Source organism: Burkholderia sp. Bp8963 (genome assembly GCF_003854275.1).
Classification (GTDB): Bacteria; Pseudomonadota; Gammaproteobacteria; order Burkholderiales; family Burkholderiaceae; genus Burkholderia.
In genome coordinates, this window is the sequence record NZ_QTQP01000053.1 from 1 (window position 1) to 51,572 (window position 51,572).

Consider the following 51,572-nt stretch of genomic DNA (forward strand, 5'->3'; position numbering starts at 1 on the left):
ACACGCCGATCGCTTCCTTCGTCACGACGATGCGTTTGTCGTTCGCCGGCGTCGGGATCGTGTCGCCGTACACGCGCTTGCCTTCTTCCGCGAACCACTCGAGGAACGACGCCGCGTAGCCGATCTCGCCCTTCGCTTCGGCCAGCGACTTGCCTTGCTCGGTCGTCAGGATCAGCGCGAGGTCGTCGGCGTTTTCCATCATCAGGTCGTGCCACTTGCGCAGGATCGCCGCGCGCTCCTTCGCGGTCTTCTTGCGCCATGCCGGCCACGCGGCGTTCGCGGCGTCGATCGCCTGGCGCGTCTCGGCCGCGCCCATCGCCGGCACCGTGCCGACCAGGCCGCCCGTCGCCGGGTTGCGGACTTCGAACGTCTCGCCGTTCGCTGCGCCTTGCCATGCGCCATTGACGTAAGCCTGCTGACGGAACAGCGAAGGATCCTTCAGTGCAAGGGTTTCTTGAACAGTGCTCATGATGGTGCCTGTTTTGCAGATGCGAAGGCCGCCGCGGCCCGGATGGACGGCGGCGGCGCGGATCAGTTGACTGGAGCTCAGGCCGGCACGCCGACCGTTTCCTTCAGCACTTCCTCGAGGATCACGAGCGCTTCGTCGAACACGGCTTGCGTAATCGTCAGCGGGAACAGGAAGCGCACGACGTTCGAGTACACGCCGCACACGAGCAGCAGCAGGCCGCGCTCGAGCGCACGCGCCTGCACGCGCTTCGTGAACTCGGCGTCCGGTTCGCCCGTGCCCGGCTTCAGGAACTCGACCGCGATCATTGCACCCGGGCCGCGCACGTCGGCGATCTGCGGCACGTCGGCCTGCAGCGCGTTCAGCTTCGCCTTCAGCACGTCGCCGAGCTGCGTTGCGCGGTCGCACAGCTTCTCTTCGTCGATGATCTCGAGCACCGCGTGCGCCGACGCGACCGCGAGCGGGTTGCCCGCGTACGTGCCGCCGAGGCCGCCCGGGGCTGCCGCGTCCATCACGTCCGCACGGCCGACGACGCCCGACAGCGGCATGCCGCCCGCGAGGCTCTTCGCCATCGTGATCAGGTCGGCCAGCACGTCGTAGTGCTGCATCGCGAACAGCTTGCCGGTACGCGCGAAGCCGGTCTGGACTTCGTCGGCGATCAGCAGGATGCCGTGCTCGTTACAGATCTTGCGCAGCGCGCGCACGAACTCGGCCGGCGCCGGGTTGAAGCCGCCTTCGCCCTGCACCGGTTCGAAGATGATCGCGGCGACGCGCTTCGGATCGATGTCGGCCTTGAACAGCATCTCGATCGCCTTGATCGAGTCGGCGGTCGACACGCCGTGCAGCGCATTCGGGTACGGCGCGTGGAACACGTCGCCCGGGAACGGGCCAAAGTTCAGCTTGTACGGTGCGACCTTGCCGGTCAGCGCCATGCCCATCATCGTGCGGCCGTGGAAGCCGCCCGAGAACGCGATGACGCCCGGACGGCCGGTCGCGGCACGCGCGATCTTGATCGCGTTTTCGACGGCTTCGGCGCCGGTCGTGAAGAACGCGGTCTTCTTCGGGAAATCGCCCGGCGCGCGTGCGTTGATCTTCTCGGCCAGCTCGACGTACGACGCGTACGGAACGATCTGGTAGGCCGTGTGCGTGAAGTTGTTCAGCTGGTCGGCGATCGCCTTGACGATCTTCGGGTGGCGGTGGCCCGTGTTCAGCACCGCGATGCCGGCGGCGAAATCGATGAAACGGCGGCCTTCGACGTCCCACAGCTCGGCGTTCTCGGCACGGGCTGCGTAGAAATCGCACATCACGCCGACGCCGCGCGGGGTTGCGGCGTTCTTGCGGGCATGCAGGTCGGCATTCTTCACGGTCATCTCCTTGATGTTCTTTCCAGTGGGTAGAAAATCGGGCGCCTGGGCAGCCCATGGAGGCGACTATAATCACATTTGGCTCTGACAATCAGAGCCATTTCAATAAATAGTTAGGAGCCAATCATGCGGGCAAGCGTGTTGTCGGACTGGCTGGCGCAGCGCCTCGTGCGCGGCGGCGCGCAGCCGATCTACCGGCAGCTGCATCGACTGCTGCAGCAGGCGATCCTGTCGCGCGAGCTGCCCGCTGGCACGCGCGTGCCGTCGTCGCGGCTGCTCGCGGCCGAGCTCGGGATCGCACGCAACACGGTCACGCAGGTTTACGAACAGCTTGCGCTCGAGGGCTATGTGAATTCGGCGACCGGGCGCGGCACCTTCGTCGCCGACAGTGCGCCGGACGAGATCGTCGGTGCGCCGCCCGATCCGGCGGTCGTCAGCCCGGTGCTCGTGCAGCCGTCCGCACGGCGATTGTCCGCGCGCGGCGCGCGGCTCGTCGACGGCGCCGGCGTATCGAAGCGTCAGGGCGGTGCGTTCATGCCGGGCGTGCCCGATGTGTCACGATTTCCGGCGCGCGTGTGGACGCGGCTGCACAACAAGTATTGGCGGCGCCTGCGTCCGGACCTGCTGACCTATGCGCCGGGCGGCGGGCTCGCGCTGCTGCGCGAGGCGCTGGCCGACTACCTGCGCACGTCGCGCTCGGTGCGCTGCACGCCCGAGCAGATCGTGATCACGACCGGCATTCATCAGTCGATCGACCTCGCGGTGCGGCTGCTGACCGATCCGGGCGACGCGATCTGGACCGAGGATCCGTGCTACTGGGGCGTGCGCAGCGTGCTGAACGTGTCGGGGCTGACCACGCGGCCGATTCCGGTCGACGACGAAGGGATCGTGCCGTCGGCCGCCGATCTCGCCGCGCCGCCGAAGCTGATGCTCGTCACGCCGTCGCACCAGTATCCGCTCGGGATGGTGATGAGCCTCGCGCGTCGGCGGATGCTGCTCGAATACGCGCGCCAGCACGGCTGCTGGATCATCGAGGACGACTACGACAGCGAATTCCGCTACGGCAGCCGCCCGCTCGCGTCGCTGCAGGGGCTCGACACAGCCGGGCAGGTGATCTATGTCGGCAGTTTCGGCAAGACGCTGTTCCCGGGGCTGCGGGTCGGCTATCTCGTCGCGCCCGAGGCGCTCGCGGAAAGCTTCGCGACCGCAAGCGCGGAGCTGTATCGCGAAGGTCAGCTGCTGCAGCAGGCCGTGCTCGCGGAATTCATCGCGGAAGGGCACTTCGTGTCGCACATCCGCAAGATGCGCACGCTGTACGGGCAGCGCCGCGAGGTGCTGCTCGACGCGGTCGCGCAACGCTACGGCGACACGCTGCAGGCGCTCGGCAGCGATGCCGGGCTGCATCTCGTCACGCGGCTGCCGGACGGCGTCGACGATCGCGCCGTCGCGCAGGCCGCACTCGCGCGCAATATCGTCGTGCGGCCGCTGTCGGGCTATTACGCGGATCGCGAACGCGCGTCGTCGGGGTTGCTGCTCGGCTATGCGTGCGTGCCGGAGGACGAGATCGCGCCGGCGTTCGCGAAGCTCGCGGAGGCGATCGACGAGCGGGCGTTCGGCAGCGCGGGTGTCATCGCTGCTTGACGGTGGCGGCGGCACCGGCGCGGCTCGCGGCGGCCGGTCTCCGATCCATGCCGCTACGTCGGCATGGCTGTGCGCGACAGCGAGCGCAACGGCGACCCGGCCGAGGTAGCGCGATCACAGCCTGATCATCGCCGCACCTGCGACGACCAGCGCGCACGCGACGAGCCGCTGCGCGCCGGGCCGCTCGCGCATCGCGAACCAGCCGATCGCGACCGCGAAGATCGAGCTCGTCTCGCGCAGCGCCGACACGGTCGCGACCGGCAGGTGCCGGTACGCGACGACGACGATTCCGTACGCGACGAGCGAGATCGTGCCGGCCACGATGCCCTGGCGGACCGCGCCGCGTGCGCCGAACACGGCGCGCGGGCCGCCGCGCACCGCGCAGACGAGCACGATCTGCGGCACGCTCCACAGCAGGTACACCCACGCGACATAGCCGAGCGCGTTGCCGGCGACGCGCGCGCCGATGCCGTCGCAGACCGAATACGCGGCGATGAACACGCCGGTGAGCAGCGCGTACGGCACGCTTTCGCCGGAGAACCTGAAGCCGCGCCGCAGCGCGAGCGACATGATCCCGAACGACACGAGCACGATGCCCGCGAAGCCGAACGGCGTCGGCTGCTCGTGCAGGATCGCGAACGCGAGCACCGCCACGAGCAGTGGCGACAGGCCGCGCGCGATCGGGTAGATCTGGCCGAATTCGCCGCTGCGATATGCGCGCGCGAGCGTGAAGCAGTACGCGACTTCGAGCGCGGCGGACGCGGCGATGTATGGCCACGCGGCGGGCTCGGGCGCCGGCAGCAGCGCCGCGCCGGCGACGCCGAACGCGAAATACGGCAACGACATCGTGCCGAGCTGCGCGAGCCGGTCCTCGCTGACGTGCAGGAAAGCGTTCCAGACGGCGTGCAGCAGCGCCGAGCACAGCACGAGGCCGATGAACAGGTGATCCATGAGAGATGGCCGGCGAGGGGGCGGATGGAGGCAGCGCCGTCATTATGTGGGCGGCCGGCACGCGGACGCGGAATTGTCGATAATAGAACGTTGTTATTCACCGGATGCCGACGATGAACGAAGCCCCCCAGACCCCACCCGCCGCTCCACGCCTCACGAGCCTGTCGCACGGAGGCGGCTGCGGCTGCAAGATCGCGCCCGGCGTGCTGTCCGAGCTGCTGAAGCGCGCGACGCCGCCCGCGCTGTTCCCGGATCTGCTCGTCGGCACCGAAACCGCCGACGATGCCGCGGTCTACCGCTTGAACGACGAGCAGGCGATCGTCGCGACCACCGATTTCTTCATGCCGATCGTCGACGATCCGTTCGACTTCGGCCGCATCGCGGCGACCAACGCGCTGTCCGACGTCTACGCGATGGGCGGCAGGCCGCTGTTCGCGCTCGCGCTGGTCGGCATGCCGATCAACGTGCTGCCGCACGAGACGATCGCCGCCGTGCTGCGCGGCGGCGAATCCGTGTGCGCGGACGCCGGGATTCCGGTCGCGGGCGGCCATTCGATCGACTCGGTCGAGCCGATCTACGGGCTTGCCGCGATCGGCGTCGTGCATCCGTCGCGCGTGAAGCGCAACGCGGCCGCGCGCGCGGGCGACGTGCTCGTGCTCGGCAAGCCGCTCGGCGTCGGCGTGCTGTCCGCGGCGCTGAAGAAGAACCAGCTCGACGACGCCGGCTATGCGCAGATGATCGCGACGACGACCAAGCTGAACCGGCCGGGCACCGAGCTCGCCGCGCTGCCGGGCGTGCACGCGCTGACCGACGTGACGGGCTTCGGCCTGCTCGGCCATGCGCTGGAGCTCGCGCGCGGCGCGGGGCTGACCGCGCGCGTGAGCTATGCGGCGCTGCCGTGGCTCGCGGGCGTCGAGGCGTTCGCGGAGGCCGGCGTGTTCACGGGCGCGTCGGGGCGCAACTGGGCCGCGTACGGCGCGGACGTGCGGCTCGGCGACGCGCTGCCGCCGGTCGCGCAGGCGCTGCTGACCGATCCACAGACGTCCGGCGGCCTGCTCGTCGCATGTTCGCCCGATACGGTCGACGACGTGCTCGCGTGCTTCCGCGCGGATGGCTTCGATCGTGCGGCGGTGATCGGCGAGATGACGGACGGGCCGGCTCGCGTCGATGTCGTCTGACACGCATTTTTGCGTTCGCTAGAATCGGCGTTTTCTATCGAAGACGTCGATTCCCGATGAACGATTTCCTGTTCGGGCTGATGATCGCGCTGTCGGTCGGGCCCGTCGCGTTGATGATCGCGAACTACGGCATGCGGGCGGGCACCACGAGCGGTGTGCGCGCGGCGGTCGGCGTCGCGACGGCCGACGGCTGCTATGCGGTCGTCGCGTTCACGATCGGCGCGATGCTCGCGAGCACGCTCGCGTCGCACCTGTCGCTGTTCCGTGTCGTCGGCGCGCTCGTGCTGCTCGCAATGGGCGCGCGGATGATGTGGCAGGCGCTGCGCGACCGCCGCCGCACGCTCGACGGCGACACACCGCCGCCCGGCAGCCGCCCGTTCACGTCGATGTTCTTCGTCACGCTCGCGAATCCCCTCACGATCCTGCTGTTCTACGGCTACGCGACGGCCGCCGCCGCCGGGCATCGGCACTGGCTGCTCGGCGCCGCGAGCGTGTTCGCGGGCAGCCTCACGGGCCAGCTCGTGTTCGCGTTCGGCGGCAGCGCGATCGGCCGCCTCGTCAAGTCGCCAGGGTTGCTCGCCGCGAGCCACGTCGTCGCGGCGCTCGTCGTGCTGGGGTACGGCGTCGCGGGGCTCGCGCGGCTGTAGCCGGTTGCGCGAGCGCGGCGGACGTGCGGTGCATGGCGCCCGGCGAGCCGAGCGCCCGGAGCGACCAGCCGCGAGCCGTGCGCCATACATCGCACGCAACAGCATAGTATTCCTGACGTTCTCGCCAACGCATCCAAACCGCAACCGGAACTGTCCTGCCCGCGTTACCTGTGCCCGCCGTCGTCGACGCCGTGCGCATGCCGCGCATCGTACGCATCGCAAATGAGTTCCGTATCGGGCAAAGACCGTTTTATACTCCGACGCGCAGTCTCCGAGAGTCGTTCTCACCCAACATCATTTACACAAGGAACGCCGATGCTGACTCGCTCCATTCTTTCCGCCGCCGCATTCTCGCTCGCGGCCTGCGCGACCGCACCGTCGATCGCGCAGGACAACGCAGGCGATGCGTCCGGCGACACCGGTGCACAGGGCCGCCCGGTCAAGGTCATGATTGTCACGATGTTCGGGCCGGAAGGCCAGGCCTGGCTCGACCGTCTCGGCCCGTGGCGCGACGTGACGGTGCCGGGCCTGTCGCCCGATTACCCGGCCGTCCACTGCAACAAGCAGGACGTGTGCGTGATCACGACCGGCATGGGCTATGCGAATGCCGCGGCGTCGATCATGGCGCTGACGTTCTCGCCGCGCTTCGATCTGCGCCACACGTATTTCCTGATCTCCGGCATCGCGGGCGTCGACCCCGCGCAAGGGACGGTGGGCTCCGCCGCGTGGGCGAACTATCTCGTCGATTTCGGCCTGCAATGGGAGCTCGATGCGCGCGAGATTCCCGCCGGCTGGAACACCGGCTATCTCGGCATCAACACGAAGAGCCCGACCGACAAGCCGCCGCTCGACTACCGTACCGAAGTGTTCCAGCTGAACCCGCAACTGGCGGACGCCGCGTATGCGCTGTCGCGCAACGTCGCGCTCGCCGACAGCACGCAGGCGCAGGCCGCACGCGCGAAATTCGGCTACGCGCCGGCGAACCAGCTGCCGTCGGTGATTCGCTGCGACACGTCGTCGGGCAACACGTGGTTCTCCGGCACGCTGCTCGGCGAGCGCGCGCGGCAGTGGACGAAGATCCTGACGGACGGCAAGGGCACCTATTGCATGACCGCACAGGAAGACAACGCGTCGTTCGAGGCGCTGAAGCGCGCGGCGAGCGTGAAGCGGGTCGACCTGTCGCGCGTCGCGGTGCTGCGCACGGGCTCCGACTTCGACCGGCCGTATCAAGGCCAGACGAGCGCCGACAACCTGCTGAACTACGCGGACCAGGGCGGCTTCGCCCCGGCGACCGAGAACCTGTACCGCGCGGGCAATCCGCTCGTGCAGGACATCGTCACGCACTGGGGCGAATGGCGCGGCGGGGTGCCGCGCCGCTGACGGATCGTCAGTGCGACTGCGGAGACGAGCGGAAAGGCGTCCACACCGGCGTATCGCTGTTCCAGTGATCGAGCGGGGAGGGCAGTTGATCGTTCATGATGCGAAGCTCCTGCAACTAGCTGACTGACTGATGAGATTCACGACGCCGCGCGCGGGGCGACCCGACGCGCGGCGTTGTCCATTTACCGGCCCGCGCCCGCGAGCTGGTTGCCTTCCGGCGTCGGGCGATAGGGGCGCGGCACGAGGTCGAGCCCTTGCGCGTACGACGTGGCCTTGCGCAGATACGCGACGGTGCCTTCGTGTTGCGCCTGTTCCAGCTCCGCGCGCACTTCGGCGCGGGTGCGGGGCGCGTTGCTTTGCGTGTACCACGACGTATTGCCGTAATCGCCGGCGTGGCCCGTGTTGGTGTCGGCGAAGGCCGGCGCGGACACGGCGAGTGCGAGGGCGAGAGCGGAGAGCAGACTGCGGCGTTTCATGATGGAACTCCTGTCGACCAGCGTTGGCGCTTCAGCGGTTCGTCGATCGGAGCGAGTGCGTTGGCACTTGCTCCGGTCCCGCGTTGCGCGCGTTGGTCTCATGCAAAGTGATCGATTCGGTGCGCGATGCGTTGCGCGACGGGATCAACTGTATGAGCGGAGGTCCCGGCGATAAATGCGCCGCGGGTGAATTGAATTGTCGCGATGCAGGAACAATCACCATCCGCCATGCCGGCAGGGGCATCGTTCGTGACCGCGGCGAGCGTTATGTGGCGCGGGTTTGCGCGTGCTGCGACGCTGCATCGTCACGCATCGCATGCGTGCGTGCGCGATTATGTCGATGCGCGGAAAGGTGTACTGCGAAATCCGGAAGGCCGGTGAGCGGGGGACGAACGCGCGAAGAAAGTGCGACGAACGCGCGAAGAATGCGCGGCGGGATGTCGATGCGCCAGCCGTGCGGCCGGCGCGTGTTGGTTCAGAAGATCAGGCAACCCACTCGTTGACCACCGGCGTGTCGAGCACCGGCGCGCGCTCCGCTTCCTCGAACGTGCGCTTGCTGCAGGTCGCGTCGAGGCTGCCCTTGCCGCTCAGCAGCGGGCAGCGGTCGAACACCTCGGCGATCCAGTCGACGAACACGCGCACCTTCGGCGACAGATGGCGGCTGTGCGGATAGACGACCGAGATCGGCATCGGCAGCGGCTTGTAGCCGGGCAGCACTTCCTTCAGCCGGCCGTCGCGCAGATACGGCAGCACCATGAACAGCGGCGGCTGGACCAGCCCGAACCCTTCGAGCCCGCACGTCACGTACGCATCCGCATCGTTCACCGACACGACCGCGTCCATCTTGATCTCGACTTCCTTGTCGTCGATCAGGAACGTCCAGTCGAGCGTGCGCCCGGTGCGGCTCGAGAAGTAGTTGACGGCCTTGTGCTGGCTCAGGTCCTCGATCGACTGCGGCTCGCCGTGCTTCTCGAGATACGCGGGCGACGCGACCGTCACGCATTCGAACAGGCCGATGCGGCGCGCGACGAGCGACGAATCCTGCAACGCGCCGACCCGGATCACACAGTCGACGCCTTCCTGCAGCAGGTCGACCGGACGATCCGACAGCCCGAGCTGCAGGTCGATGTCCGGATAGCGCGAATGGAATTCGCACAGCGAAGGGATCACGAGCAGCCGTCCGATCGAGCCCGGCATGTCGATACGCAACTTTCCGTGCGGCTTGCGATTGTTGTTCTGGAAGCTCGCCTCGGTTTCCTCGACGTCCGCGAGAATCCGCACGCAACGTTCGTAGTACGCGGCGCCGTCGGGCGTCAGCGACAGCCGGCGCGTGGTCCGGTGCATCAGCCGCACGCCGAGGAATGCCTCGAGATTCTGGATGATCGTCGTGACGGATGCGCGCGGCAGGCTGAGCGTTTCCGCCGCCTTGGTGAAGCTGTTCGTGTCGACGACGCGAGTAAACACCTGCATGGCCTGAAGCCGGTCCATCACAACCTCCGTACTTATCTGGGCAGACGGAACAAAGAGGCCGCGTCGCCTTGTAAGCGCCGCAGCCTCTGATTGTTCGGGGTCGTTGAATTGTGTTGCCGGATTATAGGCATTTATCCCGATGTCTGCCGGACCCAGAATTCGTTCCATCTCGAAATGGATGACGCATCGTCATGGACGCTTCTGAATTCAGCAAATTCCTGAAAGCCGCGCTGCCGGTCGAAGCCAGTGCCGGCGGGGCTCTGACGGTCACCGAGGTGGAAATTCCCGGCTACGCGCAGGACATCGTGCTGCGGCTCTATCGCCGCCCGGACAAGACCGGATTGCCGGTAGTGCTTTATTTCCACGGCGGCGGCTTCGTGCGCGGCACGCTCGACGATGCCGATTTCGCCGCGCGTTTTTTAGCAGAACGCTTACCGGCTCTCGTAGTCTCGGTCGATTATTCGCTCGCGCCGGCCTATCCGTTTCCGGCTGCGCCGGAGGACGCGTATCGCGCAGCCGTGTGGGCGACCACGCGGGCGCGCGCGTTCGGCGGCAACCCGAAGAAGATCGGCGTTGCGGGCCACGATGCGGGCGGCCAGCTCGCGAACTGCCTCGCGTTCATCGCGCGCGACCGCGGCGAGGTGCCGATCGCCGCGCAGGCGCTGTTCGGCCCGATGCTCGACCCGAGCATGACGCGCATCGGCGACGCGGAGCGCCTTGCGTCCGACATTACCGCAAGGGAATGCGCGGCGTGCTACCGCGCGTACCTGCCGCAGGCCTCGCAGCGCATGCACCCGTATGCGGCGCCGCTCGAGTCGATGCGCCTCGCGGGCCTGCCGCCGACGCTGGTCGTCACCGCGCAGAACGACGTGCTGCACGTCGAGGCGGAGAAGTACGCGGGCTGCCTGATCTCGTCCGGGGTGCTCACGCAGGTGATCCGCTACCCGGACGTCACGCATGCGGCGCTCGCGACGCACGAGGCGGCCTTCGAAGAAGCCGTGCGCTTCTTCCAGTGCCGCTTCCAGGCGCGCCAGCCGAACCGAATCGCGAATTGAACTGAATAACCAATCCAATCCACGCTCACTGGAGATCTACATGGCCATCCTACGCACCCCTCGTTCCCGGATCGCGGTTGCCGCGATCGCGACGCTCGCCGTCGTCGGGCTGGGCACGTTCGGCGCGATGCGCGTCAGCGCGAGCGCACCGGAGAAGCAGGCGGCGCCGCTGCCTGAAGTCGACGTCGCGACCGTCGTGCCGCAGACCGTGACCGACTGGCAGGCCTATTCGGGCCGCCTCGAAGCCGTCGAGAAGGTCGACGTGCGCCCGCAGGTGTCCGGCACGATCGTGTCGGTGAACTTCAAGGACGGCGCGCTCGTGAAGAAAGGCGACGTGCTGTTCGTGATCGATCCGCGCCCGTACCAGGCGGAAACCGACCGTGCGGCCGCGCAGCTCGCAGCCGCGCAGGCGCGCAACGGCTACGCGCAGAGCGACTGGCAGCGCGCGCAGCGGCTGATCGGCGACAACGCGATCGCGAAACGCGATTACGACGAGAAGCAGAACTCGGCGCGCGAGGCGACCGCGAACCTGAAGGCTGCCGAGGCCGCGCTCGAGACCGCGCGCATCAACCTCGGCTATACGCGGATCGTCGCGCCGGTGGCGGGCCGCGTGTCGCGCGCGGAGATCACGGTCGGCAACGTCGTGTCCGCGGGCGCGTCGGCCGCGCCGCTGACGACGCTCGTGTCGGTGTCGCCGATCTATGCGTCGTTCGATGCGGACGAGCAGACCTACCTGCAATACATCAGCGGCGCGCGCGACGGCCGCAAGGTGCCGGTCGAGCTCGGCCTCGCTAACGAATCGGGCTATTCGCGGAGCGGCACGATCGACTCGGTCGACAACCGGCTCGACACGTCGTCCGGCACGATCCGTGTGCGCGCGCGCTTCGACAACGCGGACGGTTCGCTCGTCCCGGGCCTCTACGCACGCGTGAAGGTCGGCGGCAGCGCGCCGCACCCGGCACTGCTCGTCGACGATGCGGCGATCAACACCGACCAGGACAAGAAGTTCGTGTTCGTCGTCGACCAGCAGGGCCGCGTGTCTTACCGCGAAGTGCAGCAGGGGATGCAGCATGGCAACCAGCGCGTGATCGTCAACGGCCTCGCCGCCGGCGACCGCGTGATCGTGAACGGCACGCAGCGTGTGCGGCCGGGCGAGCAGGTGAAGCCGCACATGGTGCCGATGACGGGCGGAGATGCACCGTCGGCGCCGCTTGCGGACAACGCGAAGCCCGCTGCACCGGCGAAGGCGGATTCGTAAGCGGCGCAACCGCTGCGAATTCGCGTTCAACCAGACAGAGCCATCCATGAACATATCCAAATTCTTTATCGACCGGCCGATCTTCGCAGGAGTCCTATCGGTGATCATCCTGCTGGGCGGGGTGATCGCGATGTTCCTGCTGCCGATTTCGGAGTACCCGGAAGTCGTGCCGCCGTCGGTGATCGTCAAGGCGCAGTATCCGGGCGCGAACCCGAAGGTGATCGCCGAAGCGGTCGCGTCGCCGCTCGAGGAACAGATCAACGGCGTCGAGGACATGCTGTACATGCAGTCGCAGGCGAACAGCGACGGCAACATGACGATCACCGTCACGTTCAAGCTCGGCACCGATCCGGACAAGGCCACGCAGCTCGTGCAGAACCGTGTGAACCAGGCGCTGCCGCGTCTGCCGGAAGACGTGCAGCGGCTCGGCATCACGACGGTGAAGAGCTCGCCGACGCTGACGATGGTCGTGCACCTGATCTCGCCGGACAACCGGTACGACATGACGTATCTGCGCAACTACGCGCTGATCAACGTGAAGGACCGGCTGTCGCGCATCCAGGGTGTCGGCCAGGTGCAGCTGTGGGGTTCGGGCGACTACGCGATGCGCGTGTGGCTCGATCCGCAGAAGGTCGCGCAGCGCGGCCTGACCGCGAACGACGTCGTGCAGGCGATCCGCGAGCAGAACGTGCAGGTCGCGGCCGGCGTGATCGGCGCGTCGCCGTCGCTGCCGGGCACGCCGCTGCAGTTGTCGGTGAACGCGCGCGGCCGCCTGCAGAACGAGGACGAATTCGGCGACATCGTCGTGAAGACCGCGCCGGACGGCGCCGTCACGCGCGTGCGCGACATCGCGCGCGTCGAGCTCGACGCGTCCGAGTACGGCCTGCGCTCGCTGCTCGACAACAAGCCGGCGGTCGCGATGGCGATCAACCAGTCGCCGGGCGCGAACTCGCTCGCGATCTCGGACGAAGTGCGCAAGACGATGGCCGAGCTGAAGCAGGACATGCCGGCGGGCGTCGACTACAAGATCGTCTACGACCCGACGCAGTTCGTGCGTTCGTCGATCAAGGCGGTGATCCATACGCTGCTCGAAGCGATCGCGCTGGTCGTGATCGTCGTGATCGTATTCCTGCAGACCTGGCGCGCGTCGCTGATTCCGCTGATCGCGGTGCCGGTGTCGATCATCGGCACGTTCTCGCTGCTGCTCGGCTTCGGCTATTCGATCAACGCGCTGTCGCTGTTCGGGATGGTGCTCGCGATCGGTATCGTGGTCGACGACGCGATCGTCGTGGTCGAGAACGTCGAGCGCAACATCGAGAGCGGGATGACCGCACGGCAGGCGACCTACAAGGCGATGCAGGAAGTGAGCGGGCCGATCATCGCGATCGCGCTCACGCTCGTCGCCGTGTTCGTGCCGCTCGCGTTCATGTCGGGCCTGACGGGCCAGTTCTACAAGCAGTTCGCGATGACGATCGCGATCTCGACGGTGATCTCCGCGTTCAACTCGCTGACGCTGTCGCCGGCGCTGTCCGCGATCCTGCTGAAGGGCCACGGCGACAAGGAGGACTGGCTGACGCGCGTGATGAACCGTGTACTCGGCGGCTTCTTCAGGCGCTTCAACAAGGTGTTCCATCGCGGCGCGGAACACTACGGCCACGGCGTGCGCGGCGTGCTGTCGCGCAAGGCGGTGATGCTCGGCGTGTACATCGTGCTCGTCTGCGCGACCGTGCTCGTGTCGAAGGTCGTGCCGGGCGGCTTCGTGCCCGCGCAGGACAAGGAATACCTGATCGCGTTCGCGCAGTTGCCGAACGGCGCGTCGCTCGACCGCACCGAGAAGGTGATCCGCGACATGGGCTCGATCGCGCTGAAGCAGCCGGGCGTCGAGAGCGCGGTCGCGTTCCCGGGCCTGTCGGTGAACGGCTTCACGAACAGCTCGAGCGCGGGCATCGTGTTCGTCACGCTGAAGCCGTTCTCGGAGCGGCACGGCAAGGCACTGTCGGCCGGCGCGATCGCAGGTGCGCTGAACCAGCAGTACGGCGCGATCAAGGATTCGTTCGTCGCGGTGTTCCCGCCGCCGCCGGTGCTCGGCCTCGGCACGCTCGGCGGCTTCAAGATGCAGATCGAGGATCGCGGCGCGGTTGGCTACGCGCGGCTCGCGGATGCGACCAACGACTTCATCAAGCGCGCGCAGCAGGCGCCGGAACTCGGCCCGCTGTTCACGAGCTACCAGATCAACGTGCCGCAGCTCAACGTCGATCTGGACCGCGTGAAGGCGAAGCAGCTCGGCGTGCCCGTCACCGACGTGTTCAACACGATGCAGGTGTACCTCGGCTCGCTGTATGTGAACGACTTCAACCGCTTCGGCCGCGTGTACCAGGTGCGCGTGCAGGCGGATGCGCCGTTCCGCCAGCGCGCGGACGACATCCTGCAGCTGAAGACGCGCAACGACAAGGGCGAGATGGTGCCGCTGTCGTCGCTCGTCACCGTGACGCCGACGTTCGGCCCCGAGATGGTGGTGCGCTACAACGGCTACACGGCGGCCGACATCAACGGTGGCCCGGCGCCCGGCTTCTCGTCGGGGCAGGCGCAGGCGGCAGTCGAGCGGATCGCGCACGAGACGCTGCCGCGTGGCGTGCGGTTCGAATGGACCGACCTCACGTACCAGCAGATCATCGCGGGCAACGCGGCGTTCTGGGTGTTCCCGATCAGCGTGCTGCTCGTGTTCCTCGTGCTCGCCGCGCTGTATGAAAGCCTGACGCTGCCGCTCGCGGTGATCCTGATCGTGCCGATGAGCATTCTGTCGGCGCTGACGGGCGTATGGCTCACGCAGGGCGACAACAACATCTTCACGCAGATCGGCCTGATGGTGCTGGTCGGGTTGTCGGCGAAGAACGCGATCCTGATCGTCGAATTCGCGCGCGAACTCGAGCATGACGGCAAGACGCCGCTCGAGGCCGCGATCGAGGCGAGCCGGCTGCGGCTGCGGCCGATCCTGATGACGTCGATCGCGTTCATCATGGGGGTCGTGCCGCTCGTCACGTCGACCGGCGCGGGTGCCGAGATGCGGTATGCGATGGGGGTTGCGGTGTTCTTCGGGATGCTCGGCGTGACGCTGTTCGGGTTGATGCTGACGCCGGTGTTCTATGTCGTGCTGCGCACGCTCGCGGGCGGCAAGATCCACGTCGCCGGCAAGGATTCGGCCGGCTATGGCGTACCGGCTCCGGATGCTTGAGGACAACACAATGAAAAACATTCGTATCGAAAACGGCCTGCTGCGCATTGCGAAGCTCGCGGCGGCGAGCGGCCTGCTCGTGTCGCTGCTCGCCGCATGCGCGGTCGGCCCCGACTACAAGCGGCCGGACGTCGCGACGCCCGCCGCGTTCAAGGAAGCGCCCGTGCTCGCGCCGGGCGAGCAGGCCGGCACGTGGAAGACGGCGGAGCCGTCGGACGCCGCGCATCGCGGCGAATGGTGGACGGTGTTCGGCGACCCGGTGCTCGATTCGCTCGAGCAGCAGGCGCTCGCCGCGAACCAGAACCTGAAGGCCGCGGCGGCACGTGTCGAGGAAGCGCGCGCGGCGACCCGCTCGGCGCGTTCGCAGTGGTTCCCGCAGGTCGGCGTCGGCTTCGGGCCGACCCGCGAGGGACTGTCGTCGGCGTCGCAGCTCCAGCCGCAGGGCACGGGGCCGACGACCGCGACGCTGTGGCGCGCGCAGAGCACGGTGTCGTATGAAGCCGACCTGTTCGGCCGCGTGGGCCGCAACGTCGAAGCGTCGCGCGCGGACCAGGCGCAGAGCGAGGCGTTGTTCCGGTCGGTGCAGCTCGCGCTGCAGGCGGACGTTGCGCAGAACTACTTCGAACTGCGCCAGCTCGACTCCGATCAGGACCTGTACCGCCGCACGGTCGACCTGCGCCAGGAAGCGCTGAATCTCGTGCAGCGCCGCTTCAACGAGGGCGACATCAGCGAGCTCGACGTGTCGCGTGCGAAGAACGAGCTGGCGACTGCGCAGGCCGATGCGGTCGGCGTCGCGCGCCGCCGTGCGGCGTCCGAGCATGCGCTCGCGATCCTGCTCGGCAAGGCGCCCGCGGATTTCGCGTTCAAGCAGACGCCGATCGTGCCGGTCGGCGTGAAGCTCCCGCCGGGCCTGCCGTCCGCGCTGCTCGAACGGCGGCCGGACGTCGCGGCCGCCGAGCGCGCAATGGCCGCCGCGAACGCGCGCGTCGGCCTCGCGAAGTCCGCGTACTTCCCGAAGCTCGACATCACCGGTGCATTCGGCTATGAGGCAGCGACGCTCGGCAGCCTGTTCATGTGGTCGAGCCGCACGTTCCTGCTCGGGCCGTTCGCCGGTACCGCGCTGACGCTGCCGATCTTCGACGGCGGGCGGCGCGCGGCGGGCGTGCAGCAGGCGCGCGCGCAGTACGACGAGCAGGTCGCGAACTACCGGCAGCAGGTGCTCGTCGCGTTCCGCGAAGTCGAGGACAATCTGTCGGACCTGCGGCTGCTCGACGAGCAGATCCGCGCGCAGGACGCGGCCGTCAATGCGTCGCGCCGCGCCGCGACGCTGTCGCGCACGCAGTACCAGGAAGGCGAGGTCGCGTATCTCGACGTGATCGACAGCGAGCGCTCGGTGCTGCAGTCGCAGTTGCAGGCGAACCAGCTGACCGGCGCGCAGGCCGTGTCGACCGTCAACCTGATCCGCGCGCTTGGTGGCGGGTGGGGTGAGGCGCCGGCGGCGGTCGGCGATGTGGCGCACGGCAAGGAGAATGTGGCTGCGCGTTGAGTGAAGCGCAGCGTCGTGCGCGGCGATGCGGCGGGATGCATCGCCCGGATGTGCAGCGAACCCCGGCACGCGGCGTAAGCCTGCGTGGCCGGGGTTTTTTGTTTGGCGTGTGTTTCCGGGGGAGCATCGTGGCAAATCGACACCATCACCCTTATCGCCGACAATCGACGGCCCAGACTTGCGAGTGCGATATTCAGGTGTTCGGCGCGTATCCGTCCGCCCGGGTGTGGCTGCTTCGGGGCTTGGGGCATTGCGCGGCGGAAGCGTCGATCCGTGTGGTCCCCGGAATGCTTGCGTGGTTGCGTGCGGTCCTGCATGGACAGAGTCTGCGGAATCGGGTTGTCCTGAGGGCGGCTAAATGGATTTTGCCGCCACGCGTTCCAAGCGGCACGGACGGGAACGGAGCTGGCTCAGCGTGATCAGTTGGCAGCCGAAATCGTGTCGTTCGCACGAAGCACACTGTCGAAGTCGACGCCAACGCAAGGGCGTTGACCGCTTTGAAATGTGAATTCAATCGGGTGACAGGTTTCCGGAATCTTTGGCAATCCACCGCTTTCAGATAGACGAATGGACGTGAAAACGGAACACGATGTCACTGATGCCACAAAGGCATGCCCGATCCTGCTGCGCCACCGTCAGCGCACGGCCGAGATCCTCGCGTTCGAGCATCCCTCCGCGGGCTACAAATTGGTGAAGGGCACGATTGAGCGAGGGGAGTCCGCAAAGGACGCTGCCGTTCGTGAGCTCCGGGAGGAATCAGGAGTTCGGGACGCAGAGGTCATATCGGATCTCGGTAGCTGGAACGCTCCATACCAGGGGCAAATCTGGTCCTTCCAACTATGTGCAACACGGACGAAACTCCCTGATGAATGGAGATTCGAAACGACTGACGATGGCGGGCACGTCTTCAGATTGTTCTGGCATCCGCTGCATTCGAGTCTTCCCGAGCCGTGCCATGTCCTCTTTCGAGAAGCCTTGATAGAAGTACGAGGTCGAATCTCGAAGGAGATTCTGGACACGTTGTCGAGGCTACCAGACGATCGCTAAGGGCCGGCAAACGCCATCCATCCTCGCGAGTCTACGAAGCGCCATTTTCGCGCCAGCAACGTTCGGCGCACACAAGGCGTTCGCCGGCGAATGTAGGGGAGGCGAGCAGGCGAGGCAGACGATCCGCCCGCGCGATTACCCCGCGACGAACTCGTGCACGTACCGATTGAACACGCCCGGGCTCGCCGCATTCATCCCGTGCGATGCACCGGCGACGGTCTGCCGCTGCGCGTTGCCGATCCACTGCGCGAGCGTCTCGACGTTGTTGCGGAACATCTTCGGGCTGCGCTGCCCATCGATCAGCAGCGTGCGGCAGCGGATCTCCGCCGCCGTGTCGACCGAATACGCAGGCAGCGGATCGCGCAGCTGCTTCGGCAGCGTGCTCGCGTTGTCGATTGCCATCGTGCGGAAGCATGTCGTGCTCTTCTTCCACGCACCGGGGATGCTGACGGAATCGACGAACATCTCGAGCCCCGCATCGACGTCGCCGTTCTCGACGAGGCTCACGGCCTTCGTGCGCAGCGCGAGCGCGGCTGGCGGCAGCTTCGCTTCTTCACGCACGCTTTCCCGCTGCAGCGGGCCGCCCGGATCGGCAAGCGTCAGCGTGGCGACGAGCTCGGGATGATGGCGCGCGACGTTGAATGCCACGCTGCCGCCACGCGAATGGCCGACGAGGTGCACGGGGCCGAGGTCGAGCGCGTCGATGAATTCGGCGAGCTCGTCGACGTGGTTCTGCCAGCCGAACTCGTTCTGGATGCCGGCTTCGACGGCCGGCCAGTAATGGCTGAGACTCGGCGCAATGCAGCGGTAGTGCGCGGACAGCGACGCAAGCTGCGCATCCCAGTAGCGGTAGTCGCAGAGCGATCCGTGAACGAACACCATCGGTGCGCCCGTGCCCTTCTCGACATAAGGCAGGCTGATGCCTGACGACAGCGTCGCAAATTGCAGGTCGGGGTTCGCGAGCACCGAAGGCTCGATTCGCATGTTCATGACTGAAAAAACTCACAGGTGCGTCATCACGTCGCAACTATGCCCGACGGCGCAGCGTAAGGAAAACGCATAATTTTCATCGTATCGATCAATTTTATTGATGCCAACGCCGCTACCCCCTGTCGTTGAAAGGGCCTTCAGTTCGGTTTCGTATTTATCTGAGGATTGTGCGCGGCACGAACGACGGCGTTCAGCGTTCAGCGGACCGCGAACGCGGGCGCGGTGCGCGTGTCGACCGGCAGGTCGTTGTCGGTCGCGAACTGCATCGCGAATTCGAATGCATCGGGGCACACGGTCCGCAATTCGTGCGAGACGAACAGGCACTTCGCGCCACTGTCGACGATCGGCGTCGCGAGCCGCGTGAGCGCGCTCGGGCAGCCCGGCCGCTTCTCGCCGACAAAGAGCGTGATGACGCCCGCGAGCCGTTCGGGCCAGTCGCTCGGCCGAAACGTCTTGCGTGCATGCGTGATGCCGATGATCAGGTAGCCGTCGGTCCGGCCTTTCTCGGTTACGTCGATGCGGTCCATCCCTGTACGATCCTCGTTCGCGTTCGATTGGCAGCCGCGCGTGGCGGCGGCCTGCGATGTTCGACATGCGGGTGCGCGCGGCGGCGCATGCGGTCCGGCCGTGCGGCGCCGCGCGCCCGGCGTCTGCCAGGTGCGCGCTACGCCCGGCCGTGCGGGTTACGACTCGGCCCCGTCGGCCGTGCCGTCGCCGCGAGCGGGAATCCGCAGGTGGCGCAGCTTGTGATAGAGCGTTTTCTTCGGCATCCCGAGTTCGACGCTTGCGTCCGCAACGTTGCCGTTGTGCCGGCGCAGCATGTCCTCGATCAGCATGCGTTCGAAGTACGCGAGCTGTTCCGCGAGCGTGCCGCCGCTCGCGGCCGCGCCGCCGGCAGACAGCAGGCTGTCGCCGGTCAGCCCGAGCACGAAGCGGTCGGCGACGTTCTGCAGTTCGCGCACGTTGCCGGGCCACTGGTGCGTCATCAGTTCGGACACCTGCGCAGCGCTCACGATGGGCGCGGGCTGCCCGAAGCGGCGTGCGGCCGCGAGCACGAAGTGCTCGAACAGCAGCGGCACGTCCTCGCGCCGTTCGCGCAGCGGCGGCAGCTCGATCTGCGCGACGTTCAGCCGGTACAGCAGGTCCGCGCGGAAGCGTCCGTCGGACGCGAGTTCGGCGAGGTCGGCCTTCGTCGCGGCGACCACGCGGCAATCGACCGGAATCAGTTCGTTCGCCCCGAGCCGTTCGACCACGCGCTCCTGGAGCACGCGCAGCATCTTGATCTGCAGCGCGATCGGCATCGTCTCGATCTCGTCGAGGAACAGCGTGCCGCCGTGCGCCCACTCGATCTTGCCGATGCGCTTCTTGATCGCGCCCGTGAACGCGCCGGCCTCGTGGCCGAACAGCTCGCTTTCGAACACGTGTTCCGGCAGCCCGCCGCAGTTCAGCGCGACGAAATGCGCATCGCGCCGCCCGCCGAAATCGTGCAGGCTGCGTGCGATCAGCTCCTTGCCGGTGCCCGTCTCGCCGCTGATCAGCACCGACACCGACGTATCGGCGAGCCGCAGGATCTTCTTGCGGACGTCGGCCATCGCGGGTGACTTGCCGAGCACCAGCCCCTCGATGCCCTGCCAGTTGTGGAGCGCCGCACGCAGGCCCTGCACCTCGAGCGTCAGCCGGCGCTTCTCCACCGCGCGCGCGACGCGCCCGGCGATCACGTCGGACGAGAACGGCTTCTCGATGAAGTCGTACGCGCCGACCTGCATCGCGCCAACGGCCGTCGAGATGTCGGCGTGGCCGCTGATCAGCACGACCGGGATCTGCGCATCGACGGCCATCACGCGCTCGAGCAGCTGCAGCCCGTCGATGCCCGGCATCCGCACGTCCGACACGATCACGATCGGTGCACCGGGCGCGACATGCGCGAGCGCGTCGGCCGCCGACGCGAACGCGCTCACCGGAAACCCGGCGAGCGCGACGGCCTGCTCGACGCCGATCCGGACGTTTTCATCGTCCTCGACGACCAGCACCCGAATCTCATCTTCCATGCTCTGTCCTTTGCAGCGTGGCCGCTGCGAAATCGATACTGAACTGCGCGCCGCCGTCGTCGCGGTTGGCGGCGGCGATCTTCGCGCCGAACCCTTCGACGATCCGCGACGTGATCGCGAGCCCGAGCCCGAGGCCTTGCCCGCGCGGCTTGGTCGTCACGAACGGCTCGAACAGGTGCGCGAGCACGTCCGGCGCGATGCCGGCGCCGCTGTCGGCGATCGTGAAGCACACGCGGCCGTGCGGATCGGGTTCGCTCGCCTCGATGACGATCACGCGCGTCGCGGCGTCGCGCACGGCGTCGAGCGCGTTGCCGAGCAGGTTCACGATCACCTGCTGCAACTGGCTCGATTCCGCGTACACGGCCGCGCCGGGCGGAATCCGCACGTCGAGCCGCACGCCTTCGTCGCGGATCCGCGCTTCGTAGATGAGCCGCGCATGCGCGACCGCTTCGGCGAGCGATACCGCGACGCGCTCGACGTCCGGCTTGCGCGCGAACGTCTTCAGTTCGCCGGTCAGCACGGCCATGCTGTCGACGAGCCGGCCGATGCGTTCGAGGTTGGCGATCGCCTGCGCGGGCTGGTTGCGCTCGAAGAACGTGCGCGCGTTGTCGCACAGCGTGCGGATCGCGACGAGCGGCTGGTTCAGCTCGTGCGTGAGGCCCGCGGCCATCTGCCCGAGCACCGCGAGCTTGCCCGCGTGCACGACTTCCTGCTGCGAATCGCGCAGGCGCTGCTCGGTGCGCTCGCGTTCGACGATCTCCTGCTGCATGCGTTCGTTCGCGGCCGTCAGCGCGGCCGTGCGCTGCGCGACGGTCAGCTCGAGCTGGTCGTTCGCACGCCGCAGCGCATCCTGCGCATTGAGCCGCGCGGCGATCGTGCGGCGGCGCTGGATCGCGTAAGCGGCATAGAGCGCGGCGATCAGGAACGCGCCCGTCACGAACGCGAAGGCCATCTGCTGCTGGCGCCGCGCGCCGGCGACGTCGAGCAGCACCATCAGCGAATCGCCGGCCTGCGGCGCGGGCCGCGACATCACGAGATAGCGTGCGGTGCGTCCCGCGTGGCGCAGGTCGGGAAAGGTGCCGAGCCATGCGTGCGCGTTCCAGTCGCCGACGCGCCGATACGGCAGCACGTCGACCGTGCGGCCCGCGTATTGCCGCGATGCCTGGATCTCGCGCTGCTGCTGCGCGGTGATCGGCCGCAGCGCGGTGAACTTCCATTCGGGTTCGGTCGAGATCACGATCACGCCGTTGCCGTCGACGACCATCGCCGCGACGCCGGGCGCACGCCATGCCGATTCGAGCGCGTCGACACTGACCTTGACGGCTGTCGCGCCGAGCGTCACGCCGCCGTCACGGACCGCGCTCGCGAAGTAGAGCCCGGGAATACCGGTGTTGGTGCCGATGCCGAAGAAGCGGCCGCTGCCGTGCGCGAGTGCGTCCTTGAAGTAAGGGCGGTACGACACGTTGGTGCCGACGAAGCTGACCGGCTGGTTCCAGTTGCTCGCGGCGATCACCGAGCCCTGCAGGTCGATCACGTCGGCGGCACCGCTGCCGGCGTCGCGGTTGACGGCCTCGAGGTAGGTGTTGACCGTGTGCAGCAGGTCGGGCGTCGCATCACGCGTGGCTTTCAGCAGCGCGCGCACGCTGTCCTGGCGGGCGATCAGCGCGGGCATCGTCTCATAGCGCCCGAGCTCGCTCTTCAGGCTGGCCGCGTACAGGTCGAGCCGGTGCGCGCCGACTTCCTCGAGCCCGTCGATCGCGCGGTCCCACGCGAACTCGACCGCGGCGGCCGTCACGCCGACATACAGCGCGGCCGCCGCTGCCCACGCCCACCACGTCATTCCTTTGAAACGCTTCCGCACGTTCGCCCTCATCGATGCCCGTCGCCGGCCTGCCGCCAGCCCACCGAATGCGCGCGCCGCGCGCCGGACGAACCGGCGGCGGCGCGGTGCAGCACGCGGCCGTCGCGATGATACGCGCGGCGACGCGTCATCCGAGATGCGCGAGCAGGATCAGCGTCACCGTGACGACGATTGCGCCGCCGATGCGCGTCGCGATCTGCGCGAACGGCATCAGCTGCATCCGGTTCGCAGCGGTCAGGATCGCGACGTCGCCGGTGCCGCCTTGCCCGCTGTGGCACGCGTTCACGATGGCCGTGTCGATAGGGTACATCTTCAGCAAGCGGCCGACCACGAAGCCCGTGCCCATCAGCGTCGCCACCGTCGCGACGATCGTCACGACGTTGACCAGCGTGAACGCGGCGGTCAGCTTGTCCCAGGGCGTCATCGCGACGCCGATCGCGAACAGCAGCGGATAGGTGACGGCGGTCGAGAAGAACTTGTAGACGACGAACGCGCCTTCCTGCAGCGGCGGCGACACCGCGCGCGCGAGCTTCACGAGCACCGCGAGGAACAGCATCGCGACCGGTGCCGGCAGCCCGAACAGCTTGTGCGCCATCAGGCCGACGAGGTACAGCGTGATCGCCGTGATGCCGGCGCCTGCGATGTGCGTGACGTCGACGTGACCGCGGATCTCTTCGTTTTCCGGCGTCATGTCGCCGCTTTCGCCGACCTGCAGGCGGCCGTTGCCGGTCAGGTGCGGCAGGCGCTTGCCGAGCATGTCGAGCGCGCCGGACAGGATGATCGCGGTCAGGCTGCCGAGCATCACCGGCGGCAGCACGGCCGCGAACATCTCGCCCTGCGGCAGGTGCAGGATTTCCGAATAGCCGATCGACAGCGGGATCGCGCCTTCGCCGACGCCGCCCGCCATGATCGGCACGACGATGTACAGCAGCGTGTGGCGCGCGCCCAGGCCGAGCGCGGTGCCGACGGCGGTGCCGACGATCGCCGCGGCGACGGAGCCTGCCGCGAGCGGGATGAAGATCTTCAGGAAGCCCTGGATCAGCACGCGCCGGTCCATGCTCAGGATGCTGCCGACGATGATCGACGCGATGAACAGGTACAGGAAGTTGGTCGACTTCGTGAACTCGGTCGTCAGGTTCAGCACGGGCTTCGGCAGCACGTGATAGTAGGTCAGCGCGGACGGCACGAAGGTCGCGAAGATCGCCGCGGCGCCGATGTTGCGCAGCAGCGGCAGGCGCTTGCCGAGTTCCGCGCAGGTGAAGCCGAAGAACGCGAGCACGGCGATCGCCATCGAGATCTCGCCGGGCACCTTGCCGGTGACCGAGAAGCCGACGATCAGCGCGAGCAGGATGAAGTAGACCGGCAGCGGAATGATGCCGATGCGGATTTCCATCAGCTTCCACCAGCCTTCCGGCCAGAAACGGGTGCGGGAGGCGGAGCGGGGCTCGGCGATCGGCTCCGCGTGGATCGGGGTGGGGGTCGAGGTCTGCAAGACATGTCTCCTTGGATTTGGAATGCCGACGCCGCGTCGCGGTATCGCATGCCGGGTATTACGCAACGTCCGTGCCAGGCGCGATCTTGCGAGGAAACTTGTAATGCGTTGATTTGGCGGGGGTTTTCGTTGTCTGATGTTTGGGCGGCATCGGCGGCGTTCCGAAACTTCGGAATCCGCGTCGCGTGCAGGCCGAGATTTCGGCCATGCGCCGGGCCGCGCCATATCGCTGGCGGCGATTTTCTTCCCACAATCGCTTCGTAGACCGTCCTCCCGCCGCTCTCTATCATCGGCTGAACATTTCCTCAGGCATAAGTCTCTGTCCGGAGATCGCCCGCGCGTTCGCCGCGGCATCGCTCATGCCTCGCTACCGTCTTTAGACTGGAGAATCGCTTCCATGCAGCATCCCGTTTTTTCCGCGCGCGGCGCCGCGCGCTTCGTCCGGCTGCTGGCGGCAGCGCTCCTCGGCGCGACCCTGCTGGCCGGCGCGCGAGCCGAACCCGCACCGCTGAAGGTCGGCGTGGCGACGACCCCGCAGATCGACGCGCTGAGGATCGCCGCGAAAGAAGCGAAGGCGCAGGGCCTCGACGTGAAGATCATCGAGTTCACCGACTGGAATACGCCGAACGCGGCGCTCGCGAACAAGGACATCGACGTCAACTACTTCCAGCACATCCCGTTCCTCGAAAACGCGAAGAAGCAGGGCGGCTACAACTTCGTGTCGATCGCGCCGGGCACGATCATGAAGATCGGCCTCTATTCGAAGAAGGTGAAAAGCTTCGGCGAGCTGAAGGACGGCGCGAAGGTCGCGATCGCGAACGATCCCGTGAACGGCGGGCGCGGCTTGCTGCTGCTGCAGCGCGCGGGGCTCATCACGCTGACGCCGGGCATCGACTACCGCGCGACGACGCACGACATCGTATCGAACCCGAAGCACCTGAAGATCATCGCGCTCGAGGCATCGCAGCTCGCGCGTTCGCTCGACGACGTCGATCTCGCGCAGGGCTACCCGAGCTTCATCAAGCTTGCGGGCACGACCGACCCGAACAGCGCGCTGCTGTTCGACGGCACCGAGAACAAGAACTTCGCGCTGCAATGGGTCGTGCGGCCGGAGAGCGCGAACGACGCGCGCATCCGCAAGTTCATCGCGATCTACCAGCAATCGCCCGCGGTGCGCAAGGCGCTCGACAACGCGTTCGGCTCGCTTTACGCGATCGCGTGGTGACGGAGGCGCGCATGGCGAACAACAAGAAGATCCTGCTCAACGCGTTCAACATGAACTGCGTCGGGCACATCAATCATGGCCTGTGGACTCATCCGCGCGATCGCTCTGCGCACTACACCGATCTCGACTACTGGGCGGATCTCGCGAAGACGCTCGAGCGCGGCAAGTTCGACGGCATCTTCCTCGCGGACATCGTCGGCGTGTACGACGTGTTCGGCGGCGGCCCGGACGCCGCGCTGCGCGAATCGGTGCAGGTGCCCGTCAACGATCCGCTGCTGCTCGTGCCCGCGATGGCGCAGGTCACGCAGCATCTCGGCTTCGGCGTGACCGCGAACCTGACCTACGAGCCGCCGTACCTGTTCGCGCGGCGCATGTCGACGCTCGATCACCTGACCAAGGGCCGCGTCGGCTGGAACATCGTCACCGGCTATCTCGACAGCGCCGCGCGCGGGATGGGCCTCGCGCAGCAGATCGGCCACGACGACCGCTACGACCGCGCGGACGACTACCTGGAAGTCGTCTACAAGCTGTGGGAACAGAGCTGGGACGACGACGCGGTGATCCGCGACGCACAGGCGCGCGTGTTCGCGCAGCCGGGCAAGGTGCGGCGCGTGACACACGACGGGCCGTTCTATTCGCTCGATGCGATCCATCTGTGCGAGCCGTCGCCGCAGCGCACGCCGGTGCTGTACCAGGCCGGGTCGTCGGCGCGCGGCGTCGAGTTCGCGGGCCGGCATGCGGAGTGCGTGTTCGTGAACGGCCAGAGCAAGGCGGCCGCGCGCGCGGCGGTGCTCGACATCCGCACGGCGGCGGCGCGGCAGGGGCGCGATCCGGCGTCGATCAGGATTTTTGCGGGCGTGACCGTCGTCACTGCGGAGACCGAACTTCTCGCGCGCGAGAAATTCGACGAATACCGGCGCTACGCGAGCCCCGAGGCCGGCCTCGCGCATTTCGCGAGCTCGACCGGCATCGATTTCGCGAAGTACGGGCTCGACGAGCCGATCTCGTATGTGAAGACCGATTCGATCCAGTCCGCGGTCGACGCGATCTCGAAGAAGAGCACGAGCGGCGCGTGGACCGTGCGGCGGATGCTCGACCAGATGTCGCTCGGCGGCCGCTATCACCCGATCGTCGGCTCGCCGTCGCAGGTCGCGGACGAGCTGCAGGCGTGGATCGACGAGACCGGCATCGACGGCTTCAACCTGACGCGCACGGTGATGCCCGAGTCGTTCGAGGATTTCGTCGACTGGGTCGTGCCGGAACTGCAGAACCGCGGCGTGTACAAGGAAGACTACGATCGCGCGCCGACGCTGCGCGAGAAGCTGTTCGGCGCCGGCGCGCACCTGCCCGCGTGGCATGCGGGCGCGCGGCACCGGCCGGCGGCGGCTGCGCGCGAGCCCGTGCATGCATAAGCGCGAAGGAGCGATGCGATGACGCAATTTTTCGATACGCTGGGGTTCGTGGACACTTCGGTGGTCACGCCGGTCGACAAGTCGGTCGCCCCTTCTGCCGCGCCGGCCAGCTGTCACGCGCAAGTGCACGTGGCCGGGGCGCCGGCCACGGACGGCATTGCCGTCGCGCTGGAGCAGGTCGGCAAGGTGTTCGCGTCGCCGCGCGGGCAGGCCGCCGCATTGCGCGACGTGACGCTGAACGTGCAGCGCGGCGAGGTGTTCGGCATCATCGGCCGCAGCGGCGCGGGCAAGTCGACGCTGCTGCGGCTCGTCAACGGGCTGGAGAAGCCGACGTCGGGCCGCGTGCGCGTGCTGGGCATCGACGTCGGCGCGCTCGACGAGGACGGGCTCGTCGCGCTGCGCCGCCGCACCGGGATGGTGTTCCAGCATTTCAACCTGCTGTCTGCGAAGACGGTCGCCGAGAACGTCGCGCTGCCGCTGAAGATCGCGGGCGTGCCGAAGGCCGAGCGTGCGCGCAAGGTCGCGGCGCTGCTCGAGCTGGTCGGCCTCGCCGCAAAACATGACGCGTATCCGGTGAGCCTGTCCGGCGGCCAGAAGCAGCGCGTCGGCATCGCGCGCGCGCTCGTACACGACCCCGAGGTGCTGCTGTGCGACGAGGCGACGTCGGCGCTCGATCCGGAGACGACGCAGTCGATCCTCGCGCTGCTCGCCGACATCAATCGCCGCCTCGGCCTGACGGTCGTGCTGATCACGCACGAGATGGAAGTGATCCGCGCGGTGTGTGACACCGTCGCGGTGATCGAGCAGGGCGAGGTCGTCGAGACGGGCCCGGTGTGGCGCGTGTTCGGCGCGCCTCAGCACGGCGCGACGCGCGCGCTGCTCAGCACGCTGGTGCACGACCTGCCGGCCGAACTCGCCGCGCGCGTGCGGCCGCTGCCCGCGCATGCGGCGCTGCCCGACGGCGCGCAGGTCGTGCTCGACCTCCGCTATACGGGCGAGAGCGGTGGCGAGCCGGACGTCGGCGCGCTCGCGGCGGCGCTTGGCGGCTCGGTGCGGTTCCTGCACGGCGGCATCGAGCGCATCCAGGGGCGCGCGCAGGGCCGCCTCGTGATCGCGAGCACGCCCGACGCGGCCGATGCGCGCGCGCCCGGCGCGCTCGCCGCGCTGCTCGAACGCGTGCGCCGCCATGCGAACCACGCGGAGGTGCTCGGCTATGTTTGAGCTCTGGTGGCCCGAACTGCTCGACGCGATGCGCGACACGCTGTCGATGGTCGCGGCGTCGGCGGCGTTCGCCGCGCTGTTCGGCATCCCGCTTGCGGTGATCCTCGTGACGACCGCGCCGGGCGGCATCTACGAGCGGCGCGGCCTGAACGCGGCGCTCGGCGCGCTCGTCAACGTGTTCCGCTCGACGCCGTTCATCATCCTGCTCGTCGCGCTGCTGCCGTTCACGCGTGTGCTGATCGGCACGACGATCGGCGTGTGGGCGGCCGTCGTGCCGCTGTCGATCGCCGCGATTCCGTTCTTCGCGCGCGTTGCCGAGGTGAGCCTGCGCGAAGTGGATCGCGGGCTGATCGAGGCCGCGCTCGCGATGGGCGCGAAGCGCCGCCACATCGTGTGGCACGTGCTGCTGCCGGAGGCGCTGCCCGGCATGCTCGGCGGCTTCACGATCACCGTGGTCGCGCTGATCGGCTCGACCGCAATGGCGGGCGCGGTCGGCGCGGGCGGGCTCGGCGATCTCGCGATCCGCTACGGCTACCAGCGTTTCGATACCACCGTCATGGCGACCGTGATCGTGATCCTGATCGCGCTCGTCTCGGCCGTGCAAGTCACGGGCGATCGCCTGGCCCGACGACTGGCCAGGCGCACCTGAGCGGGCGCCACGAGCGCTCGCTATCCTAATCAACGATCCTGAGAGACCGAATCATCATGACTTTGCCCATCGGCGCACCGCGCGAGTGGAACGCCCAGTTCGAGGAAGCGCTGTTCCTGGACGTCGCGCGTCGCCATCGCCCCGATTTTCCGGCCAAGCTCGCCGTGCCGCCGCGCGAACCGCGCAACGCGGACGAGCTGGCCGCCGTTGCGGACTACTACACGAAGATGGCGTCGCACGACCTGTTCATCGTGCAGGTCGTCGCGAAGGCGATCGACACGCTGTTCCGCGACGATCCGCATTTCCAGCTGATCCTGTCGCGCCAGCTCGGCGACGACGGTGCGCATGCGGTGATCGGCCGCGAGCGCGTGACCGAGCTGACCGGGCGCGATCCGCTGCCGGAGATCGACGCGCTCGTGGCCGCGCACTGGGCGCGCGTCGGCGATTTGCCGGTGCGCGACCTCGCGGGCTTTCTCGCGTTCGAATGGCATTACGAGCTGCACATCCTCGCGAAGCTGTGGATCCAGCGCAAGACTGGCCGGATCGCCGATGGCGCGATGCGCGAGCACGGCGAGAACCGCATCCGTCCCGACGAGGAATGGCATCGCGTGCAGATCGTGCAATGGTGGTTCGAGAAGCTGGCCGCGTTGCCGGCGGCCGAGCGTGAAGCGCTGATCGACCGCGTGATCGCGGCCGACGAGGAAACGCAGCGCCGGCTCGACGGCTATCTGCATGACGAATACGCGCACACCGCGGAGGTGTTCGGCGCGGATATCGCCGACTATCGCGCGATCTACGACGAGTGGCGCCGCGAGATCCTCGCACGGCTGACCGGGCGGCCGGCGCTCGCGCCGCTCGTGCCGTTGACGGGCGAGACGGCCGACCAGGAGGCCGTCGCATGAACGATCCGCGCGGTCCAGCGACGTTCGCTCCGGAAGCAGTCATTCCTGAGGCGGTCATTCGTGATGCGGTCGTCCGGGAAACGGTCGAGCCGGAGGCGGTTGTCCCGGAGGCAGTCGTCCGGGAAACGGTCGACCCGGAGGCGGTTGTCCCGGAAGCGATCGTCCGGGATACCGGCGCGACGGCATTCGACTCGGATGCGCTGGCGCGGCTCATCGACGCGCTGCGCAGCACCGCCGCAGCGCGCGATCGCGCGGGCGGTCACGCCGCGCAGGAGAAGCAGTGGCTCGCCGATGCGGGCCTGCTGACGCTCGCGGTGTCGCGCGCGTTCGGCGGGCAGCAAGCCACATGGCCCGCGATCTACGACGCGATCCGGCAGATCGCGCGCGTCGACAGCGCGCTCGCGCATCTGGTCGGCTTCCAGTGCCTGCAGGTGGTGAGCGTCGATGTGTGGGGCAGCCCCGCGCAGCGCGAGCGCTATCTGCGTGGCACGGTAGAGCAGCGCTGGTGGTGGGGCAATGCGGTCAACCCGCTCGACACGCGGCTCGTCGCGACCGCGACGCCCGACGGCGGCTACCGGCTCGACGGCGTGAAAGGCTTCTGCTCGGGCACGCGCGGCTCGCAGCGGATGACGGTCTCCGCGCATGATCCGGCGATCGGCCGTACGGTGTTCGGCGTCGTGCCGACCGACCGCGCGGGCATTACCGTGAACGAAGACTGGGACCCGATCGGCCAGCGCCAGACCGACAGCGGCAGCGTGACGTTCGACGGCGTGACGCTCGCGCCGGACGAGATACTGCATCGCTCGGAAGCGCCGCCGACGCCGCGCGCAACGCTGCGCACGCTGGTGTCGCAGCTCGTGCTGACGAACCTGTTCGTCGGGCTCGCGGAAGGCGCGCTGGCCGAAGCGCGCGAGTATGTGTTGAAGCACGGGCGGCCGTGGATTCATGCGGGCGTCGAGCGTGCGAGCGACGATCCCTATACGCTGCAGCGCTTCGGCGACATGCGCGTGCAGGCGGTGGCCGCCGCGGCGCTTGCCGATCGCGCGGCCGAAGCGTTGCAGCGCGCATGGACGCTGCACGATGCGCTGACGGCGGACGGGCGTGCCGAAGTCGCGCTGGCCGTGTCCGAAGCGAAGATCGTCGCGCAGCGCGCGGCGCTCGCGAACGGCGAAGCGCTGTTCGACGCGTGCGGCGCGCGCGCGACGGCCGGGTCGCTCGGGCTCGACCGGTTCTGGCGGAATGCACGCACGCATACGCTGCACGATCCGCTCGATTATCGGCTGCGGGATGTCGGGCGGTTTGCGTTGACGGGGGAACTGCCGCAGGCGTCGCTGTATACGTGACTACGTGACGAGGCGGCCGCCGATCCTTCACGTGTCGCGATGCCGCAATTCGACCCGTTTGATGTCCTTCACGATCACGAGATAGCTCAGCACCGTGACGAGCGCATTGAGCCCGACGAACACGAGCGCGCCGTTGAACGAGCCGCTCGCGCTGACGAGGTAGCCGATCGCGATCGGCGCGACGATCCCCGCCGTGTTGCCGAACATGTTGAACAGGCTGCCCGACAGGCCGATCGCCTCTTTCGGCGCCGTATCCGCGACGACCGCCCAGCCGAGCGAGCCGATACCCTTACCGAAGAACGACAGCGCCATCAGCGCGATCACGAGCGCTTCGCTGTCGACGTAGTTGCAGCCGATGATGGCCATCGACAGCAGCATCCCGCCGACGATCGGGATCTTGCGCGCGAGCGTCAGCGACACGCCGCGGCGGATCAGCCCGTCCGACAGCATCCCGCCCAGCACGCCGCCGAGGAACCCGCAGATCGCGGGCAGCGACGTCATGAAGCCGGCCTTCAGCAGCGACATCCCGCGCGCCTGCACGAGGTAGATCGGGAACCACGTAAGGAAGAAATACGTGAGCACGTTCACGCAGTACTGACCGAGATAGACGCCGATCAGCATCCGGTTCGACAGCAGTTGCCGCACGTAATGCCAGCCCGCGACCCGGTTGCCCTCGGACGGCGCGTCCTTGCTGCGCGTGCCCGTGCCTGTGCCCATGCCCGTGCGCACGAGGCCGCCCCCCTGCTCGATGTGTTCGAGTTCCGCGCGGTTCACCGCCGGATGATCGGCCGGATCCTTCATGACGCGCAGCCACAGCAGCGCGAGCGCGATGCCGGCGATGCCGAGCAACAGGTACACGTGATGCCAGCCGTATGCGTGCGTGAGCCACGCCATCAACGGCGAGAACACGACCGCCGCGAAATACTGCGCGGCGTTGAAGATCGCCGACGCGGTGCCGCGCTCGGCGGTCGGGAACCAGCTCGCGACGACCTTCGCGTTCGCGGGGAACGCGGGCGCTTCCGCGATGCCGACCGCGAAGCGCATCGCGAACAGCGCGACGACCGCGAACGCGGCGCTGCCGCCGAGTCCGATCGTGCTCTGCAGCAGCGTGAACGCCGACCACAGGAAAATGCTGCCCGCATAGACGCGCCGCGCGCCGAAGCGGTCGAGCAGCCAGCCGCTCGGCAGCTGCGCGAGCACGTACGCCCAGCTGAACGCTGAGAAGATGTAGCCCATCGTCACCGGGTCGATGCCGAATGCCTTGCGGATCGGCGTGCCGGTGATCGACAGCGTCGCGCGGTCCGCATAGTTGAGTGTCGTGACGACGAACAGCATCGCGAGGATCCCGTAACGCACGGCGCTGCGGCGCGCGGCTCGGGCCAGGTCGATCGGGAGATCGCGGGAGGAGGTCTGATTAGGCACTTTAATGTACGTCGTCATATGACATGATGCGGAGTTTAGTGACGACAATCGTGGTGATGTAACTCGGGTTTTCCCTCTTGTCAGCGTCGAATTGGCTCGAAAATGCTGGGAATGGCAATGCTGGAGCGAATTCGTGCGGATTGGATGGTTCGACGCACGTAGTTCGCGCGTTAAAATCTACTCAGCAGACATCGTATCTGCTGGGCTACAATGAGCGACCTCTTTCCGAATTCCCGAACCACGGAGCACACCCCATGCAACTGACAGGTGAGATGCTGATTGGCGCCGATGCAGTTTACGGCTCGGCCGGTACATTGCGCGCATTCGACCCGACGCAGGGCGCGCAGATCGATGCGCCGGCGTTCGGCGTCGGCGAGCTGGCCGACGTCGAGCGTGCGTGCGAGCTCGCGCGCGACGCGTTCGACGCGTACCGCGCGCAGCCGCTGGCCGCGCGTGCCGCGTTCCTCGAAGCGATCGCCGACGAGATCGTCGCGCTCGGCGACGCGCTGATCGAGCGCGCGCACGCCGAGACGGGGCTGCCCGTCGCGCGCCTGCAAGGCGAGCGCGGCCGCACGGTCGGTCAGTTGCGCCTGTTCGCGCGGGTCGTGCGCGACGGCCGTTTCCTGGCCGCGTCGATCGACCCTGCGCAGCCGGCGCGCATGCCGCTGCCGCGCGCCGACCTGCGGTTGCAGAAGATCGCGCTCGGGCCGGTCGCCGTGTTCGGCGCGAGCAATTTCCCGCTCGCGTTCTCGGTTGCCGGCGGCGACACCGCGTCGGCCCTCGCGGCCGGCTGTCCGGTGATCGTGAAGGCGCACGAGGCGCACCTCGGCACGTCCGAGCTGGTCGGCCGCGCGATCTGCGCCGCTGTCACGACATGCGGGATGCCGGCCGGCGTGTTCTCGCTGCTGATCGGGCCGGGCCGCGTGGTCGGCGCGGCGCTCGTCAGCCATCCGGCGATCCAGGCGGTCGGCTTCACCGGTTCGCGGCAGGGCGGCGTCGCGCTGACGCAGCTCGCGAACGCGCGCCCGCAGCCGATTCCCGTCTATGCGGAAATGAGCAGCATCAACCCGGTGCTGCTGTTCCCGGCCGCGCTCGCGGCGCGCGCCGAGTCGCTCGCGACGGGCTTCGTCGATTCGCTGACGCTCGGCGTTGGCCAGTTCTGCACGAACCCGGGGCTCGTGCTCGCGGTCGACGGTCCGGATCTCGACCGTTTCGAAGCGGCCGCCGCGCAGGCGCTCGCGGCGAAGCCGGCGGGCGTGATGCTGACGCGCGGGATCGCCGATGCGTACCGCAATGGCCGAGGCCGGCTCGCCGAGCTGCCGGGCGTGCGCCAGCTCGGCGCGGGCGGCGCGGCGCAGGGTGCGTGCGATGTGAGCGGCGCGTTGTTCGAGGTCGGTGCGCAGGCGTTTCTGGCCGAGCCGGCGTTCGGCCATGAAGTGTTCGGGCCGTCGTCGCTGATCGTGCGCTGCCGCGATCTCGACGAGGTGGCACGCGTGCTCGACGCGCTCGAGGGCCAGCTGACGGCGACGTTGCAGATGGATGCGGCTGACAAGCCGCTCGCGCGCCGGCTGCTGCCGGTCCTGGAGCGCAAGGCTGGGCGTCTGCTGGTCAACGCGTTCCCGACGGGCGTCGAGGTGTGCGATGCGATGGTGCACGGCGGGCCGTTCCCGGCGACGTCGAATCCGGCGGTGACGTCGGTCGGTGCGACCGCGATCGACCGCTTCCTGCGGCCGGTGTGCTATCAGGACTTCCCGGACGACCTGCTGCCGGAGGGGCTGCAGGAAGCGAATCCGTTGGGGATTCCGCGTTTGCGTGACGGCAGCGGGGAGTGAGTGCGGTGGCCCGGCCGCGCATGCGGCGGGCCAGTTTGTCTTCGAGGGATCTGAAGGCGGAAACGGCCGGGTGGCCGCTCTCGCCAGTTTCATGGATCACGCACGAACGCAAGCAGCCCGATCGGCCAGGCTGCTTGCGCGATTGAGCGTCCCTCATCAGGCAGCCGCCAGCCCGGCCGCCTGACACCGCCGTTTACTGCGGCCCCATCTTCCTGATCAGCGCATCGAGCTGCGCCACTTCCTCGTCGTTCAGGTCGACGAGCGGCGCACGCACGGGGCCCGCGTCGTGGCCGACGAGCTTCGCGCCCGCCTTGACGATGCTGACCGCGTAGCCCGCGCGGCGGTTGCGGATCTGCAGATACGGCAGGAAGAACTCGTCGATCAGCCGGCCGACCGTCGCGTGATCGTCCTTCGCGATCGCTTCGTAGAACGCCATCGCCGTCTTCGGAATGAAATTGAACACGGCCGACGAATACACGGGCACGCCGAGCGCCTTGTAGGCCGCCGCGTAGACTTCGGCGGTCGGCAGGCCGCCGAGGTACGAAAAACGGTCGCCGAGACGGCGGCGGATCGTGACCATGCTTTCGATGTCGCCGACACCATCCTTGAAGCCGATCAGGTTCGGGCAGCGGTCGGCAAGACGCTCGAGCATCTCCGCGTTCAGCTTCGAATTCGCGCGGTTGTACACGACGACGCCGATCTTCAGTGCGCTGCACACCTGCTCGACGTGCTCGGCGATACCTTCCTGGCTCGCTTCGGTCAGGTAATGCGGCATCAGCAGGATGCCGCTCGCGCCGAGGCGCTCGGCTTCCTGCGCGTATTCGATCGCGACACGCGTCGCGCCGCCCGCACCGGCCAGGATCGGCACCTTGCCCTTGCAGGTCTCGGTCGCGACCCGGATCACGTCCGAATATTCACGCTGCGTGAGCGAGAAGAATTCGCCCGTGCCGCCGGCGGCGAACAGCGCGGTCGCGCCGTATGGCGCGAGCCATTCGAGGCGCTCGGCGTAGGTGGACGGGCGGAAGTTGCCTGCTGCGTCGAAGTCCGTCAGTGGAAACGACAGCAGGCCGTGCGAAATGATCTGTTTGAGTTCTTGCGGAGAAGTCATGGTTGGGTCGTCCGTCTAGCGCGAGTGCTGGGTTCGTAGGGAACGGCATGAGAGCCATGAGTGGCGATGTCGTTGTATGTCATCGTACAACGTGAGGTTGAGCGAAGCAAGCGGTTTGCTGTCATCGCCAGAGTAGGGTCTTTACCGATGAGGGTTTACGAATAATACGCCGGTCCGGCTCAATGTTGTATGATGACTAACGATTAGGACGGTAGCCCCAGGAATTGCGATGACTGTTTCCCCTCTTTACATCCGCGTGCATCCGGACGACAACGTCGCGATCGTCGTCAACGACGGCGGCTTGCCCGAAGGCGCGACTTTCGCCGACGGGCTGACGCTGCGCGAAGCCGTGCCGCAGGGTCACAAGGTTGCGCTGACCGATCTCGCGGCCGGCGACCCGGTGATTCGCTACAACGTCGTGATCGGCTACGCGCTGACCGACCTGCGGCGCGGCAGCTGGGTCAACGAGCGCACGATGCGCATGCCCGAGCCGCCGGGGCTCGACGACTTGCCGCTCGCAACCCGCCGCGCACCGCCGCTGCCGCCGCTCGAAGGCTACACGTTCGAGGGCTTTCGCAATCCCGACGGCTCGGTCGGCACGCGCAACATCCTCGCGATCACGACGACCGTGCAGTGCGTGCAGGGCGTCGTCGAGCATGCGGTGAAGCGGATCAAGGCCGAGCTGCTGCTGCGCTATCCGAACGTTGACGATGTGGTCGGGCTCGAGCACACGTATGGTTGCGGCGTCGCGATCGATGCGCCGGACGCCGAGATCCCGATCCGCACGCTGCGCAACATCAGCCTGAACCCGAACTTCGGCGGCGAGGTGATGACGGTGAGCCTCGGCTGCGAAAAGCTGCAGCCGGACCGTCTGCTGCCGCCGGGCACGATTCCGGTCGCGACCGGCCACGGGCCGGGCGGCAACGGTGATAGCGGTAGCAATGGCGGCGTCGTGTGCCTGCAGGATGCCGCGCACGTCGGCTTCAACTCGATGATCGACTCGATCATGAAGATGGCCGAGTCGCATCTGGAGCGGCTGAACTGCCGCCGCCGCGAGACCTGTCCCGCGTCGGACCTCGTGGTTGGCGTGCAGTGCGGCGGCAGCGACGCGTTCTCGGGGCTGACCGCGAACCCGGCGGTCGGCTTTGCCGCGGACCTGCTCGTGCGCGCCGGCGCGACGATCATGTTCTCCGAGGTGACCGAAGTGCGCGACGGCGTCGCGCAGCTCACGTCACGCGCGGCGAACGAGGACGTCGCGCGCGCGATCATCCGCGAGATGGACTGGTACGACCGCTATCTGCAGCGCGGCCGCGTCGACCGCAGCGCGAACACGACACCCGGCAACAAGAAGGGTGGCCTGTCGAACATCGTCGAGAAGGCGATGGGCTCGATCGTGAAATCGGGCAGCGCGCCGATTGCCGGCGTCGTGCCGCCGGGCGAGCGCGCGCGGCAAAAGGGGCTGCTGTATGCGGCGACGCCCGCGAGCGATTTCATCTGCGGCACGCTGCAGCTTGCCGCGGGGATGAACCTGCACGTGTTCACGACCGGCCGCGGCACGCCGTACGGCCTCGCGCAGGTGCCGGTGATCAAGGTCGCGACGCGCAGCGATCTCGCGCGCCGCTGGCACGACCTGATGGATCTCGACGCCGGACAGATCGCGACCGGCGCGGCGACGATCGAGGATGTCGGCTGGGAACTGTTCCGGCTGATGCTCGACGTCGCGAGCGGCAAGCGCCGCACGTGGGCCGAGCAATGGAAGCTCGCGAACGCGCTGACGCTGTTCAATCCGGCGCCGGTGACCTGACACGCGGGCGATCGGACGGTCGATCGGCAAGCGGGCGCCCTCGGGGCGCCCGGATTCGTTTGGGGCGCGCGATTTGCGAAGAATGCTTGCTTCGAGCCGGGGCTGCCGGGATCCTGTAACGTTATGCCGTTCGTTCACGATCCCGGAGACCTGCCGACATGCTGAAGAACCTCGACCCGCTGCTCAACGCCGACAAAAGGCGTGCTGTTGAGCGATGCGCGCTAAACACGCGCGCTGAGCGCGCCGGTGCGGCATTCCGCATTCCATTCATTTCGTTGTCCGGAATCGTGCCGTCGGCGGCTGTGTAAAGATTTGCTACATCCCTTGGATGCGCCGGAAAGTGCCTCTATGCTGGCGCATTTGCCGGGCCCCGCAGGCCCGGAAAGCCGCACGGGCACGATCCGCGCGGCCGGCCGAACTGAAACGAGGAGAAAGGCATGACGCGTTCCGTCGATTCCGGCGTCATTTTTTTTGCGCGTCTCGCGCTGGCGGCGCTGTTTCTGTGGGGCGGCGTGATGAAGCTGCTCGGCTACGGTGATTTCGTCGGCTATCTGCGCGGCTTGAACGTGGCATTCCCGCAGTTCATTGCGCCGGCCGTCGTCGCGATCGAAGGGCTCGGCGCGCTGCTGCTGATCGTCGGCTACAAGGTGAAACCGCTCGCGTTGCTGATGGCGTTCTACACGCTCGCGACCGCGGTGATCGGGCACAATTTCTGGGACGCGACAAGCTCCGCCGTCCAGCACGAGATGGTGATCCATTTCTGGAAGAACGTCGCGATCGCCGGCGGCTTCCTGCTGCTGTACGTGACCGGCGCGGGCGGCGCGAGCATTGACGGGATGCGCCGGACGAGTTCGTCGTACGGGGGCCTGCGCTGAGCGCGCGTCGTCCGCCGAACCGCCGCTGACGCAAAACAAAGGGCCGAATCCCGCGACGTGCGGGATTCGGCCCTTCGTTCATGGATCGCACGCGCGTGGCGCATGCGTCCGGTCGTGCGCGGCGGCGGTTCGACGCCGCACGCGCGGCGCCGCTCAGTGCGGCCTGTCCTCCTTCGCATCCTTCGCGAACTGCACCGCGATCGCGCCGAGCACGCAGATCGCCGTCACGTAGACGACCGGCGCGAGCGGGTTCGACTTCATCATCAGCGACACGACCACCGGCGTGAGGCCGCCGAAGATTGCATACGCGACGTTGTACGAGAACGAGATGCCCGAGAACCGCACGACGGCCGGGAAGCTCTTCACCATCACGAAAGGCACCGCGCCGATCGTGCCGACCGCGAAGCCTGCGATCCCGTAGAAGAGCGGCAGCGTCGACGCGTCGGCCGCGACCTGCGCGAACAGCAGGTAGTAGCACGCGGCCAGCACGAGGCCGCCGATGCCGAGCACGCGCTTCGCGCCGATCGTGCCGGCGAGCGAGCCCGCGGTGATGCAGCCGGCCGTCAGGCACAGCGTCGCGATGCTGTTCGCGAACAGCGTCGCCGCGGGCGTCAGGTGGAACTGCTTCTGCAGCAGCGCGGGCGTCATCAGGATCACGACGACGATCGCCGCGGACAGCATCCACGTCAGCAGCATCGACACGATGACCGCGCGGCCGTGGTCGCGCAGCACGGCCTTCAGCGGAATCTCGGCCGCCAGCGCCTTCTTCGCCTTCATCTCGGCGAACACCGGCGTTTCGTGCAGCCAGCGGCGCAGGTAGACGGAGAACAGGCCGAACACGCCGCCGAGCAGGAACGGAATGCGCCAGCCGAACGCGGCGACTTCGGCCGCCGAGTAGCGGCTGTTGATGCCCGCCGCGACGAGCGAGCCGAGCAGGATGCCGGCCGTGAGGCCGGCGGTCAGCGTGCCGCACGCGTAGCCGATATGGCGCGACGGTACGTGCTCCGACACGAACACCCACGCGCCGGGCACCTCGCCGCCGACCGCCGCGCCCTGCAGGATGCGGAACAGCAGCAGCAACACGGGCGCGAGGATGCCGACCGTGTCGTAGGTCGGCAAGAGGCCCATCAGCAGCGTCGGGACCGACATCATCAGCACGCTCAGCGTGAACATCCGCTTGCGGCCGACGAGGTCGCCGAAGTGCGCCATGATCACGCCGCCGAGCGGACGGGCGAGATAGCCGGCCGCGAAGATGCCGTAGGTCTGCAGCACGCGCAGCCAGTCGGGAATGTCGTGCGGGAAGAACAGCTGCCCGATCGCGGGCGCGAAGAACACGAAGATGATGAAGTCGTAGAACTCGAGTGCGCCGCCGAGTGCGGCGAGGCCGAGGGTCTTGTAGTCGCTGCGCGTGAGCGCGCGTTCGGCGGCGCGTGGGACGCCGCTCAATTCGGAAGCTTGCATGGTCAGGACGATCGGTTTTCGAATGTTGTTGTCGGTACTGCGTCTCCAGGGCCCGCTATAGATAGGCATGCACTGGCTAGGGCGCGACCTGCGTCGTCGGAAGGTGTGTCGGGCGTCGGATAGGCGCACCGGGCACGCGCCGTCGCACCGGGATGGGGTGCGGCGGGGACGATGCGTCAAAGCGGGTGGGAGGATTCTACAGGAGCGCGAAATGCGCGAGGACGGACGCGGCTCGAGGGGGCCTTCGAGTCCGGCCGGGGCGATGCGCACGCACGGACGAACCCGTGCGCGCATCGCGGCAGGTGCGGCGTCAGTTGCCGGCGATCGTGTCGACCGGCTTGAACGCGCCGCGCTCGACCTTGTAGATCGTCACCGGCGCATCCTTCAGGTCACCCTTCGCGTCGTACGCGATGCTGGGGGCCGACACGCCCTTGACCGATACCTTGCCGAGATACGGGGTATAGACCTTCGGGTCGGTCGAGTTCGCGTCCTTCATCGCGGTGAGCAGCGCGATCGTGCCGTCGTACGAGTACGGCGAGTACGTGATCACGTCTTCGTTGAAGCGCGCCTTGTAACGTGCCGCGTAACCGGCGAAGCCCGGCATCTTCTCGTTCGGCAGCCCGCCCATGTAGACGATCGCGCCTTCGGCTGCCTCGCCCCCGACCTTCAGGAACGTCGGCGAGCGCGACATCTCGCCCGTCACGAACGCGGCCTTGATCCCGAGCTGGCGAATCTTCCGGATCATCGGCGACGATTGCGCATCGCCGCCGCCGTAGAAGATCGCGTCGGGATTCATCCCCTTCAGGTTGGTCAGGATCGCGGAGAAATCGAGCGCCTTGTCGTTCGTGAAGTCGCGCTTGATGATCGTGCCGCCGGCCGCCTGCACGGCCTTCGCGAATTCGTCGGCGATGCCCTGGCCGTACGCGGTGCGGTCGTCGATGATCGCGATGCGCTTGAAGTGCAGGCTCTTCACCGCGTAGGTGCCGACGATGCGGCCCGCCTGCGCGTCGCTCGTCAGCAGCCGGTAGGTGGTCTTGTAGCCGCGCGCGGTGTATTGCGGCGACGTGGCCATCGAGATCTGCGGCAGCCCGGCACGATCGTACAGGTCGGACGCCGGGATGCTGGTGCCCGAGTTGAAGTGGCCGATGACGCCGCTGACGTTGTCGTCGATCAGGCGCTGCGCGACGGTCGTGCCGGTGCGCGGGTCGGCCTGGTCGTCCTGCGAGTCGAGCTGGAACGTGACCGGCTTGCCGCCGATCGTCGGATGCGTCGCGTTGAAATCGGCGATCGCGAGTTGCACGCCTTTCTGCATGTCCGTGCCGTAGTTCGATTGCGGGCCGGTGAGCGGCGCGGCGAACCCGATCCTGACGACGTCGGCGGCGCTGGCGTGGGCGCCCGACAGTGCGCAGGCGGCGGCCAGCGCGACGTGCGATACCTTCAGCTTCACTTTCACTTCCCCTTTATGGCGTGGTTGGGCCGGCGCCGGACCGGGGCCGGCGGCGGTGAACCGGGCGAGACGCGTCGGCTGCGCGGCGGGCGCAGCGGTCATGCCGCGCGTCGCGCCCCGGTTCGCCAGTCCCGGGTGGGTCGGTTATGCCGAAATCGGCGTACCGCATGGCGATTGCGGCATTCGATGCGGGGCGCATGCCGGGATGGCCGTCGGTCGTCTCGTGACCGTGAAGCGAAGTCTAGGTAGCGAAAATGCGAGCGTCTTGCGCGTTCCGAGCGCGGGCGGCGACGATTTCGGCATATCGTCGATAACCCTGATATGTGCTGAAATCGTCATTCCGCGTGCGCACACGCGCCAAGACGTGAGGGCGCGCCGACACGCCCATCATCGACATCTTTCCGAGATACGGCGTGTACACGTTCGGATCGATCGGCTTTCCCTATTCCCGATCGCGTCAATTCATGACGGGTTTATAGCGAGATTTATAGCGAGAACGCCTATGAACGATTTTTGCCCGCACCTTGCACGGGCATTTGCGACACAACCCCTCTCCTCGTGGAGTACGGACTAGTAGCGAAGATTGACCGCTGCGGTGAACTCTTGCTGGCTTTCTGTATCCTAATCGATTAATTTCGATTTCATTACATTTGCCCGCTAGCACAAGCCCGACTCACACCGCTCTCATGAAGAAATCCTCCCGCCGCTGGCGCTACGCGGTTGCCGGCCTTGCCGTCGTCGCCCTGCTCGCCGCGCTCGCGTGGCGCTGGCTCGCGCCGGACGAGCGTCCGCAATACCTGACCGCGAAGGTCGAGCGCGGCAATCTCGAGAACGCGGTGCTCGCGACGGGTACGCTGCAGGCGTTCAAGCAGGTCGACGTGGGTGCGCAGGTGTCCGGGCAGCTCAAGTCGCTGAAGGTCAAGCTCGGCGACAAGGTCAAGAAGGAACAGTGGCTCGCGGAGATCGATCCGGTGATCTCGCAGAACGCGCTGCGTCAGGCGGAAACCCATGAGCAGAACCTCGTCGCGCAGAGACGCGCGACGGCCGCGCAGCTCGTGCAGGCGGAGCTCACGCTCCGCCGCCAGCGGCAGATGTTGGCGGACGACGCAACCTCGAAGCAGGACTACGAAGCCGCGCGGGCCGAGCTCGATGTGCAACGCGCGAACTTCGCGTCGCTCGACGCGCAGATTCGCGCGGCCCGCATCCAGATCGAGACGGCACAGGCCAACCTCGGCTACACGCGAATCGTTGCGCCGATGGACGGCGAAGTCGTCGCGATTGTCACGCAGGAAGGCCAGACTGTGATCGCGCAACAGCAAGCGCCAGTGATCCTGAAGCTTGCCGACCTCGACACGATGACCGTGAAGGCACAGGTGTCCGAAGCCGACGTGGTTCGTGTGCATTCCGGCCAGATCGCGTATTTCACGATCCTCGGTGAGCCGGACAAGCGCTACTACGGTAAGCTGCGCACGATCGAACCCGCACCGCAGAACTTCCTCGACACGCAGAATTCGCTCGGCGGCATGGGCGGCGGCTCGGCCAGGCCGAATACTGCCGTGTTCTACAACGCGCTGTTCGAGGTGCCGAATCCCGGCCACCGGCTGCGCATTTCGATGACCGCGCAGGTCAGCGTGCTGCTTGGTACGGCGCACCAGACGCTCAACATCCCGGTCGCCGCGCTCGGGCCGAAGGCGCCGGACGGACGGTATGCCGTGCGCGTTCATGGCGCCGATGACAAGGTCGTCACCCGACAGGTCCGCGTCGGGTTGAACAACAATGTGAAGGTTGAAGTGCGCGACGGCCTGAAGGTCGGCGAGCGCGTCGTGATTGGCGACGCGGCCGATGCGCCCGACGCGCTCTCCGACTCGAGGCTCTGACAATGGGCCGGCCGCTGCTGCAGCTTACCGACGTCTCGCGATGCTTTCCTGGTGGCGACCGGGACGTGGTCGTGCTGAAGGACGTCAATCTGTCGATCGACGCGGGCGAGATCGTCGCGATCGTCGGCGCGTCGGGTTCCGGCAAGTCGACGCTGATGAACATTCTCGGCTGCCTGGACCACCCGAGCGCTGGCCGCTACCGGGTCGACGGCCGCGAGACGCGCAACCTCGACGGAGACGAACTTGCGCAACTGCGGCGCGAGCGGTTCGGCTTTATCTTCCAGCGCTACCACCTGCTGCCTCACCTGAACGCGGCGGCGAACGTCGAGATACCGGCCATCTATGCGGGCAGCGCGCAGGCCGCCCGCCGTGCTCGCGCAGCGCACCTGCTCAGGCGCCTCGGGCTCGCGGAGCACATCGGGCGCTGGCCGAGCCAGCTGTCGGGCGGACAGCAGCAGCGCGTCAGTATTGCACGCGCGCTGATGAACGGCGGCGAAGTGATCCTCGCCGACGAGCCGACCGGCGCACTCGATTCGAAAAGCGGCCAGGACGTGATCCGGATTCTGCGCGAGCTGAACGCGCTCGGCCATACGGTGATCATCGTCACGCACGACGAGTACATCGCCGCATACGCGCGCCGCATCATCGAGATCCGCGACGGTGAGATCGTTGCGGATCGGCCGAACCTGCAGGCCGCGGACTCGCCGGCCGCCGCCGCAACCGTCCACACATTGGCCGGCGGCGGCGTCTCCACCGCCGCGCCCGCGGACGCGCTTGCCGCCCCACCGCCGCCGAGGGGGCGCCGATGGTCGGCTAGCGCCGGCCGCTTTGCCGAGGCGTTCCGGATGGCATGGCTCGCGCTCGTGTCGCACCGGCTGCGCACGGTCCTGACGATGCTCGGCATCATCATCGGCATTACGTCAGTCGTGTCGATTGTCGCGATCGGCGAAGGCGCGAAACGCTACATGCTCGACGAGATCGCCAGCATCGGCCCGAACACGATCAGCGTCTACCCGGGCCGCGACTGGGGCGATACCCAGGCGAGCACGATCCAGACGCTAGTGCCCGACGATGTGACCGCGCTCGCCGAGCAGCACTACGTCGACAGCGTGACGCCCGAGACATCGCGCAGCCTGTTGCTGCGCTACCGGAACATCGATGTCAACGCGCTCGTGAGCGGCGTCGGCGAACGCTACTTTCAGGTACGCGGAATGAGGTTCACGCAGGGCATCGGCTTCGGGCCCGACGCGTTGCGCCGCCAGGCGCAGGTCGCGGTGATCGACCAGAACACGCGACGCAAGTTGTTCGGCGCGAACACGGACCCGCTCGGCGAAGTGATCCTCGTCGACAACCTTCCGTGCGTCGTGATCGGTGTAACGGCGGACAAGAGAAGCGCGTTCGGTGACATGAAGAACCTGAACGTATGGGTGCCGTACACAACCGCGAGTGGTCGGCTGTTTGGCCAACGCCATCTCGACAGCGTCATGGTACGGGTGCGCGACGGTCAGCCGAGTAATGCGGCGGAGAACAGTCTCGTGGCGCTGATGACGCAGCGCCACGGTCGCAAGGATTTCTTCACGTACAACGTGGACAGTGTGGTCAAGACGGCCGAGAAGACGGGCCGGTCCCTGACGCTGCTGCTGTCGCTGATTGCGTTGATCTCGCTCATCGTAGGCGGGATCGGCGTCATGAACATCATGCTCGTGTCGGTGACCGAGCGTACGCGCGAGATCGGCATCCGGATGGCGGTCGGTGCGCGGCAGAGTGACATCATGCAGCAGTTCCTCGTCGAGGCCGTGGTGGTGTGTCTGATGGGCGGCGTGATCGGAATCGCGCTGTCGTTTGGCGCCAGTTTCATTTTTTCGCTGTTTGTCGCCCAATGGAAAATGGTGTTCTCCGTCGGTTCGATCGTCACCGCGTTCCTGTGTTCGACGCTGATCGGCGTCATATTCGGCTTCATGCCTGCGCGCAACGCCGCGCGGCTTGATCCGATCGACGCGCTCGCGCGCGATTGAGGTGACGCCACGATGATTCGCCCCCCGATCGCCCTCCGCTGCCTACTCCCCGTCGCATGCGCCGCCGCACTGCTCACAGGCTGTTCGAACGCGCGTCGCCAGCCGCCGCCCGTCGTGAACCTGCCCGCGCACTGGACCGTGTACGACGCGACGCCGGAGACACTTCCCGCTGCTGTCTCCGTCACATCCGCGCCCTCCGCCGCGGCACCGATCCCGGCAGACTGGTGGCGCGGTTTCGGCGACCGTGGGCTCGACCAGTTGATTAACGACGTGCTCGCCGTCAACAATGATCTTGCCGCAGCCGCGATTCGCGCCTATCGCGCGCGGTTGCAGGCAGGACTCGTCGCGACCAATCTGACGCCGAGCGTCACACTTGGCGGCGACGGCAGCGTGTCGCGCACGCTCGACTCGCACCGGATGTCGCGCACGAGCAACCTGTCCGGTGCTCTCAGCTACGAGCTCGACCTGTGGGGCAAGCTCGCGGCGCAGCGCGACGCAGCGCGCTGGGAAGCCGACGCGACGCAGGCCGACCGAGACGCGGCACGGTTGTCGTTGATCGGCACGATAGCCGCACTGTACTGGCAGATCGGCTATCTGAATCAGCAGATCGGGCTTGGCGACGCAAATATCTCGTATGCGGAGCGCACGCTCGCGCTGGTGCGTGCGCGGCACGTGGCGGGCGCGGTGTCCGGGCTCGACATTGCGCAGGCGGAACAGAACCTGTCCGCGCAGCGCGCGGCCCAGACGCAACTGATCCAGCAGCGCACTGAGAACCGTCATGCGCTCGCGATCCTGTTCGACAGGCCGCCGCAGGCACAGGCTGCCGAGCCGGCCGAGCTGCCAGACCGGCCGCTGCCGGCTGTGCCTGCAGGCTTGCCCGCGGATCTGCTTGGCCGCCGCCCGGATCTGCGCGCGGCGGAATTCCGGCTGCGCGAATTGCTTGCGAACGTCAACGTCACCCGCACCAGCTTCTATCCGGCGTTCACGCTGACGGGTTTGGTCGGCACGTCGAGCGCGAGCCTCGAGCGCGTGTTGTCGAATCCTGTCGCGACGCTCGGCGTCGGGCTCACGCTACCGTTCGTCCAGTGGAATACGATGCAACTGCAGATCAAGGTGTCGCAGTCGCGGTACGAGGAAGCCGTTGTCAATTTCCGTCAGCAGCTCTACACCGCACTGAGCGAAGTCGAGAATGCGCTGTCCGCGCGCGTGCAGCTCGAACGCGAGGGTGAACAGCGTACACTGTCGATTGCTCAGGCCCGGCGTGCGGAAGCGCTCGCGCGAGCCCGATTCGTGGCCGGCGCGACTGGCGTACGGCCGTGGCTCGACGAGCAGCAGCGGCTGCGCGACGCGCAGAGCGCCGACGCCCTAAACCGCTTGAATCGGCTCAACAACCGGATGAATTTATACAGGGTGCTGGGCGGCGGTGATCACTGACCTGATTCCAGCTCCCCCGACCCACGTACACCGGATTCGACCATGCTCAGTGACACTTGAAGATCGCCGGTTTGCTACCGAGATCGCGATACTGGTACCGACATACGCACCAGGCTAATTTTGATAAGGGTTCTCGGATCGAGTCCGTGCAAGATTCTCCGAATCCGGAACGTTATCCTGATAGAACATCGCTTGACTATGAAACATCCGCGCGTACTTGCCGTTTCGCGCGATGAGTTCGTCGTGAGTTCCTTCCTCGACGAGATGGCCTTGGTCGAGCACAAGAATGCGATCAACGAACCGCGTCAGCGCGAGGCGGTGGCTGACGATGACTGCCGTCTGTTGCTCGGCGAGCTTGAGAATGAGCCGCATGATGTCCGCCTCGGACTCCGGATCGAGCGCCGAAGTTGGCTCGTCGAAGACGAGCAAGTCGGCCTCGCTGGCATGCGCCATCGCACGCGCGATAGCCAGCCTTTGCCACTGTCCACCTGAGATGTCGATTCCGCCCGCCATCTCGGTGGTCAAAGGCGTATCCGGGTGGCGGCCAAGGAAATCGAGGCCGACCGCCTGCAAGCATCCGTCGACTTGTCGCATATCGCGCTCGACGAGATTCGAGCGCACGTCGAGAGGAAAGCGCGCAAAGTCCTGAAATACACCGACCACACGAGGAGGATCGTGGGCCGCCGACCACGCCAGCTCGCCGGTCGTCGGCTCGTAGAGACCGCTCAACAACTTGAGCAGGCTTGTCTTGCCGGCGCCGTTTTCACCAACGATCGCGACGATTTGCCGATGGCGAATTTCCAGGTCGATTTGATCGAGGGCCGCGCGCTCGGCATTGCGATACCGCAGACTCACGTTGCGCAGGGTCACGCAGGGCGCGGCCGCCGATGTCTCGCGCACCGGTAGCGGCCTGCGGGCACCGTCGGTGGCCTGTCGTCCCGCAGCGTGAAGGGAGACCAGCTTGCGGAACGGATGTACGGCATAGGAAACGCGCAACAGGTCGCCGAAGTTGTAGATGATCGCTGCCAACCCGTCCTTCAGCTGAACGAGCGCCCCGAGCAGGAAAGCGAGCTCGGCCATGCTGAATTTGCCGAGCTGGAATCCTTCGATGACGACATAAAGCGGCGCGCCGAGGCAGACGCTCGCCGTCAGTGACGTCGCAGCAAGCTTGAGCGCGTTACGTGTGCGTATTCGTTTGAGGGTCTCGAGATAGTTGTCGTAGAGGCCCTGCCACGTGGCCAGCAGACGGTTCTGCATTCTGTAGATGCGCAAATCTTTGGCAAATTCGGGCTGCGTCAAGATTCGTTCGAGAATGCGCAGCTGATTGAACGTTGCCGCATGATGTTCCTGGACATTCCAGCTCTCGCGCTCGGCTCGTGCACGGAACAATACGGTCGGCACCATGCCGGCCAGCATCAGGAAGGGAATCCACCACGCCGTCTGCCCTGTCAGAAACAGGATCGGAACGATCATCACGGCTCCGACGCACACAGCATACAGATGCAGGACAAGGTCGCCCACCTCGTCGCTCGCGCCGGCCGCGAGAATCACCGTTTCGCGCAGCTCGGCATCTTCGTGAATGGCGAGAGTCGGGTATGTCGCGACGATCGCGTTCACATCTCGCTTCAGCAGCATGCGGGCCGAATCTCGCAGCGTGTCCACGATGAAGCTCGAGATCGCGTTCAACCCATCGTGAAAGCCGCCGAGTATGAAATAGGTGACGACGAGCGCCATGACAGCCGCGGTGGCCGCATTAGATATCAGACGCTCGATGAGCTGCGCGTTGATGTAGAGCAGCACGCTCGGTATGGCGCCAACGACGAGGTTCGACACGATGGCGAGGCTCAGCGCGCGTGGTGCCGCTCGCCACAGCAGCGACAACGCCTCGCGGAGATTGCGCAGGATTTCCCGGACTTTCATGTCGTTAGGCTTAGCCAGCAAGGGCTCGCAGTGGACGGAATTTCAAATGTTTGACGACTGAGGTCCGCGCTCCAGAGAATTTCATGAGCCAGGACTCAAGGTCGGTCACGCCGCGAATGTAGTGATACCGAGTTCCGAGTTGGGCGTTTGGATCCTCCGTCGCGACAATGTAAGCCATCAGGTGGCGACGGAAACGGGCTTGATCGACAAGCTCCCAGTCATTCAGAAGCATCGGTCGATTGGTCAAATGCAGTAGTGCCCTCGCACTGTTATGAAACATCCGGCGCGCCATCAGTGCATAGCTGGTCTTGCTTTTTTTCCCTGTTGCGAAATCCGGCAGGATGTCGCGATAGGCATTTCGCGCCAGCATTTTCGACGTCGCGTAGGGATTTGCGCGATCGAGGCGTCTGTAATCGTGGTGAAAGTGTGGGGGACACGCAAGCGCAAACGAGATCATCCTCGGATCGAGAAACGGATGAGAGTGGGTGCAGTACACGTTCAAGGTGTCGAAGTACGTGGCCCGTGGAAAGAGCATCGCCCTGATGTAGTCGTGGCCAAGGTAACGGGTACGCGAACGCTTCAAGTGCGCGTTCACGGAGCGCGTATAGCGCCGCGTTGCCTCACGCAGACTCTCCCCGAGGTAGTCGGGCAATTGCGGGTACTCTCCGGCCGATTCCTTCTTGAGCAATTCAAGCCGCCCCAAGCGTGGCGACAATGAGGTGAGCACCTTGCGAAAGTAGGTTCGCGAGAAAGCCCGAGCGCCGAGGTTTTCCGTCACGTAACTGTGGAGTGCCCCGATCCCATCATGCTTGCGAATCGAATCAAGAATCCAGGGATGCATCGACTCGCCCAGAATGACGTCGCCTCCCTCGCCCGTCATGACGAGCGAAACGTCGTGATTCTGAAATACGCATGCGCAGGCTTCCTTGGCGAGTGGATTGGCGGCCGCGTCGGGACCGTCGACATAGGCGCAGGCATCGTTCGACATCGGCAGACGCAGGAAATCATCGGCATAGATGATTCGATGAGGCGTGCCGGTATGTCGAACCAGCGCTTCGACAAGCTTGTCATCCTGACTCATCGCGAGATCTGCATCCCTAAAGCTCATGTTTGCGCAGAACGGCGCGATGCGTTTGTGGACCGAGAGGCTTGCGCCGAGGATGGTATTAGAGTCGACGCCACCACTAAGCATGATCCCGTTTGCGCCTGCCTCGATACGGTCGTGCACGCATGCATTCAGACGTGCTCGAAATGCCTGCTCGAAGTCTTCTCGATGAGAGAATGCGCCATCGAGCGGGAACGCGGTGTCCTCGCGCGCACGCGTCAACCTGAACGTCTGCCCTGTTCTGTCAATATGTAGTACGGTGCTCGCTGGCATCTTCAGCACGCCTTCGAAGAACGTCGCTCCTTCGGCCAGTTCATTTTCTCCGACCATGACGGATTGCGTCAGGAGTTCGAGGCACGACTCGCGCCTGATTTCCAGCGGCACGAGACGGCACAGCAAGAGCAGCCTCAGATCATTGCTCGCCACCCATAGCCCGCATTTACCGCGCCAGTAATAAATTGGGTGCGTCGCATAATGGTCGGTCATCAATATGGCGCGATCGGGATGAATCGACGCATAGCTAAATTCTCCAATTACGGCGCCTTCCGAAGGATCGAGCGTAAGTGCGTCTTGTCGGAAGGACGTATGCAGCACATTTTTGGTCAGGTCGCGTAACCAGCCGCTATAGGCCGTGTCGCCATTCGAGGTCTCGACGTGTCGTGGGCCGCAAGACCCGGGTTCGCGCAGGTGTACATCCGTCGTGATCAGGGTCGCCCAGCTGCGATCCATTCTCTTCGCGCTTTCGACCTGGACATCGGCGAGGGCATCGAGCATATCGTTGATGTAGGCGTCGACGTCTTCAGGGGAGGCATTTACCATCACTGTCCAAAATTTCATATCGAGGTCACCCATTCCGCAACGGCTGTTTCAGGATTCATGCGAGTTAGCGCACGATATTCGTTCAAATCTATGCGCCCCGGATTGACGATTTCAGACCTTGATTCCTTGCGAGACAGTTCGACCCATGCGTGGCCGACCATCTTCTCATCCTACTTTTTTACACCGATCACCATGTCGCTTGGAATGCCGTGCAAAAATGCCAATGATTGAACAACGATGCTCGCCGAATAGCACGACGCGGTACCAACTTCGAGCAGGTCCGCTTGGTAAATGGAATCGCAGACTTCCTGAAGATAAGTTTGGTCGATATGATTGGGTGCGTCCGCGAATTCCCCTCTGACAGCGGCGGGATAGATTGATTTGAAGATGCCGAGATAGGCGTCGCTTACTGGCTGGCCGAGTAAAAAGGATCGCACGAGGCTATGGGTGAGAAAGATGTATGCGCTTTCATTTTTCATATATGGCACCCAGATCAATTAAGATGGCGACGCCGTTCAGGATTAGCTGCTTATCTTCGGGGCCCAATGATCGACCGCGCGAAATTTCGTCGATGAGATCCGTTAAACTCAACCCCGCATACGCTCCTTGAAAAATCGCCAGGATATCTGCTGCTACACCAGATACACCAAAATAACCATTCTTGGCTCCACTATAAAAAATAGCCTCATCGTCAACAGAGACGAATTCGAGGGAAGGGTTCGGATACAGCAGTTTCGAGTCCTGGTTTTTCGAGTGCTTATGCGACATACCGCTAACCATTTGAGCGTTCGTGAGACACGCAGCCGAGACGCATCCCGGTGCGTGCCACGTTTCAATGATGGATGACGGCGCTGGCTGCTACATGCCCTTCACGCCGCGCCCAAAGATTCCATCTCCGGGAGAAGATTTTTTCGACAGGATGACGGCCAGAAATGAGCCATAGGAAACGACCTTGGTTGGTTGGATCGGCACTGCAATCATTTCATTCTCCTTGGGTAAAGAGGCATTGATGATCAATTGCTTCTGGAACAACACTTCGTCGCCTTGATTGAAGTGCAAATGTAATGTCTCGCAAATTTGGTTGAAAGTAAACAATTTATTTTGGGGGCGAATCACGCGGAGCGAGTGATTGTGTTGGGTGTGGATCGAGTGGTTATCTCATTATTAGAGATGACGGGCCGGATTTTAAATTAAGAGATAAGGGCGGGTGCTTGGTGGGAATGGTCTCGAATTGGCGAGGCTGAAATTCAAGAAGGTTTCGGTTGCTTGGAATTGATCTATTGCATCGAGTCGAACTGTTTCAGATTGTGAATGAACGTGACGAGTTCGGTGCGCTCCTGACTCCGCATTCGGACTTGCGTAGACGAGATGGGGATATGCAGCGAACAGATTGCCAACCTTTTCTTGGCGCGTATGTTTTGATTGAGTTAGTGACCGCACCTCGACTTCCAGATTGAACGACATGTGTTGGGTGCGGATTCAACCCGTCGATGCAACGAATTGATGAAAACGCTCAGCCGGTGTATCAAAGTCTAGTGTTTTTCGCGGACGCTCATTAAGCCGCCTGGCAACAGCGTTGAGCTTGGCCTGGGAATAGGC

At 66.3% G+C, this 51,572-nt stretch carries 41 protein-coding genes and 1 pseudogene; 22 read left to right on the forward strand and 20 right to left on the reverse strand.

Annotated features, from left to right (window positions below):
- The coding region (locus DID96_RS30580) for an aldehyde dehydrogenase family protein (RefSeq protein ID WP_124602959.1) at window positions 1–469 on the reverse strand (469 nt) is incomplete at its 3' end.
- A gap of 77 nt (window positions 470–546) precedes the next feature.
- A complete protein-coding gene (locus tag DID96_RS30585) occupies window positions 547–1,830 on the reverse strand; it encodes a 4-aminobutyrate--2-oxoglutarate transaminase (RefSeq protein ID WP_124602960.1) in 1,284 nt (427 codons plus the stop codon).
- A gap of 126 nt (window positions 1,831–1,956) precedes the next feature.
- Between DID96_RS30585 and DID96_RS30590 the strand changes: the two genes are divergently transcribed.
- Window positions 1,957–3,471: a PLP-dependent aminotransferase family protein gene (locus tag DID96_RS30590; RefSeq protein WP_124602961.1), complete on the forward strand. Its 1,515-nt coding sequence runs from the start codon at window positions 1,957–1,959 to the stop codon at window positions 3,469–3,471.
- A gap of 114 nt (window positions 3,472–3,585) precedes the next feature.
- Here the strand turns inward: DID96_RS30590 and DID96_RS30595 are convergent, their stop codons facing one another.
- The gene (locus DID96_RS30595) at window positions 3,586–4,422 is read right to left on the reverse strand and encodes a DMT family transporter (protein ID WP_124602962.1); all 837 of its coding nucleotides are present in this window, start codon (window positions 4,420–4,422) and stop codon (window positions 3,586–3,588) included.
- A gap of 113 nt (window positions 4,423–4,535) precedes the next feature.
- Here DID96_RS30595 and selD point away from each other — a divergent pair, with 113 nt between their 5' ends.
- From selD to DID96_RS30610, 3 genes are all read left to right on the forward strand, one after another.
- Complete coding sequence (gene selD / locus DID96_RS30600) at window positions 4,536–5,600, forward strand: selenide, water dikinase SelD (RefSeq protein WP_124602963.1); 1,065 nt, start codon at window positions 4,536–4,538, stop codon at window positions 5,598–5,600.
- A 56-nt stretch (window positions 5,601–5,656) separates the two neighbouring features.
- The gene (locus tag DID96_RS30605; protein WP_124602964.1) at window positions 5,657–6,247 is read left to right on the forward strand and encodes a LysE family translocator; all 591 of its coding nucleotides are present in this window, start codon (window positions 5,657–5,659) and stop codon (window positions 6,245–6,247) included.
- Window positions 6,248–6,562: 315 nt separating this feature from the next.
- Complete coding sequence (locus DID96_RS30610; RefSeq protein WP_124602965.1) at window positions 6,563–7,627, forward strand: purine nucleoside permease; 1,065 nt, start codon at window positions 6,563–6,565, stop codon at window positions 7,625–7,627.
- A gap of 182 nt (window positions 7,628–7,809) precedes the next feature.
- Here DID96_RS30610 and DID96_RS30615 read toward each other — a convergent pair whose 3' ends face one another.
- Together DID96_RS30615 and ceoR are read right to left on the reverse strand one after the other, a co-directional pair.
- Window positions 7,810–8,103 (reverse strand): DUF4148 domain-containing protein, encoded by a 294-nt coding sequence (locus tag DID96_RS30615; protein ID WP_124602966.1) that lies wholly within the window; start codon window positions 8,101–8,103, stop codon window positions 7,810–7,812.
- Window positions 8,104–8,586: 483 nt separating this feature from the next.
- Complete coding sequence (ceoR, locus tag DID96_RS30620) at window positions 8,587–9,591, reverse strand: putative multidrug efflux transcriptional regulator CeoR (protein WP_124602967.1); 1,005 nt, start codon at window positions 9,589–9,591, stop codon at window positions 8,587–8,589.
- 173 nt (window positions 9,592–9,764) lie between these two features.
- Between ceoR and DID96_RS30625 the strand changes: the two genes are divergently transcribed.
- The 5 genes from DID96_RS30625 to DID96_RS30645 all read left to right on the forward strand — a co-directional run bounded on the left by DID96_RS30625 (window position 9,765) and on the right by DID96_RS30645 (window position 17,711).
- Window positions 9,765–10,628 (forward strand): alpha/beta hydrolase, encoded by an 864-nt coding sequence (locus DID96_RS30625; RefSeq protein ID WP_124602968.1) that lies wholly within the window; start codon window positions 9,765–9,767, stop codon window positions 10,626–10,628.
- A 40-nt stretch (window positions 10,629–10,668) separates the two neighbouring features.
- Window positions 10,669–11,886: an efflux RND transporter periplasmic adaptor subunit gene (locus DID96_RS30630; RefSeq protein WP_124602969.1), complete on the forward strand. Its 1,218-nt coding sequence runs from the start codon at window positions 10,669–10,671 to the stop codon at window positions 11,884–11,886.
- A 46-nt stretch (window positions 11,887–11,932) separates the two neighbouring features.
- Window positions 11,933–15,118, forward strand: a complete 3,186-nt coding sequence (gene ceoB, locus DID96_RS30635; protein ID WP_124602970.1) for a multidrug efflux RND transporter permease subunit CeoB — start codon at window positions 11,933–11,935, stop codon at window positions 15,116–15,118.
- A gap of 10 nt (window positions 15,119–15,128) precedes the next feature.
- The gene (opcM, locus tag DID96_RS30640; RefSeq protein ID WP_124602971.1) at window positions 15,129–16,664 is read left to right on the forward strand and encodes a multidrug efflux transporter outer membrane subunit OpcM; all 1,536 of its coding nucleotides are present in this window, start codon (window positions 15,129–15,131) and stop codon (window positions 16,662–16,664) included.
- A 567-nt stretch (window positions 16,665–17,231) separates the two neighbouring features.
- Window positions 17,232–17,711 (forward strand): NUDIX domain-containing protein, encoded by a 480-nt coding sequence (locus tag DID96_RS30645; protein ID WP_185732416.1) that lies wholly within the window; start codon window positions 17,232–17,234, stop codon window positions 17,709–17,711.
- Between the two features lie 135 nt (window positions 17,712–17,846).
- Here DID96_RS30645 and DID96_RS30650 read toward each other — a convergent pair whose 3' ends face one another.
- The 5 genes from DID96_RS30650 to DID96_RS30670 all read right to left on the reverse strand — a co-directional run bounded on the left by DID96_RS30650 (window position 17,847) and on the right by DID96_RS30670 (window position 24,102).
- Window positions 17,847–18,701 (reverse strand): alpha/beta fold hydrolase, encoded by an 855-nt coding sequence (locus tag DID96_RS30650; RefSeq protein ID WP_124602973.1) that lies wholly within the window; start codon window positions 18,699–18,701, stop codon window positions 17,847–17,849.
- A 197-nt stretch (window positions 18,702–18,898) separates the two neighbouring features.
- Complete coding sequence (locus DID96_RS30655) at window positions 18,899–19,228, reverse strand: DUF3579 domain-containing protein (protein WP_124602974.1); 330 nt, start codon at window positions 19,226–19,228, stop codon at window positions 18,899–18,901.
- A gap of 156 nt (window positions 19,229–19,384) precedes the next feature.
- A complete protein-coding gene (locus DID96_RS30660; RefSeq protein WP_124602975.1) occupies window positions 19,385–20,749 on the reverse strand; it encodes a sigma-54 dependent transcriptional regulator in 1,365 nt (454 codons plus the stop codon).
- A complete protein-coding gene (locus tag DID96_RS30665) occupies window positions 20,739–22,622 on the reverse strand; it encodes an ATP-binding protein (RefSeq protein ID WP_124602976.1) in 1,884 nt (627 codons plus the stop codon). Before DID96_RS30665 ends, DID96_RS30660 begins: the two co-directional genes overlap by 11 nt.
- Window positions 22,623–22,737: 115 nt before the next feature.
- Window positions 22,738–24,102, reverse strand: coding sequence for a 2-hydroxycarboxylate transporter family protein (locus DID96_RS30670; RefSeq protein WP_124602977.1), 1,365 nt, complete (start codon window positions 24,100–24,102; stop codon window positions 22,738–22,740).
- A gap of 397 nt (window positions 24,103–24,499) precedes the next feature.
- Here DID96_RS30670 and DID96_RS30680 point away from each other — a divergent pair, with 397 nt between their 5' ends.
- From DID96_RS30680 to DID96_RS30710, 6 genes are read left to right on the forward strand one after another with little or no spacing between them, the layout of a single operon-like run.
- The gene (locus DID96_RS30680) at window positions 24,500–25,327 is read left to right on the forward strand and encodes a MetQ/NlpA family ABC transporter substrate-binding protein (RefSeq protein WP_124602979.1); all 828 of its coding nucleotides are present in this window, start codon (window positions 24,500–24,502) and stop codon (window positions 25,325–25,327) included.
- An 11-nt stretch (window positions 25,328–25,338) separates the two neighbouring features.
- Window positions 25,339–26,739, forward strand: a complete 1,401-nt coding sequence (locus DID96_RS30685; protein ID WP_124602980.1) for an LLM class flavin-dependent oxidoreductase — start codon at window positions 25,339–25,341, stop codon at window positions 26,737–26,739.
- Between the two features lie 18 nt (window positions 26,740–26,757).
- Complete coding sequence (locus DID96_RS30690) at window positions 26,758–27,960, forward strand: methionine ABC transporter ATP-binding protein (RefSeq protein WP_124602981.1); 1,203 nt, start codon at window positions 26,758–26,760, stop codon at window positions 27,958–27,960.
- A complete protein-coding gene (locus DID96_RS30695; RefSeq protein ID WP_124602982.1) occupies window positions 27,953–28,609 on the forward strand; it encodes a methionine ABC transporter permease in 657 nt (218 codons plus the stop codon). Before DID96_RS30690 ends, DID96_RS30695 begins: the two co-directional genes overlap by 8 nt.
- 56 nt (window positions 28,610–28,665) lie before the next feature.
- Complete coding sequence (locus DID96_RS30700; protein WP_124602983.1) at window positions 28,666–29,511, forward strand: hypothetical protein; 846 nt, start codon at window positions 28,666–28,668, stop codon at window positions 29,509–29,511.
- Window positions 29,508–30,854, forward strand: coding sequence for an acyl-CoA dehydrogenase family protein (locus tag DID96_RS30710; RefSeq protein ID WP_260464051.1), 1,347 nt, complete (start codon window positions 29,508–29,510; stop codon window positions 30,852–30,854). The genes DID96_RS30700 and DID96_RS30710 overlap by 4 nt, the downstream gene beginning before the upstream one ends.
- Window positions 30,855–30,881: 27 nt before the next feature.
- Here DID96_RS30710 and DID96_RS30715 read toward each other — a convergent pair whose 3' ends face one another.
- Window positions 30,882–32,276, reverse strand: a complete 1,395-nt coding sequence (locus tag DID96_RS30715) for an MFS transporter (RefSeq protein ID WP_124602999.1) — start codon at window positions 32,274–32,276, stop codon at window positions 30,882–30,884.
- Window positions 32,277–32,530: 254 nt separating this feature from the next.
- On the opposite strand from DID96_RS30715, the gene DID96_RS30720 reads away from it, so the two are divergent.
- On the forward strand, window positions 32,531–34,108 hold the full coding sequence (locus tag DID96_RS30720) for an aldehyde dehydrogenase (NADP(+)) (RefSeq protein ID WP_124602984.1): 1,578 nt from the start codon (window positions 32,531–32,533) through the stop codon (window positions 34,106–34,108).
- 193 nt (window positions 34,109–34,301) lie between these two features.
- Here DID96_RS30720 and kdgD read toward each other — a convergent pair whose 3' ends face one another.
- Window positions 34,302–35,216, reverse strand: a complete 915-nt coding sequence (kdgD, locus tag DID96_RS30725) for a 5-dehydro-4-deoxyglucarate dehydratase (RefSeq protein WP_124602985.1) — start codon at window positions 35,214–35,216, stop codon at window positions 34,302–34,304.
- 229 nt (window positions 35,217–35,445) lie between these two features.
- Here kdgD and garD point away from each other — a divergent pair, with 229 nt between their 5' ends.
- The 3 genes from garD to DID96_RS30735 all read left to right on the forward strand — a co-directional run bounded on the left by garD (window position 35,446) and on the right by DID96_RS30735 (window position 37,895).
- Window positions 35,446–37,020: a galactarate dehydratase gene (garD, locus tag DID96_RS30730; RefSeq protein WP_124602986.1), complete on the forward strand. Its 1,575-nt coding sequence runs from the start codon at window positions 35,446–35,448 to the stop codon at window positions 37,018–37,020.
- A gap of 158 nt (window positions 37,021–37,178) precedes the next feature.
- On the forward strand, window positions 37,179–37,328 hold the full coding sequence (locus DID96_RS38490) for a hypothetical protein (RefSeq protein ID WP_185732417.1): 150 nt from the start codon (window positions 37,179–37,181) through the stop codon (window positions 37,326–37,328).
- A 129-nt stretch (window positions 37,329–37,457) separates the two neighbouring features.
- A complete protein-coding gene (locus tag DID96_RS30735) occupies window positions 37,458–37,895 on the forward strand; it encodes a DoxX family protein (protein ID WP_124602987.1) in 438 nt (145 codons plus the stop codon).
- Between the two features lie 153 nt (window positions 37,896–38,048).
- On the opposite strand, the gene DID96_RS30740 is transcribed toward DID96_RS30735, so the two are convergent.
- Entirely contained in the window at window positions 38,049–39,356 is a 1,308-nt protein-coding gene (locus DID96_RS30740; RefSeq protein ID WP_124602988.1) for an MFS transporter, read from the reverse strand.
- A 310-nt stretch (window positions 39,357–39,666) separates the two neighbouring features.
- Window positions 39,667–40,803, reverse strand: coding sequence for a branched-chain amino acid ABC transporter substrate-binding protein (locus tag DID96_RS30745; RefSeq protein ID WP_124603000.1), 1,137 nt, complete (start codon window positions 40,801–40,803; stop codon window positions 39,667–39,669).
- A gap of 686 nt (window positions 40,804–41,489) precedes the next feature.
- On the opposite strand from DID96_RS30745, the gene macA reads away from it, so the two are divergent.
- From macA to DID96_RS30765, 3 genes are read left to right on the forward strand one after another with little or no spacing between them, the layout of a single operon-like run.
- Entirely contained in the window at window positions 41,490–42,680 is a 1,191-nt protein-coding gene (gene macA, locus DID96_RS30755; RefSeq protein ID WP_124602990.1) for a macrolide transporter subunit MacA, read from the forward strand.
- A 2-nt stretch (window positions 42,681–42,682) separates the two neighbouring features.
- Window positions 42,683–44,695 carry a MacB family efflux pump subunit gene (locus DID96_RS30760; protein WP_124602991.1) on the forward strand — a complete coding sequence of 671 codons (2,013 nt, stop codon included), beginning with the start codon at window positions 42,683–42,685 and terminating at the stop codon, window positions 44,693–44,695.
- A 12-nt stretch (window positions 44,696–44,707) separates the two neighbouring features.
- A complete protein-coding gene (locus DID96_RS30765; RefSeq protein ID WP_124602992.1) occupies window positions 44,708–46,129 on the forward strand; it encodes an efflux transporter outer membrane subunit in 1,422 nt (473 codons plus the stop codon).
- 114 nt (window positions 46,130–46,243) lie between these two features.
- On the opposite strand, the gene DID96_RS30770 is transcribed toward DID96_RS30765, so the two are convergent.
- From DID96_RS30770 to DID96_RS30795, 6 genes and pseudogenes are all read right to left on the reverse strand, one after another.
- Window positions 46,244–48,049, reverse strand: a complete 1,806-nt coding sequence (locus tag DID96_RS30770; protein WP_124602993.1) for an ABC transporter ATP-binding protein — start codon at window positions 48,047–48,049, stop codon at window positions 46,244–46,246.
- Between the two features lie 10 nt (window positions 48,050–48,059).
- Entirely contained in the window at window positions 48,060–50,006 is a 1,947-nt protein-coding gene (locus tag DID96_RS30775) for an asparagine synthase C-terminal domain-containing protein (RefSeq protein ID WP_124602994.1), read from the reverse strand.
- 137 nt (window positions 50,007–50,143) lie between these two features.
- Window positions 50,144–50,452 carry a lasso peptide biosynthesis protein gene (locus DID96_RS30780; protein WP_124602995.1) on the reverse strand — a complete coding sequence of 103 codons (309 nt, stop codon included), beginning with the start codon at window positions 50,450–50,452 and terminating at the stop codon, window positions 50,144–50,146.
- Entirely contained in the window at window positions 50,442–50,741 is a 300-nt protein-coding gene (locus tag DID96_RS30785) for a hypothetical protein (protein WP_185732418.1), read from the reverse strand. The genes DID96_RS30780 and DID96_RS30785 overlap by 11 nt, the downstream gene beginning before the upstream one ends.
- 90 nt (window positions 50,742–50,831) lie before the next feature.
- On the reverse strand, window positions 50,832–51,032 hold the full coding sequence (locus DID96_RS30790; RefSeq protein WP_124602997.1) for a hypothetical protein: 201 nt from the start codon (window positions 51,030–51,032) through the stop codon (window positions 50,832–50,834).
- A gap of 420 nt (window positions 51,033–51,452) precedes the next feature.
- Window positions 51,453–51,572: pseudogene (locus DID96_RS30795) on the reverse strand (IS30 family transposase); the annotation flags it as partial.

What these genes read in the sequence shown, in the direction of transcription:
- DID96_RS30590 (WP_124602961.1), top strand. Translation starts at nt 1,957, where the DNA reads ATGCGGGCAAGCGTGTTGTCGGACTGGCTGGCGCAGCGCCTCGTGCGC.
- DID96_RS30595 (WP_124602962.1), bottom strand. Translation starts at nt 4,422, where the DNA reads ATGGATCACCTGTTCATCGGCCTCGTGCTGTGCTCGGCGCTGCTGCAC.
- selD (WP_124602963.1), top strand. Translation starts at nt 4,536, where the DNA reads ATGAACGAAGCCCCCCAGACCCCACCCGCCGCTCCACGCCTCACGAGC.
- DID96_RS30605 (WP_124602964.1), top strand. Translation starts at nt 5,657, where the DNA reads ATGAACGATTTCCTGTTCGGGCTGATGATCGCGCTGTCGGTCGGGCCC.
- DID96_RS30610 (WP_124602965.1), top strand. Translation starts at nt 6,563, where the DNA reads ATGCTGACTCGCTCCATTCTTTCCGCCGCCGCATTCTCGCTCGCGGCC.
- DID96_RS30615 (WP_124602966.1), bottom strand. Translation starts at nt 8,103, where the DNA reads ATGAAACGCCGCAGTCTGCTCTCCGCTCTCGCCCTCGCACTCGCCGTG.
- ceoR (WP_124602967.1), bottom strand. Translation starts at nt 9,591, where the DNA reads ATGGACCGGCTTCAGGCCATGCAGGTGTTTACTCGCGTCGTCGACACG.
- DID96_RS30625 (WP_124602968.1), top strand. Translation starts at nt 9,765, where the DNA reads ATGGACGCTTCTGAATTCAGCAAATTCCTGAAAGCCGCGCTGCCGGTC.
- DID96_RS30630 (WP_124602969.1), top strand. Translation starts at nt 10,669, where the DNA reads ATGGCCATCCTACGCACCCCTCGTTCCCGGATCGCGGTTGCCGCGATC.
- ceoB (WP_124602970.1), top strand. Translation starts at nt 11,933, where the DNA reads ATGAACATATCCAAATTCTTTATCGACCGGCCGATCTTCGCAGGAGTC.
- opcM (WP_124602971.1), top strand. Translation starts at nt 15,129, where the DNA reads ATGAAAAACATTCGTATCGAAAACGGCCTGCTGCGCATTGCGAAGCTC.
- DID96_RS30645 (WP_185732416.1), top strand. Translation starts at nt 17,232, where the DNA reads ATGGACGTGAAAACGGAACACGATGTCACTGATGCCACAAAGGCATGC.
- DID96_RS30650 (WP_124602973.1), bottom strand. Translation starts at nt 18,701, where the DNA reads ATGAACATGCGAATCGAGCCTTCGGTGCTCGCGAACCCCGACCTGCAA.
- DID96_RS30655 (WP_124602974.1), bottom strand. Translation starts at nt 19,228, where the DNA reads ATGGACCGCATCGACGTAACCGAGAAAGGCCGGACCGACGGCTACCTG.
- DID96_RS30660 (WP_124602975.1), bottom strand. Translation starts at nt 20,749, where the DNA reads ATGGAAGATGAGATTCGGGTGCTGGTCGTCGAGGACGATGAAAACGTC.
- DID96_RS30665 (WP_124602976.1), bottom strand. Translation starts at nt 22,622, where the DNA reads ATGAGGGCGAACGTGCGGAAGCGTTTCAAAGGAATGACGTGGTGGGCG.
- DID96_RS30680 (WP_124602979.1), top strand. Translation starts at nt 24,500, where the DNA reads ATGCAGCATCCCGTTTTTTCCGCGCGCGGCGCCGCGCGCTTCGTCCGG.
- DID96_RS30685 (WP_124602980.1), top strand. Translation starts at nt 25,339, where the DNA reads ATGGCGAACAACAAGAAGATCCTGCTCAACGCGTTCAACATGAACTGC.
- DID96_RS30690 (WP_124602981.1), top strand. Translation starts at nt 26,758, where the DNA reads ATGACGCAATTTTTCGATACGCTGGGGTTCGTGGACACTTCGGTGGTC.
- DID96_RS30695 (WP_124602982.1), top strand. Translation starts at nt 27,953, where the DNA reads ATGTTTGAGCTCTGGTGGCCCGAACTGCTCGACGCGATGCGCGACACG.
- DID96_RS30700 (WP_124602983.1), top strand. Translation starts at nt 28,666, where the DNA reads ATGACTTTGCCCATCGGCGCACCGCGCGAGTGGAACGCCCAGTTCGAG.
- DID96_RS30710 (WP_260464051.1), top strand. Translation starts at nt 29,508, where the DNA reads ATGAACGATCCGCGCGGTCCAGCGACGTTCGCTCCGGAAGCAGTCATT.
- DID96_RS30720 (WP_124602984.1), top strand. Translation starts at nt 32,531, where the DNA reads ATGCAACTGACAGGTGAGATGCTGATTGGCGCCGATGCAGTTTACGGC.
- kdgD (WP_124602985.1), bottom strand. Translation starts at nt 35,216, where the DNA reads ATGACTTCTCCGCAAGAACTCAAACAGATCATTTCGCACGGCCTGCTG.
- garD (WP_124602986.1), top strand. Translation starts at nt 35,446, where the DNA reads ATGACTGTTTCCCCTCTTTACATCCGCGTGCATCCGGACGACAACGTC.
- DID96_RS38490 (WP_185732417.1), top strand. Translation starts at nt 37,179, where the DNA reads ATGCTGAAGAACCTCGACCCGCTGCTCAACGCCGACAAAAGGCGTGCT.
- DID96_RS30735 (WP_124602987.1), top strand. Translation starts at nt 37,458, where the DNA reads ATGACGCGTTCCGTCGATTCCGGCGTCATTTTTTTTGCGCGTCTCGCG.
- DID96_RS30740 (WP_124602988.1), bottom strand. Translation starts at nt 39,356, where the DNA reads ATGCAAGCTTCCGAATTGAGCGGCGTCCCACGCGCCGCCGAACGCGCG.
- macA (WP_124602990.1), top strand. Translation starts at nt 41,490, where the DNA reads ATGAAGAAATCCTCCCGCCGCTGGCGCTACGCGGTTGCCGGCCTTGCC.
- DID96_RS30760 (WP_124602991.1), top strand. Translation starts at nt 42,683, where the DNA reads ATGGGCCGGCCGCTGCTGCAGCTTACCGACGTCTCGCGATGCTTTCCT.
- DID96_RS30765 (WP_124602992.1), top strand. Translation starts at nt 44,708, where the DNA reads ATGATTCGCCCCCCGATCGCCCTCCGCTGCCTACTCCCCGTCGCATGC.
- DID96_RS30770 (WP_124602993.1), bottom strand. Translation starts at nt 48,049, where the DNA reads ATGAAAGTCCGGGAAATCCTGCGCAATCTCCGCGAGGCGTTGTCGCTG.
- DID96_RS30775 (WP_124602994.1), bottom strand. Translation starts at nt 50,006, where the DNA reads ATGGGTGACCTCGATATGAAATTTTGGACAGTGATGGTAAATGCCTCC.
- DID96_RS30780 (WP_124602995.1), bottom strand. Translation starts at nt 50,452, where the DNA reads ATGAAAAATGAAAGCGCATACATCTTTCTCACCCATAGCCTCGTGCGA.
- DID96_RS30785 (WP_185732418.1), bottom strand. Translation starts at nt 50,741, where the DNA reads ATGTCGCATAAGCACTCGAAAAACCAGGACTCGAAACTGCTGTATCCG.